Source organism: Sinosporangium siamense (assembly GCF_016863435.1).
GTDB lineage: Bacteria > Actinomycetota > Actinomycetes > Streptosporangiales > Streptosporangiaceae > Sinosporangium > Sinosporangium siamense.
Map to the genome: position 1 here is coordinate 1 of NZ_BOOW01000036.1, position 56,791 is coordinate 56,791.

At 68.4% G+C, this 56,791-nt stretch carries 55 protein-coding genes (1 of these 55 cut by a window edge); 33 read left to right on the forward strand and 22 right to left on the reverse strand.

Annotated elements, in window-relative coordinates:
• Positions 1-482, reverse strand: a 482-nt coding sequence (locus Ssi02_RS27445) for a tellurite resistance TerB family protein (protein WP_204030472.1), incomplete at its 3' end; no start/stop codon positions are given.
• Between the two features lie 214 nt (positions 483-696).
• Between Ssi02_RS27445 and Ssi02_RS27450 the strand changes: the two genes are divergently transcribed.
• The gene (locus Ssi02_RS27450; RefSeq protein WP_380659540.1) at positions 697-1,560 is read left to right on the forward strand and encodes a DUF72 domain-containing protein; all 864 of its coding nucleotides are present in this window, start codon (positions 697-699) and stop codon (positions 1,558-1,560) included.
• Here Ssi02_RS27450 and Ssi02_RS39430 read toward each other — a convergent pair.
• A complete protein-coding gene (locus Ssi02_RS39430; protein ID WP_275410748.1) occupies positions 1,542-1,664 on the reverse strand; it encodes a hypothetical protein in 123 nt (40 codons plus the stop codon). The genes Ssi02_RS27450 and Ssi02_RS39430 overlap by 19 nt on opposite strands.
• An 82-nt stretch (positions 1,665-1,746) precedes the next feature.
• On the opposite strand from Ssi02_RS39430, the gene Ssi02_RS27455 reads away from it, so the two are divergent.
• Positions 1,747-2,094: a winged helix-turn-helix transcriptional regulator gene (locus Ssi02_RS27455; RefSeq protein ID WP_204030474.1), complete on the forward strand. Its 348-nt coding sequence runs from the start codon at positions 1,747-1,749 to the stop codon at positions 2,092-2,094.
• 147 nt (positions 2,095-2,241) lie between these two features.
• Here the strand turns inward: Ssi02_RS27455 and Ssi02_RS27460 are convergent, their stop codons facing one another.
• Positions 2,242-2,649 (reverse strand): DUF732 domain-containing protein, encoded by a 408-nt coding sequence (locus tag Ssi02_RS27460; RefSeq protein ID WP_204030475.1) that lies wholly within the window; start codon positions 2,647-2,649, stop codon positions 2,242-2,244.
• Between the two features lie 929 nt (positions 2,650-3,578).
• Between Ssi02_RS27460 and Ssi02_RS27465 the strand changes: the two genes are divergently transcribed.
• Entirely contained in the window at positions 3,579-5,261 is a 1,683-nt protein-coding gene (locus Ssi02_RS27465; RefSeq protein WP_204030476.1) for an alpha/beta hydrolase, read from the forward strand.
• A gap of 6 nt (positions 5,262-5,267) precedes the next feature.
• Here the strand turns inward: Ssi02_RS27465 and Ssi02_RS27470 are convergent, their stop codons facing one another.
• A complete protein-coding gene (locus Ssi02_RS27470; RefSeq protein WP_204030477.1) occupies positions 5,268-5,777 on the reverse strand; it encodes a VOC family protein in 510 nt (169 codons plus the stop codon).
• Between the two features lie 78 nt (positions 5,778-5,855).
• Between Ssi02_RS27470 and Ssi02_RS27475 the strand changes: the two genes are divergently transcribed.
• Entirely contained in the window at positions 5,856-6,296 is a 441-nt protein-coding gene (locus Ssi02_RS27475) for a MarR family winged helix-turn-helix transcriptional regulator (protein ID WP_204030478.1), read from the forward strand.
• 124 nt (positions 6,297-6,420) lie between these two features.
• On the opposite strand, the gene Ssi02_RS27480 is transcribed toward Ssi02_RS27475, so the two are convergent.
• From Ssi02_RS27480 to Ssi02_RS27520, 9 genes are all read right to left on the reverse strand, one after another.
• On the reverse strand, positions 6,421-8,004 hold the full coding sequence (locus Ssi02_RS27480; RefSeq protein ID WP_204030479.1) for a PucR family transcriptional regulator: 1,584 nt from the start codon (positions 8,002-8,004) through the stop codon (positions 6,421-6,423).
• Positions 8,005-8,046: 42 nt separating this feature from the next.
• Complete coding sequence (locus Ssi02_RS27485; protein WP_204030480.1) at positions 8,047-9,534, reverse strand: N-acyl-D-amino-acid deacylase family protein; 1,488 nt, start codon at positions 9,532-9,534, stop codon at positions 8,047-8,049.
• Entirely contained in the window at positions 9,527-11,302 is a 1,776-nt protein-coding gene (locus Ssi02_RS27490) for an ABC transporter ATP-binding protein (protein WP_239129832.1), read from the reverse strand. The genes Ssi02_RS27485 and Ssi02_RS27490 overlap by 8 nt, the downstream gene beginning before the upstream one ends.
• Positions 11,295-12,161 carry an ABC transporter permease gene (locus Ssi02_RS27495; protein WP_204030481.1) on the reverse strand — a complete coding sequence of 289 codons (867 nt, stop codon included), beginning with the start codon at positions 12,159-12,161 and terminating at the stop codon, positions 11,295-11,297. Before Ssi02_RS27495 ends, Ssi02_RS27490 begins: the two co-directional genes overlap by 8 nt.
• On the reverse strand, positions 12,158-13,114 hold the full coding sequence (locus Ssi02_RS27500) for an ABC transporter permease (protein ID WP_239129835.1): 957 nt from the start codon (positions 13,112-13,114) through the stop codon (positions 12,158-12,160). Before Ssi02_RS27500 ends, Ssi02_RS27495 begins: the two co-directional genes overlap by 4 nt.
• 2 nt (positions 13,115-13,116) lie before the next feature.
• On the reverse strand, positions 13,117-13,302 hold the full coding sequence (locus Ssi02_RS27505) for a hypothetical protein (RefSeq protein WP_204030482.1): 186 nt from the start codon (positions 13,300-13,302) through the stop codon (positions 13,117-13,119).
• 7 nt (positions 13,303-13,309) lie between these two features.
• Positions 13,310-14,653 (reverse strand): serine hydrolase domain-containing protein, encoded by a 1,344-nt coding sequence (locus Ssi02_RS27510; RefSeq protein ID WP_204030483.1) that lies wholly within the window; start codon positions 14,651-14,653, stop codon positions 13,310-13,312.
• A 189-nt stretch (positions 14,654-14,842) separates the two neighbouring features.
• Positions 14,843-16,465 carry an ABC transporter substrate-binding protein gene (locus Ssi02_RS27515; RefSeq protein ID WP_204030484.1) on the reverse strand — a complete coding sequence of 541 codons (1,623 nt, stop codon included), beginning with the start codon at positions 16,463-16,465 and terminating at the stop codon, positions 14,843-14,845.
• A 248-nt stretch (positions 16,466-16,713) separates the two neighbouring features.
• Positions 16,714-18,327 (reverse strand): ABC transporter substrate-binding protein, encoded by a 1,614-nt coding sequence (locus Ssi02_RS27520; RefSeq protein WP_204030485.1) that lies wholly within the window; start codon positions 18,325-18,327, stop codon positions 16,714-16,716.
• 144 nt (positions 18,328-18,471) lie between these two features.
• Between Ssi02_RS27520 and Ssi02_RS27525 the strand changes: the two genes are divergently transcribed.
• From Ssi02_RS27525 to Ssi02_RS27550, 6 genes are all read left to right on the forward strand, one after another.
• Positions 18,472-20,721 carry a S9 family peptidase gene (locus Ssi02_RS27525; protein ID WP_204030486.1) on the forward strand — a complete coding sequence of 750 codons (2,250 nt, stop codon included), beginning with the start codon at positions 18,472-18,474 and terminating at the stop codon, positions 20,719-20,721.
• Positions 20,722-20,913: 192 nt separating this feature from the next.
• Positions 20,914-21,909, forward strand: coding sequence for a Glu/Leu/Phe/Val dehydrogenase dimerization domain-containing protein (locus Ssi02_RS27530; protein WP_204030487.1), 996 nt, complete (start codon positions 20,914-20,916; stop codon positions 21,907-21,909).
• Between the two features lie 48 nt (positions 21,910-21,957).
• Positions 21,958-22,167, forward strand: a complete 210-nt coding sequence (locus tag Ssi02_RS27535; RefSeq protein WP_204030488.1) for a hypothetical protein — start codon at positions 21,958-21,960, stop codon at positions 22,165-22,167.
• Positions 22,167-22,391, forward strand: coding sequence for a type II toxin-antitoxin system HicA family toxin (locus tag Ssi02_RS27540; protein WP_204030489.1), 225 nt, complete (start codon positions 22,167-22,169; stop codon positions 22,389-22,391). Before Ssi02_RS27535 ends, Ssi02_RS27540 begins: the two co-directional genes overlap by 1 nt.
• Before the next feature lie 72 nt (positions 22,392-22,463).
• Positions 22,464-23,372 carry a M23 family metallopeptidase gene (locus Ssi02_RS27545; RefSeq protein ID WP_239129838.1) on the forward strand — a complete coding sequence of 303 codons (909 nt, stop codon included), beginning with the start codon at positions 22,464-22,466 and terminating at the stop codon, positions 23,370-23,372.
• A 5-nt stretch (positions 23,373-23,377) separates the two neighbouring features.
• On the forward strand, positions 23,378-24,724 hold the full coding sequence (locus Ssi02_RS27550; protein ID WP_204030491.1) for a WXG100 family type VII secretion target: 1,347 nt from the start codon (positions 23,378-23,380) through the stop codon (positions 24,722-24,724).
• A 694-nt stretch (positions 24,725-25,418) separates the two neighbouring features.
• Here Ssi02_RS27550 and hypF read toward each other — a convergent pair.
• Both hypF and Ssi02_RS27560 read right to left on the reverse strand, forming a co-directional pair.
• Positions 25,419-27,737 carry a carbamoyltransferase HypF gene (hypF, locus tag Ssi02_RS27555; protein ID WP_204030492.1) on the reverse strand — a complete coding sequence of 773 codons (2,319 nt, stop codon included), beginning with the start codon at positions 27,735-27,737 and terminating at the stop codon, positions 25,419-25,421.
• A 101-nt stretch (positions 27,738-27,838) separates the two neighbouring features.
• Positions 27,839-28,417 (reverse strand): ArsR/SmtB family transcription factor, encoded by a 579-nt coding sequence (locus Ssi02_RS27560; RefSeq protein ID WP_204030493.1) that lies wholly within the window; start codon positions 28,415-28,417, stop codon positions 27,839-27,841.
• Positions 28,418-28,539: 122 nt separating this feature from the next.
• On the opposite strand from Ssi02_RS27560, the gene Ssi02_RS27565 reads away from it, so the two are divergent.
• The 19 genes from Ssi02_RS27565 to Ssi02_RS27645 all read left to right on the forward strand — a co-directional run bounded on the left by Ssi02_RS27565 (position 28,540) and on the right by Ssi02_RS27645 (position 44,156).
• On the forward strand, positions 28,540-30,906 hold the full coding sequence (locus Ssi02_RS27565; RefSeq protein WP_204030494.1) for a M28 family peptidase: 2,367 nt from the start codon (positions 28,540-28,542) through the stop codon (positions 30,904-30,906).
• A gap of 111 nt (positions 30,907-31,017) precedes the next feature.
• Positions 31,018-31,641, forward strand: coding sequence for a D-sedoheptulose-7-phosphate isomerase (locus Ssi02_RS27570; protein WP_204030495.1), 624 nt, complete (start codon positions 31,018-31,020; stop codon positions 31,639-31,641).
• A complete protein-coding gene (locus Ssi02_RS27575; RefSeq protein WP_204030496.1) occupies positions 31,638-31,871 on the forward strand; it encodes a HypC/HybG/HupF family hydrogenase formation chaperone in 234 nt (77 codons plus the stop codon). The genes Ssi02_RS27570 and Ssi02_RS27575 overlap by 4 nt, the downstream gene beginning before the upstream one ends.
• 2 nt (positions 31,872-31,873) lie before the next feature.
• Entirely contained in the window at positions 31,874-32,572 is a 699-nt protein-coding gene (locus Ssi02_RS27580) for a D-sedoheptulose-7-phosphate isomerase (protein ID WP_204030497.1), read from the forward strand.
• Positions 32,573-32,581: 9 nt separating this feature from the next.
• On the forward strand, positions 32,582-33,658 hold the full coding sequence (locus Ssi02_RS27585; RefSeq protein WP_204030498.1) for an NADH-quinone oxidoreductase subunit B family protein: 1,077 nt from the start codon (positions 32,582-32,584) through the stop codon (positions 33,656-33,658).
• Positions 33,655-35,070 (forward strand): nickel-dependent hydrogenase large subunit, encoded by a 1,416-nt coding sequence (locus Ssi02_RS27590; protein WP_239129844.1) that lies wholly within the window; start codon positions 33,655-33,657, stop codon positions 35,068-35,070. Before Ssi02_RS27585 ends, Ssi02_RS27590 begins: the two co-directional genes overlap by 4 nt.
• Positions 35,046-35,438 carry a nickel-dependent hydrogenase large subunit gene (locus Ssi02_RS38920; RefSeq protein WP_239129870.1) on the forward strand — a complete coding sequence of 131 codons (393 nt, stop codon included), beginning with the start codon at positions 35,046-35,048 and terminating at the stop codon, positions 35,436-35,438. The genes Ssi02_RS27590 and Ssi02_RS38920 overlap by 25 nt, the downstream gene beginning before the upstream one ends.
• A gap of 14 nt (positions 35,439-35,452) precedes the next feature.
• A complete protein-coding gene (locus Ssi02_RS27595) occupies positions 35,453-36,046 on the forward strand; it encodes a NifU family protein (RefSeq protein ID WP_204030499.1) in 594 nt (197 codons plus the stop codon).
• A gap of 125 nt (positions 36,047-36,171) precedes the next feature.
• Positions 36,172-36,798, forward strand: a complete 627-nt coding sequence (locus Ssi02_RS27600) for a DUF5947 family protein (RefSeq protein ID WP_204030500.1) — start codon at positions 36,172-36,174, stop codon at positions 36,796-36,798.
• Entirely contained in the window at positions 36,795-37,442 is a 648-nt protein-coding gene (locus tag Ssi02_RS27605) for a DUF6084 family protein (RefSeq protein ID WP_239129847.1), read from the forward strand. The genes Ssi02_RS27600 and Ssi02_RS27605 overlap by 4 nt, the downstream gene beginning before the upstream one ends.
• Positions 37,439-38,848 carry a hypothetical protein gene (locus tag Ssi02_RS27610; protein ID WP_204030502.1) on the forward strand — a complete coding sequence of 470 codons (1,410 nt, stop codon included), beginning with the start codon at positions 37,439-37,441 and terminating at the stop codon, positions 38,846-38,848. The genes Ssi02_RS27605 and Ssi02_RS27610 overlap by 4 nt, the downstream gene beginning before the upstream one ends.
• Positions 38,845-39,348 carry a hydrogenase maturation protease gene (locus Ssi02_RS27615; RefSeq protein ID WP_204030503.1) on the forward strand — a complete coding sequence of 168 codons (504 nt, stop codon included), beginning with the start codon at positions 38,845-38,847 and terminating at the stop codon, positions 39,346-39,348. The genes Ssi02_RS27610 and Ssi02_RS27615 overlap by 4 nt, the downstream gene beginning before the upstream one ends.
• A gap of 15 nt (positions 39,349-39,363) precedes the next feature.
• Entirely contained in the window at positions 39,364-39,468 is a 105-nt protein-coding gene (locus Ssi02_RS39950; protein WP_373870213.1) for a DUF6893 family small protein, read from the forward strand.
• Positions 39,469-39,483: 15 nt separating this feature from the next.
• Positions 39,484-39,876, forward strand: coding sequence for a hydrogenase maturation nickel metallochaperone HypA/HybF (locus Ssi02_RS27620; RefSeq protein WP_204030504.1), 393 nt, complete (start codon positions 39,484-39,486; stop codon positions 39,874-39,876).
• A complete protein-coding gene (locus Ssi02_RS27625; RefSeq protein WP_373870208.1) occupies positions 39,851-40,105 on the forward strand; it encodes a HypC/HybG/HupF family hydrogenase formation chaperone in 255 nt (84 codons plus the stop codon). The genes Ssi02_RS27620 and Ssi02_RS27625 overlap by 26 nt, the downstream gene beginning before the upstream one ends.
• Positions 40,102-41,259: a hydrogenase formation protein HypD gene (gene hypD / locus Ssi02_RS27630; RefSeq protein ID WP_239129850.1), complete on the forward strand. Its 1,158-nt coding sequence runs from the start codon at positions 40,102-40,104 to the stop codon at positions 41,257-41,259. Before Ssi02_RS27625 ends, hypD begins: the two co-directional genes overlap by 4 nt.
• A complete protein-coding gene (gene hypE, locus Ssi02_RS27635) occupies positions 41,256-42,326 on the forward strand; it encodes a hydrogenase expression/formation protein HypE (protein WP_204030506.1) in 1,071 nt (356 codons plus the stop codon). Before hypD ends, hypE begins: the two co-directional genes overlap by 4 nt.
• Before the next feature lie 313 nt (positions 42,327-42,639).
• Positions 42,640-42,879: a hypothetical protein gene (locus Ssi02_RS27640; RefSeq protein ID WP_204030507.1), complete on the forward strand. Its 240-nt coding sequence runs from the start codon at positions 42,640-42,642 to the stop codon at positions 42,877-42,879.
• Between the two features lie 779 nt (positions 42,880-43,658).
• A complete protein-coding gene (locus tag Ssi02_RS27645; protein WP_204030508.1) occupies positions 43,659-44,156 on the forward strand; it encodes a TetR/AcrR family transcriptional regulator in 498 nt (165 codons plus the stop codon).
• Between the two features lie 281 nt (positions 44,157-44,437).
• Here the strand turns inward: Ssi02_RS27645 and Ssi02_RS27650 are convergent, their stop codons facing one another.
• From Ssi02_RS27650 to Ssi02_RS27670, 5 genes are all read right to left on the reverse strand, one after another.
• Positions 44,438-44,728: an esterase/lipase family protein gene (locus Ssi02_RS27650; protein ID WP_307825807.1), complete on the reverse strand. Its 291-nt coding sequence runs from the start codon at positions 44,726-44,728 to the stop codon at positions 44,438-44,440.
• 92 nt (positions 44,729-44,820) lie between these two features.
• The gene (locus tag Ssi02_RS27655; protein WP_204030510.1) at positions 44,821-45,048 is read right to left on the reverse strand and encodes a hypothetical protein; all 228 of its coding nucleotides are present in this window, start codon (positions 45,046-45,048) and stop codon (positions 44,821-44,823) included.
• A gap of 214 nt (positions 45,049-45,262) precedes the next feature.
• Positions 45,263-46,303 carry an esterase/lipase family protein gene (locus Ssi02_RS27660; RefSeq protein ID WP_204030511.1) on the reverse strand — a complete coding sequence of 347 codons (1,041 nt, stop codon included), beginning with the start codon at positions 46,301-46,303 and terminating at the stop codon, positions 45,263-45,265.
• Between the two features lie 2 nt (positions 46,304-46,305).
• Entirely contained in the window at positions 46,306-46,911 is a 606-nt protein-coding gene (locus Ssi02_RS27665) for an HNH endonuclease family protein (RefSeq protein ID WP_239129852.1), read from the reverse strand.
• Between the two features lie 239 nt (positions 46,912-47,150).
• Positions 47,151-48,482, reverse strand: coding sequence for a pyridoxal phosphate-dependent decarboxylase family protein (locus Ssi02_RS27670; protein WP_204030513.1), 1,332 nt, complete (start codon positions 48,480-48,482; stop codon positions 47,151-47,153).
• A 522-nt stretch (positions 48,483-49,004) separates the two neighbouring features.
• Between Ssi02_RS27670 and Ssi02_RS27675 the strand changes: the two genes are divergently transcribed.
• From Ssi02_RS27675 to Ssi02_RS27685, 3 genes are all read left to right on the forward strand, one after another.
• Complete coding sequence (locus Ssi02_RS27675) at positions 49,005-50,411, forward strand: alpha/beta fold hydrolase (RefSeq protein ID WP_204030514.1); 1,407 nt, start codon at positions 49,005-49,007, stop codon at positions 50,409-50,411.
• A 73-nt stretch (positions 50,412-50,484) separates the two neighbouring features.
• Positions 50,485-51,597 (forward strand): alpha/beta fold hydrolase, encoded by a 1,113-nt coding sequence (locus Ssi02_RS27680; RefSeq protein WP_204030515.1) that lies wholly within the window; start codon positions 50,485-50,487, stop codon positions 51,595-51,597.
• A gap of 219 nt (positions 51,598-51,816) precedes the next feature.
• Positions 51,817-53,220: an alpha/beta fold hydrolase gene (locus Ssi02_RS27685; RefSeq protein ID WP_204030516.1), complete on the forward strand. Its 1,404-nt coding sequence runs from the start codon at positions 51,817-51,819 to the stop codon at positions 53,218-53,220.
• Positions 53,221-53,275: 55 nt separating this feature from the next.
• On the opposite strand, the gene Ssi02_RS27690 is transcribed toward Ssi02_RS27685, so the two are convergent.
• Positions 53,276-53,845, reverse strand: a complete 570-nt coding sequence (locus Ssi02_RS27690) for a COG4315 family predicted lipoprotein (RefSeq protein ID WP_204030517.1) — start codon at positions 53,843-53,845, stop codon at positions 53,276-53,278.
• 278 nt (positions 53,846-54,123) lie between these two features.
• On the opposite strand from Ssi02_RS27690, the gene Ssi02_RS27695 reads away from it, so the two are divergent.
• Positions 54,124-56,679 carry a penicillin acylase family protein gene (locus Ssi02_RS27695; RefSeq protein ID WP_204030518.1) on the forward strand — a complete coding sequence of 852 codons (2,556 nt, stop codon included), beginning with the start codon at positions 54,124-54,126 and terminating at the stop codon, positions 56,677-56,679.
• A gap of 9 nt (positions 56,680-56,688) precedes the next feature.
• Here the strand turns inward: Ssi02_RS27695 and Ssi02_RS27700 are convergent, their stop codons facing one another.
• Positions 56,689-56,791, reverse strand: partial view of a hypothetical protein gene (locus tag Ssi02_RS27700; protein ID WP_204030519.1) — the 3' end only. It continues 347 nt past the right edge of the window; the window shows 103 of its 450 coding nt (coding positions 348-450); its start codon lies off the right edge, out of view; its stop codon occupies positions 56,689-56,691.

Consider the following 56,791-nt stretch of genomic DNA (forward strand, 5'->3'; position numbering starts at 1 on the left):
TAGGGCTTGTCGTCGGGGTCGGGCCAGGTCATTTCCACGCGGCGGAGGCGGATGTCGTCCTCCTCGGTGTGGTAGGCGAGCCAGTCGTCGACGACTTGGCCGGGGAGACCGAGCACGTGGTTCATGTGGCGGATGCGGGCGATTTCCTCCGGGTGCAGGGCGCCGTCGGCCGCGCAGGCGCGGATGGCGTCGTAGATGAGGGCGCGGGTGGAGACGTTGACCGGTTTGCTCTGGGCCAGGACCGCTTCGATGGGTTCGTCGGCGGTGTAGGTGGCGAGCAGGTCGAGGAGGTCTTCGGTGCAGCCCAGAGCGGCGAAATAGCCCATGATCCACGAGCGTTCGCCGGGGGTGACGGAGCCGTCGCCGCTCGCGCAGATCATCACGGCCTTGGCATATTGCTCGAAGTCCGAGGCGGCGGGCACGGTGTCGAAGGACCAGTAGTACTTGAACAGCCACTCGCCGCCGATTGTTCGCGCGTTCATCGATGCTCCCTGCTCCCGGGGCGATCTCCTGTGCTTCATCGTCGGCTGAGTGGTTCAAGGTAATCACTAGACAGGCACCCGGATCACCGAGCGGTGATCCGGGCTACCCGGCGGCTTTGTTCGTGTGGGCTGGCCAGGAGCCGAGGGACCGGTCCGGTACGGCGGGAGCCTCGCCGTGGTCATTTCTCCGGCCGAGGTTGGATAACGTCGGGGCATGCGGCTTCATGTGGGATGCGCGATGTGGTCACACACCCCGTGGCAGGGGCGTTTCCTGCCGCATCCGCTTCCGCCCGGTGAGCGCCTCCGCGCGTATTCGTCCTGGTGCAACGCGGTGGAGGGCAACACGACCTTCTACGCGACGCCCACGCGGAACACCGTGGAGACGTGGGCCGAGCAGACGTCACCCGACTTTCGTTTCGTGGTGAAGTTACCCAAGACGATTACCCACGAGCGGCGCCTGCACGGCGCCGACGAGGAACTCCGGGCCTTTCTGGCGGCGATGGAACCTCTCGGGCCGCGTATCGCCGCGCTCTGGGTGCAACTGCCGGGGTCTTTCACACCGACCGACCTAGGCTCTCTGGCGGCGTTTCTCCGCCGCCTGCCGCGGGATTACCGCAGCGCCGTGGAGGTGCGGCACCGCGCGTTCTTCGAGGAGAAGCGGGCCGAGGGTTTTCTCTCCCAGGTGCTGGGCGGCGTCGGAGCGGAATGGGTGCCGTTCGACACGGTCGCCTTCTTCGAGACCCCGCCGACGACCGACGCCGAGCGGGATGCGTGGGTGAAGAAACCCCGCGTGCCGCGCCGGACGGCGGCTCTCACCGACCGTCCGATCGTTCGCTACATGGGCAGGGACGACACCGGCCGCACGGTCGCGGGGTGGCGGCCTTGGGTGGAGACGGTGACCCACTGGTTGCGAGAGGGGCGTTCCCCGACGGTGTTCATCCACACTCCCGACAACAGCCAGGCGCTGGAGCTCGCACGTCGTTTTCACGAGGAGGTGCGCGTCCGCGTGCCCGGCCTCGAACCCCTGCCCGAACCGGTTCCGGTGGAGCAGCCACCGGATCAGCCCACGCTGTTCTGACCGTTGTTCTGAACGAGCAGATCGACGACACCCTCGTCGTCCAGGCGGCCGAGGACGGCTCCCATCGTCCCGAGGCCGAGCAGGGCGGGTTGAGGATCGTCCACGGCGAATAGGCTGGTCGCAGGCCACGAGTCCGACAGGTACGCACTTGGGAATGCGTGAGCGAGCAGGCAGGAGGGGTGGCATATGGCGACCGCACGGCGGCCGGGGAGCTATGAGTGCGGCATCGACGCGGCGATGGATCTGATCGGCGGCAAGTGGAAGGTGCTGATTCTGTGGGCGTTGAATGAGCGTGCGTGCCGCTTCGGCGAGCTGCGCAGAATGCTGCCGGGGGTGACGGAGAAGGTGCTCGCCTCACATCTACGGGAGATGGAGGCCGACGGCCTTGTGCACCGCGAGGAGTACGAAGAGGTTCCCCCTCGGGTCGAATACTCACTCACCTCGCGAGGTTTTTCGCTCAACGAGGCGTTGGAACCCCTCGGTGCCTGGGGACGCACGCACGTCCTCGGGGACTCCTATCAGCCCGTGGGCTGATACCGGGGGCGCGCAGGCCGCGCCGCGCCTTCAATTGCGGGGCATACATTTACCCGCGGAATACCCCGGCTTTTTGACCACATCGTGAGTGGATGCGCCGGGGGCGGTCCGGGGCATCCCTTCGACGATTCCCTATGAACTGTCCGCCTAGCTGACGCCCAACTGGCTGAGCTTTCCCTCGTGTCTGGGGCATAGGGCGACGACGGCGGCGCCGAAGATGAAACCGGAGTCGGTGATGGTGAAGTCCCGGCTGCCGCCGAATATGACCTCCCTGGCGGGTCTGCCGGCGTCGAGGGCGGTGCACATGGACCGTCCGACCTCCAGCACTCGCGTCTGGTCGGCGCTCTTGAGGTTCGAGTTGGTCTGGATGGCCTGGAGGAAGATCTGCTCGGGGTCGAAGCCGCCGGGGGTGCTGGGGACCGGAACGTCGGGCACGGGGGCGGCCACGGAGGGTGGGGGAGAGCCGAGGCCCGCCGTGGGGACCACGCCGGCGACCGTGGGTTTTTGCTCTTCGCTGTTGAGCAGATAGACGAGGCTGCCCACGATGGCGATCAAGCCGATCGCCACGGCGGCGGAGATCAGGATGACCGGACCGCGCTTTCGCGGGGGCCGTGGCGCCGGCGCCCACTGCTGGGTCGGCCCCTGCTGATGCGGCCACTGTTGGGTCGGCTGCTGGTGCGGCCACTGTCCGCCGGGCTGCCCATACCCGTGCGGAGCATGCGGTGGCGGCTGCTGGGGCCAGGTCTGCCCGCCGTGAGGAGGCTGCTGCTGGGGGGCGGAGCCGTACGGGGGTGGGTACGAAGCGGGGGATTGTCCGCCGTAGCTGGGATGTCCACCTTGACTCTGTCCACCATGGCCTTGTCCGCCATAGCTGGGCTGCCCGCCATAGCCGGGTTGTGCGCCGTGGCCGGGCTGGTGGCCCGGAGGAGGGGGCGGGATCTGCCGCCCGTAGTTGATGGTGGGCTCTTCCGGCTCCCCGGGGGGCGTTGTGGGATATCTATCTGTCACAAACTGGACGATATGCCCTTCGTATGGTTCCTGTCCTAGCGAGGGGGTGCGCATGCAGTTTTGCGGCATGCACAGCCGCTCTTTCCCGCAGGTAGTGCCGCCGGCGCGTCGAGTATCGAGACGGTGTGCCACTCGTAGAGGACCGGCAAATTATCTGACCGCAGGCTGAGAGCCTTATTGGGAAAGCGGGTCCCCCCAACCCCAGCTCCACCCTCGATGGAGCTGGGGCCCGTCTTTATTCGGCGGCTAGCCGTTCGGCCTCCTCATGCAGCGCCCACACCAGAACGAGTTCCAGGCGGAGCTCCGCATCGGTAAGGCCTTCGAGGGTCTGCGTCATCGTTGGGCCTCCCTGCTAAGTATGACGCCCCACATGTCACTTAGGTTCACCGGTTTTGCCGAGGATTCGCACCCCGGATGAGACCCGGCAAAAGTGGTCGAACTACTCTAGGTAGTCAATACATCACAGAGGGGGCGTGATGGTTGAGAGGGCAACGGCATGGACCGTAACGGGGGTGGCGCTGCTGGCGGCCGCCCTAGGGGTGTCGGCCTGCGGGCCGCCACCGATGACGCTCGGCACCACGCAGGTGCGCACCCTGCCCGGCCAGGGGAAGGCGACGGCGCCGTCGCGCACAGTCGGCGCCATGGCGTCGCCGACGGCTGCGGGGCCGACATCTGTGGTGCCGACCTACGGGCGGATGCGGGGAGTGCCGCATGGCGCCGATCCCGCCTCGACGGCCGCGAAACAGGCCCTGCAACGCCTCTACAGTCAGCCTTTGAAGTGGCAGGCGTGCCCGCCGCTCCAGAACGGGAAAAGCGTAAACCCGCAGCTGAAAGCCCAATGCGCCTGGGTGGAAGTGCCTCTCGACTACGCAAAACCCGAGGGAAAGACCATCAAACTGTTGACCGCGAAGGTGCCCGCCACCGATCAGGCCAACCGTCTTGGCACGATTTTCTTCAATCCCGGGGGACCCGGTGGATCGGGCGTGGATTCGCTGCTCAACGGGATTCCGGTGTCCGCGGAGGCCGCCAAGCGTTTTGACGTGGTGGGATTCGACCCCCGCGGAATCGGCAAGTCGGCCCCTGTGACCTGTGGAGATCACCCCTCCGCGCCGATCAACACCTGGCCGCGCAACGAGCGTGAGGTGCGGCGGCTCGTGCGTGACTCCAAGGGCTACGCGAGAGAGTGCGGGAAGTTGTCCGGCGCCATGCTGCCCTACGTCGGCACGGTCAACGTCGCCAAGGACCTCGACCTGCTCCGCTCGGTCTTCGGCGACGTCAAACTCACCTATCTCGGCCAGTCGTACGGCACGCGCATCGGAGCCCTCTACCTTGAGAGGTTCGGCCCCCAGACGGGCCGGATGGTGCTCGACGGCATGGACAATCCCGGCGAGAACCCGGTGGAAAGCCGTCTTGGCCAGGTGAAGGGCTTCGAGGGCGTCTTCCGCACCTATCTGCGATGGTGTGCGAACCAGCCCGGGTGCGCCACCGGCAAGGACCCCGAGGAGGGGTACAACCGCGTGGTCCGCATGGTCGGCAACCTGCGCGATCACCTGCTTCCCGCGCAGAGCGGCCGCAAACTCGGGGTGTCCGACGCCGTCATCGGCATCATCGCGACGCTTTACAGCAGGAATTCCTGGCCGATTCTCAATCGGGCGCTGACGAACATGAGCAAGGGCGACGGTGTGGTCATGCTCCGCCTGGCCGACCTTTATGCCGGGCGTGACTTCCAGACCGGCAGGCCCAAGAACAACTCCGGCGCCGCCAGCGTGGCCGTGACGTGCGCGGACGACGCAGGGCTCAAGAGCCTTGCCGAGGTCAGGGCGGCCGTGGAGCGGTTCAAGAAGGTTTCACCGCTGTTCGGGGAACAGACGGCGTGGGGTCTGCTCCAATGTGGCGTGTGGCCGTATCAGACTACGCAGCGGCCTGAGCCGGTCAACGCGCCGGGTGCTCCGCCGACCGTGATCGTGTCCTTTACGAATGACCCGACCACTCCCATCTCCAATGCGCGCAGCGTGCACGACATGCTCGCGGGGTCCAGCCTGGTGACCCGGCAGGGCGAGGGCCACATCGCTTATGCCACGGGCGACTTCTGCGTGAACCGGGCGGTGGACAACTATCTGATCGCTGGTCGCCAGCCGGCCGAGCAGACGACCTGCTGACCGCGGTCAGGCGGGAACGGAGACGCCGGTTCCGCCACGGGTGCTTCCGCCGTACCGCTGCTTTTCGCGGGCGATATCGAGGGGGAGGATGCGGCGGCGGGCCGCGAGCGTCTCGTCGGTGATCTGGGCGGCGGGCACCAGCCAGGAGACCTCGAATTCCAGGCCGTCGGGGTCCTTGGCATAGAGCGCCTTGGTCGTGGAATGGTCGGAGGCTCCGGCGAGCGCGTCGAGCTCGGTCAGCTTGGCGGCGATGCGCTCAAGCTCGTCGAGCGTGTCGACCTCCCAGGCCAGGTGGTAGAGGCCGACCGTGGCACGGCCGGCCTGCGAGGGCCCGGCCTCGGGGCCGATCTGGAAGAGGCCCAGGTCGTGATCGTTGCTGGAGCCCTCGGCCTGGAGGAACGCGGCGCCCGGCAGGGCCATGGTGACGCGGAATCCGAGCGCGTCGCGGTAGAAGGCGACGCTGCGCTCGACGTCGCGGACATAGAGGACGGCGTGATTGAGGCGCTGGACGGGCATGGGGTTCTCCTCCGCAGTTACTTGAGCTCTCAAGTACTGTAACCCACCGATTGTTGAGAGTTCAAGTACAATCGAGGGGTGACACGATGGCTGGAGTCGGACGAGCAGCGGGTGTGGCGTGCGTTCCTGGCGGCCACCCAGCGCGTCCAGGAGGAGCTCGACCGCCAGTTGCAGCGCGACTCGGGCATGCCGCACACCTATTACGTAGTGCTCGCCATGCTGAGCGAGGCCGAGGGGCGCACGCTGCGCATGAGCGACCTGGCGGGCAGGGTCAACAGCTCGCAGAGCCGTCTTTCGCACGCCGTCGCCCGCCTGGAGGAGCGCGGGTGGGTGCGCCGGGCTCAGTGTCCGCGGGATAAGCGGGGGAATCTGGCGATTCTCACCGATGCCGGGTTCGCCGCGTTGAAGGCGGCGGCTCCCGGCCATGTGGAGGCGGTGCGGCAGGTTCTGTTCGATCCGCTGACACCTGAGCAGGTCCGGCTGCTTGGAGAGATCTGTACGGCGGTGCGTGACTCTTAACCTGCGGGCTCACTCGCCGGCCGTTTGCCCCATAGCAATGGCCCTCCTCCGCGAGGATCTCACCCCCCTGGAACGCCTGATCGCCGACGAGAAGAACGCCGAGCCAGGCGGCGGAAAGCCCTGATCAGGTCGTCGAGGTCAGGCGGAGCTGGAGTGCCGCGATGAGCCGCTGATCGGGGTCGTCCAGATCCACGTCGAACAGCGTGGACAATCGCCGCAGCCGATAACGCATCGTGTTGGGGTGGAGTTTCATCGTCTGCGCCGCCCGGGGAATGTCGCCGTTGGCGTCGCACCAGGCGCGCAGGGTGCGCTCGTAGTCGGTGTTGTGGTCGTGGTCGTAGGCGCGGATCGCCGACAGGGGCTCGCCCGGCAGCTCCGCCCGGGTGCGCAGCAGCGTCTGCAACTCCAGCAGGAAGAGCTGCGCGTTCACCTCGGCGCGCGTGGCGACGTGGCCGTGGCCGAACCCGCTGCGCAACACCCGCAGGGTCACCTCCGCCTGGTGGGCGGACTCCGCCACCGCCCCGGGCGTGGTGACGGCGCCGCCGATGCCGGCATACCACTCGCCGGCGCCGAAACGTTTACCCGCCTGGGTGACGACGTCGGTGGCGAGTTGCTGCAGGGTCGCCGGCTCGGCGGCCTCCTTGACGACGACCGCGTAGATCAGGTCGTCGACGATGCCGGTGAGTGCGGTGAGCCGGTAGGACGCGCAGGTCACCGCCAGCAGGTCGCAGGCGCGGGCGGCCAGGATGCGCTCGCACCGCTGGTCCTCGCAGCCGAGCACGATGACGTTGAGCCGCGCCTGAGATGGCAGGCCGAGCAGGGCGCCGATCTCCGAGCCGCGGCTGTCGCCGCGCAGGAGGCGGCGCAGCCGGTCGTCGCGCATGCGCCGCGACACATCGCCGGCGAGGCGGCGCCGGCCGAGGTAGGCCGAGGCGGTGCGGGCGGCCTCCGACAGCAGCAGCTTGGCGTCGGGGGCGAGCGGCCGGTCGCCTTGCACGACCCAGATCGAGCCGAGGAACTCACCGCCGCTGCGCACCCCGGCGGCGAGCCGCGGCAGCGACTCCTGCGGGCGGTAGAACCAGATGGCCTCCTCGCTCCTGGCGAGCTTCGCGTATTCCTCGACGTTGGTCGGGTGAGCGGGCACGCGGCGGCCGAGAATGCCCTCCTTCCGCTCCTCGTCGATCAACTGACCCGGCACGGTGGAATACGCGAGGATGCGCATCGAGGTGTCTTCGACGGCGACCGCGCCGCCGATCTTCACCGCGAGGGTGTTGGCCAGGTCGAAAAGGTCGTCGGGCGCGGGGCCTGAGGTCTCGGCGGAGGGTGCGCCGACCGCGCGCAGCGCGCTGATCAGCGAGTAGAGCTGCCCCCATCCGATGTCGTCGGCCGCCTCCAGCAGGGTGACGCCGAGGTCCTCGGCGCGCCGGATCAGCGGCGCGGGGTCCTCGCCGCGGCTCTTCACGACGACCGCGGTCGCCTGGCCCTCGGCGACGGTGCCGAGCAACTCGACGGTCGCCCGGTCGCGCACGCCGTATTCCACGGCGAGCAGCACAGTGCCCTTGACCCGCTCGACGGGGGAGAATCGGTCGAAGATCAAAGGTTCGCCGACGAGGACGCCGAGGTCGCGCGGCACGGTGAGGGGGCGCACGACGCCGGTGCCGAGCGCCTCCAGCAGGATGCCGAGTGTGGCCGCTTCCGGTTCCGCCACGGGTGCCCCCTCTCCTGGTGATGTGCGGGTCGCAGTCGCCGGTCAGGCGGCGCGGATCAGTCGTCCGTGCCGTTCCCCGGCGAACTCACCGTCCGCCACGGCGACCTTCCCCGCCATCACCACGTGCTGGACGCCGGTCGGGCGGATGCCCGGCTCGGTGAAGGTGCCCTCGTGTCCGATCGTCGCCGGGTCGAAGACGCACAGGTCGGCATGGCCGCCCACCCCGATCCAGCCGCGCCCGGTGAGCCCGAAATGCGTGGCGGTCAGCGACGTCATGCGGCGTACGGCTTCCGCCAGGGGCAGCGCCTGCTTGTCTCTGACGTACCTTCCCAGATAGCGGGGGAATGTCCCCCACGTGCGCGGATGCCCGAGAGGTGTGGTGAGACCGCCGTCGCTGCCGACGCCGATGAGCGGGTCTGCGAGGAAGGACAGCAGGTCGTCCTCCGACATGGTGGTGAGCACCGTCGCCGCCTCCGGGTCGGCCGCGACGACATCGCACAACACCTCCCACGGGTCGCGTCCGCCGGCGATGTCGCCGAGGGTGCGGCCGAGCAGGGAGCCGTCCTTGTGCTCGACGATGAGGATGTCCTCGGGGGTGGTCTCCCGCCAGATGCCCGCGCCGTACCACTCGTCCGGGTGTTCGGCGATCGTGCGCAGCGCGGCGCGTTCCGCCGGGTCGGCGAGGCGCTTGAGCAGCGACTCCTCCCCGCCTTCCAAAGCGATGGCGGGCAATACGGCGGCGAGTCCGGTGCTGCACGCGGTGTACGGATAGATGTCGCCCAGGACGTCGATGCCCGCGATGCGGGCGGCGCGCAGCCGCTTGAGCACGACCAGGGACAGGCCGTGGGCCCGCGGCCCGGACGCCTTGCAGTGCGACACCTGAAGCCGCACCCTGGCCCGCCGTGCGATCTCCAGCGCCTCGTCGACGGCGGCGATGAGCCCCTCGCCCTCGTTGCGCATATGCGTGGTGTAGATACGCCGCCACTTGTGCGCCACGGTGGCCAGGGCGACGAGTTCGCCGGTGTCGCCATAGGCGCCGGGAGCGTATTCGAGGCCGCTTGAGATGCCGACGGCCCCCGCCGCGAACGCCTCGTCCGCCGCCTCGCACATGCGCTCAAGCGCGCCGGGCCGCAGCGCCGTCCCCATGCCGTTGGCGGCCTCGCGCAGCGTGTTGTGCCCCACGAGCACACACGCGTTGGCGACGAGCGGGGTGCCGTCCAGCTTGTCCATGTAGCCGGTGAAGTCCGGTGGGGAGAAGCCGCAGTTGCCGAGGATCTCGGTGGTGACGCCCTGGAACAGCTTGATCGGGTCGGTGGAGGCGGGGTACTCCTCGTGCATGTCGGAGTGGCTGTGCGGGTCGATGAAACCGGGGGCGACCACCAGACCGCCGGCGTCGAGCACCCGCCTGGCCGCACCGAGACCGGTGCCGACCGCCGTGACACGGCCGCCGTTCACGGCGACGTCGGCGACGCGGCCGGGTCCCCCCAGGCCGTCGTGCACCGTGCCGCCGGAGACCACCAGGTCATGCATTACTTTCCGTCCCTTCGAACAAGACCGAGTTCAAGAGCATCTGCGTGTATTCGTGCGTGGGTTTGTCGAGCACCTGGCCGGTGGGGCCCTCCTCGACGAACCGGCCCTTGTAAAGCACCACGAGCCGGTCGGTGACCTGGCGCACCACGGCCAGGTCGTGGGTGATGAACAGCAGGCTGGTGCCGAGCTCGCGGTTGACGCGGCGCAGCAGTTCGAGCACCTGGGCCTGCACCGAAACGTCCAGCGCCGCCACCGGCTCGTCGCAGATGAGCAGCGCCGGGTTGACCGCCAGGGCGCGGGCGATGGCGACGCGCTGCCGCTCGCCGCCGGACAGCGCGACGGGCCTCCGCTCGGCGTACGCCGAAGGCAGCCCGACCAGTTCCAGGAGCTCTCGGACGTCGACCGGGTCGCTGCCCGGCACCCGCTTGGTCAGGGCCTCACGCAGCGCGAAGCCGATGGTGTGGGAGGGGTTCAGAGAAGTGTAGGGGTCCTGGAATACGCACTGCACCACGCCGTCGATCGCGATGGTGCCCCTGGTCGGCTTGGTGAGACCGAGCAGGCAGCGGGCCAGTGTGCTCTTGCCCGAGCCCGACTCACCCACCAGGCCGACGCTCTCGCCCGCGCCGATGCTCAGCGACACCTCGTGCAGCGCCGTGGAGGTCGCGCTCTTGCGCAGGCCGCGGGTCCGGTAGTCCTTGCCGAGGCCGGTGACGACGGCCACCGCCTTCTCGTGGGTGGTCGCGGCGGCGACGCCGGTGTCGTTCTCGACCGGCGGGGCGACGTTGAGCACCGCGCGGATGTCCTCATAACGCGCGCAGGCGCTGGCGTGGCCCTCCCCGATCCGGACAAGAGGCGGCGCGGCCGTACGGCACTCCTCGACGGCGTGCCGGCAGCGGGCCTCGAACACGCAGCGGCCGGCGACGTCGGCCGCCGAGGGCACCCGGCCGGGGATGCCGACGAGTTTGGCGCGGCGGGCGTGGACCGACGGCATCGCCGTGAGCAGTCCGGCGCTGTAGGGGTGGGCGGGGGTAGCGGCGAGAGCGGCGGCGGGGGCCTCCTCCACAACCGAACCCGCATACATCACCAGCACCCGGTCACAGGTGGAGAAGGCCACCCGCAGGTCGTGGGTGATCAGCAGCAGGCTCATGCCGCGGGCGTCCCGCAGGCGCATCAGCAGGCTGAGCACCTCACTCTGGACACTCGCATCCAAAGCGGTCGTGGGCTCGTCGGCGATGAGCAGATCGGGGTCCTTGGCCAGGGCCGCCGCCATTGCCACCCGCTGGCACATGCCGCCGGAGAGCTGGAACGGATAGCGGTCGGCCGCCGCCGGATCGGTGATGCCGACCTCGGCCAGCCTGCGGAGCACCTCGGCACGCTTCGCCGTACGGCTCAGCGAGCGTGGCAGGCTCTCCGCGATCGTGGCCCCGGCGGTGAGCATCGGGTTGAGCATGGTGAACGGGTCCTGCATAAGCAGGGAGACCCGGCGCCCGCGCAGGCCGCGCAGTTCACGTTCGGGACGCCCGATGAGCTCGCGGCCGTCGAGGCGCACCGAGCCGGTCGCGGACAACCCGGCGGGCAGCAGACCGGCGATGGCGCGCGCGGTCAGCGACTTGCCGCTGCCCGACTCGCCGACGAGACAGATGGTCTCCCCGGGTTTGATGGTGAACGACACATCGCGGACCAGAGGACGGCTTCCGAGGCCGATCGAGAGATTTTCGACGCACAAGTCCGTCGCGGTGGACACCGGGGCTGTGGACAGGTCAGTCACGCTGCGCTCCCGCCTGCGAGATCCGCTTGTACGCCGCGTCGGCCAGCACGGTGGCCGCGGTCGCGGTGAGGGTGATGAGCGCGGCGGGAGCCACGATCGCCATCGGGTTGAGGTCCATGATCGCCCGGTTCTCCGCCAGCATCAGCCCCCAGTCGGCCGTGCCCGCGGGCACACCCAGCCCGAGGAACGACAGTCCGGACAGGCCGACGAGCGCGCCGACGAAGTCCAGCAGGAAGTTGGTGACGACGGTCGGCGACACGTTCGGCAGGATGTGCACGCCGATGATGCGCGCCGGCGACAGGCCCATCACCCGGGCCGACTCGACGTATGCCATCTCCTTCTGCGACAACGCGGCGCTGCGCACCAGCCGGATGTTGGTCGGCACGGTGAGGAAGATCAGCAGTACGACCGCCACGTAGTAGCCGCCGCCGAGCACGCCCACCGCGATGATGAGCACGAGCATGGCCGGCAACGCGTACATCAGGTCGACGCCGCGCATGGCGACGGTGTCGAACCACCCGCCCCGATAGGCCGCGAGCAGCCCGATCACCGTGCCGGTCAGCGTCGTGCCGAGAGCCACCAGCAGGGGGCCCGCCACGGCGGTGTAGGCGCCCGCGATGAGCCGGGAGAAGATGTCCCGCCCGAGGTCGTCGGTGCCGAGCCAGTAGGTCCCGTTCGGCGCCAGGGCGCCGAGCGTGGGATCCTGCAGGGCCGGGTCGTGCGGGGCAATGGCCGATCCGAAGACCGCCGAGATCACGATCGGGATGAGTACGGCGAGGCACAGCACCACGCTCACCCCGAGACGGCGGCGTTTGCGCGGCGCGGCGGCGGGCGGGGCCTGTCCGGCGATCTGGCTCATGCCGCGCTCCTCGGGTGGCGGACCCTGGGGTCGATGACGATGTAGGCCAGGTCGACCAGCAGGTTGACGATGATGACCGTGGCGCCGGTGAGCAGCGCCAGCGCCTGCACGACGGGGATGTCGAGCTGCTGCACCGAGGTGATGAGCTGGCTGCCGAGGCCGGCCAGGCCGAAGCTCTGCTCGATGATCACCGCGCCGGCGAGGCTGCCGGCGAGGACGAGGCCGCTGATCGTGAGCATCGGCAGGCACGAGTTGCGCAGAAGGTAGACGGTCCAGATCCGGGCCGGCGACAGGCCGCGTGCCCGGGCGAAGGTCATGAAGTCCTGGTTCGTCACGTCCAGCACGGAGGCTCTGAGCTGCCTGATCATCAGTGCGGCGGATCCGGCGGCCAGGGCGATCGCCGGCAGGGTGAGGTGGTAGATGTTCTCCGCCAGCCCCTCGCCCGCGCCGAAGACCGGGAACCAGTTGAGCGCCACGCCGAACACATAGAGCAGGAGCACACTGAGCGCGAACGCCGGGGCGCTGATCGCGAGCAGCGCGCCGAAGGTGATGACCTGGTCACCGGGTTTGCCCTGCTTGACCCCGGCGTAGAGGCCGGCCGGGATGGCGACGAGCAGCGCCACCACCAGGCCGTAGACCGCGAGCAGCGCGGTGACGTGGAAGCGCTCGCCGATGATGGCGGTGACTTCCTGCTGGGTGTGCGCCGAGACGCCGAAGTCGAACCGGACGGCGTCCGTCAGCCAATGCCAGTACTGCATGAGGAAGGGCTCGTCGAGGTGGAACTCCGCCCGGATCGTCGCCCGGAGCTCGGGCGTCGAGGGGCGGGTGCCGAGCAGGAGCTGCTCCGGACTGCCCGGGCTGAGCCCGAGCAGACCGAAACAGAGCAGCGACAAGAGCGCGAGGAGCACCACCATCGCGGCGAGGCGGCGTCCGATGAAGGCGAGGATCGACACGGCTATGCCACCCGCCTGGCCGGGGTGGCCTTCGATCGGGATTCGGCGATCCCCGGCTCGATCAAGCCCGGGATATTGTCCACCGTGGTTGGGGTCGCGTTATCGCCGCCGCGGCCACCACAGGCCGTGAGCGTCGCGATGGCCGTCACCGCACCGGTGAACCGTGCGGCCGGGGATCGCAGAATCATGGGTCGATCACCTCACGCGTCGTGCGCAGAAGAATCCATTGACGAGGTGGGTGGCGCGGGATTCGTCATCGGAGCCGACGAATGAAACGCCCCACCCTCGGTTGCCGGTGAGGGCGGCTTTGTCGGCGAGAAACCGATCGGTTTTCCAGGGCAGCAGCCTGGTGTCGAGCGAAGGGGTGAACGGCTCCTTCGAGGACGCCCGCAGCATGACGGTGCCGTCCTCGACCGTCACCTCGTAGCGGGCGTTGTATTCCTCATAAACGCCGCTCACCCGGTGGGCGTCGACCCGCACCTCGGCCGAGGGCGCCGGCGGCGGCACGCAGTCCACGCCCCACAGCGCCGGGTAGAGCACCTTGCCGAGCTCGTGGGCGAGCGGATAGCCCTGCTCGGGGACATTGCTGAGCGTGGCGAAAGCCGCGCCCTTCGCCGGGATCCAGAACAACGAGGATGAGCCGCCCTCGTTGGTGCCGGTGTGGCCCCACAGTTCGGTGCCGTTCCAGTTCTTGCTGTACGGACCGACCCCCCAGGTGTCGGCGAGGATCGTGTCCGGCACCGTGACCTGCGGGGTCGTCATGGTGGTGATCGACTCCGGCGACACCACCCCCGCGCCCTTGTTCAGGAAGATCTGGGCGAAGGCGATCAGGTCCGCGGCGCTGGTGCACAGCGTCTCCCCGGCGGCGGCCTGCGTCGGCGTGCAGTCCCACGGGCGGGTCACCCTCGGCGTGCCGTCCTCCTCGACGGCGTGTCCGACGGAGACCCGGTGGAAGACGAGGTTCTCGGGCAGCGTCACGCTCCGCTTGAGGCCCGCCGGTTCGAGCACACGCTCACGCAGCAGGTCGTCCCAGGTCCGGCCGGTCACCTGCACCGCCGCCTCACCGGCGACGCAGGTGGCCAGGTTGCTGTAGCCGTACCCCTGACCGGGCGAGAAGATCAGCGGAAGGTCGGCGATGGAGCGGATATAGCGCTCGGTGGCGATCTGCTCCCTGCCGTGCTTGTCGTAGGGGCCGTTGTCGAGCCCGGCGCTCATGGAGAGCAGGTGACGCAGGGTCATGGACCTGGTCGCCTCGGCATCGGGCGTGCGGAAGTAGGGGATGTAGGACAGGACCGGCTCGTCGAGGTCGAGTTTGCCCTCCTCGACCAGGCTCATGACCATCAGCGCGGTGTACACCTTGGTCGTCGAGCCGATCTGCACCAGAGTGTCGGTCGTCATGGGGATGCCCAGTTCGACGTTGGCGCTGCCCGTGGCGAAGGCGCGGACCACACCGTTGTGGAGCACCGCCACCTGAGCGCCGACGACCCCGAGTTTCTTGGCTGATTCGTCCAGCAGAGTTTGGATATCCCGGTCTTCCATGTGGCGGAGCGTAGAAACGCAGGTCCCGGCCGTGCATCGCATGCGCGGCCAAAGGAGGGCGCCGTTATTTCGTCCCCTCGGCCAAAGGCGGCCGCGGGCCTCGGGAGGCCCCGGTTTCAGGGGACGCCGACCAGGCTCTCGGCGGGGCACGCCGAGTGCCTGGAACACCGTACGGAAGCCGGGCACGAGCTAGGCCGCGCGCTTGATCAGGGCGGACCAGTCCTGCCCCGACCAGGTGGTGAACTCCTGGGTGAAGACGTATTTCTTGTTGAGCGCCATGCCGTTCTCGTCGTAGTAGAGCGGCATGTAGGGCACTTGATCGGCCACCTCGGTGACGATGTTCTTCACGGCCTCCTGGCGTTCCGCGCCCACGGTGTTCGCCAGAGCGGTGAGGTTCTTCTCCAGCTCGGGGTTTGTGTAGTTCGCCAAATTGAAGCCGTTGGGCTTGGTGCCCGACTCTCCCAGCATGACGGGGAGCAGTTCGGCCGGATCGGGGGTGCTGAACGCGGCGTTGACGGCGTTCATCCCGAGGTCCTGGTGGCCGTAGAGCTTCGCCACGTAGGCGTCGTTCGGGATGGCCTTGATGTTGAGCGTGACGCCGATCGTCTTGAGGTTCTGCGCGAGACTCTGCAGGAGTTTCGACCAGAACTGATCGCGGTTGGAGTGCACCACGTCGAGCGTGAAACCACTCGCGTATTTCGACTGGGCCAGTGCGGCCTTGGCCTTCGCCATGTCGAACTCGTATTTCGGCAGGCCCGCGACGAACTGCGCCGCCCCCTCCTTGCCGAACAACGCCACAAGCTGCGGCTCGGTCACGATGTTGTCGGCCAGGACCATGCGCGCGTCGGCGCCCTTGAGGGCATTGCGGTCGAGGCTGTGCGCGAACGCCTTACGCACGTAGACGTCGTCGAAGGGCTTGTTCTTGACGTCGAACGAGAAATACCTGACGGCGTTCGCGCGGGCGAAGAACGTCTGCACGTTCGGCAGCGTCGTCCAGCGGCGGGCGTTCTGCGTGTCGATGTCGAAGGTGCCGTCGATCTGGCCCGACTGCAACGCGAGGCGGCGGGTCTCGGAGTCGGAGACGACTTTGAACTCCAGCCGCTTGATCTTCGGCTTCTGCCCCCAGTAGTGCTCGTTGCGCTCAAGCACGGCGCCGGTGGCGGGGGAGAAGCTGACGAGCTTGAACTTGCCGGTGCCCATCGTGAGCACCGTCGGGCTGCCGAGGTCGCGCAGGTGTTTCTCGGCGAAGGACTTCTTGACGATCTGCCAGGCGGAGGCCGCGACATATTCGAAGGAGGTGTCGGGCCGCTTCAGCTTCGCGGTGACCTCGTGGTCACCGGTGACCTTCACCTCCTTCATCGCGGTCAGGAAGCTGCCCGCCTGCGAGGCGACCTTCGGGTCCATGTGCCTCGCCAGGGAGTAGGCGACGTCCTCTGCGGTGACCGGGGAGCCGTCCCAGAACTTCACGTCCTTGCGGATCTTGTAGACGTAGGTCGTGGGGTCGGCGCGTTCCCACGACTCGGCGACGGCGGGAGCGGGTTTGCCCTCCGCGGTGAGGGTGAGCAGGGTGTCGAGCGCCACGGTCTGCACAACGGTGGACGCACCGTCCAGACCGTGCGCGATGTCGATCATGGAGGGGTTGCCCGCCATTCCCCACACGATTTTGTCGATGTCGGCCTCTGAGGCGGCGGACTGCGGCTTGCCGCCTTCAGCCTTGCCGGAGCCGCGGTCGGCGCCACCACACGCCGTCAAGGTCAAGCCGAGGGCGAGCGTGGCGCATGCCAACCGCCCCGGAGGAGATCGGAAGAACAACGATGTTCACCTCGGGGTCCTACGCAGAAAGACAGGAGTGGCACGGCGGGTGGCGGGACCGTCCCATGGCCGGAGCGTAGAAACGCAGGTCATGCATGTGCATCGCCCTGCGGGACTAAGCGGCGCGCACTTTTTGTGCGATCGAACGAAGACCCGGCGGCGGTTTTTGGTATCCGTGACACACGCCCTGAGGGCCCGGCGGGCCGGGGGCCACCCGCGCCGGCCGGGCCGCATGGTGCCGCCGGACGCTAGGCGACGGCTTTGACGAAGACCGACAGGTCGGAGAAGGTCCACGTGTTGAACTCGCCGTCCCACACATACTTCTTGTTCAGCGCGATGGCGTTGTCGTCGTAGAACAGCGGTGCGTAGGGGAGCTGGTCGGCGATCTCCAGCACGAGCTCCTTGACAATCTTCTTACGCTCTTCGCCCTCGGAGGCGGCCAGCTTGACCAGGTTCTCCTCCAGCGCGGGGGAGCTGTAGTTCGACAGGTTGAAGGCGTTGGGCACGGCGGTGGCCTTGCCGAGCACGTCCGGCAACCATTCGCCCGGGTCCGGCGAGGCGTAGCTCGCCCCCATGATCAACATGTCGAGTTCCTTGTGCGCGAAGAGCTGGGCCACCCACTTCTCGTGCGGGACCTGCTTCGCGGTCAGCGTGATGCCGATCTGCTTGAGGTTCTGCGCGGTGTTCTGCAAGATCTTCGACCAGATGGACTGGGCGTTCGAGTAGGGCACGGTCACCTCGAAGCCGTTCGGGAACTTCGACTTGGCCAGCTCCTCCTTCGCTTTGGCCAGGTCGAAGCCATACTGCGGGATCTCGTTCACGAGCTGCCGGAATCCCTCCTCCCCGAACACGGCCTTCAACATCGGCTCAGGGACCGGGCTGACCGCGGGCTTCAGCCGTTCACCCGCGAGCGCCTCGCGGTTGGTGGCATATGCGATGGCGCGCCGCACGTGCACATCGCTGAAAGGCTCGACGTTCACGTCGAACGACCAATACCGGCTGCTGTTGCCGCGCGAGAAGAGGATGTTCGCGTTGCGGAGCGACGTCCAGCGCCTGGCGTTGTGCACGTCCACGGCGTAGGTCGCGTCGAGTTCCCCGGAGTCCACGGCGATGCGAATGGTCTCGCTGTCCGGGATGGTCTTGTATTCCAGCCGCTTGATCTTCGGCTTCGGCCCCCAGTAGTTCTCATTGCGCACCAGCACGGTGCCGGAGGCGGGATTGAACTTCTCGACCTTGAACGGGCCGGTGCCCATGGTGAGAACCGTCGGGCTGCCGAGGTCGCGTTTGTGCTTCTCGGCGAAGGACTTCTTCACCACCTGCCAGATCGGGCAGACGATGTAGCCGAAGGAGTTGTTGGGCTTCTTCAGGGTCACCGTGACCTCGTGGTCGCCGGTGGCCTTCACCTCCTTGATATTGGTCATGTAGGACGCGGCCTGGGAGGCGACCTTCGGGTCCATGTGCCTGGCCAGCGAGTAGGCCGCGTCCTCGGCGGTCATGGCGCTGCCGTCCCAGAACTTCACGTCGCTGCGGAGTTTGAAGACATAGGTCGTGGGCTCCGGCTGCGACCAGGACTCGGCGATCTCCGGGACCAACTGGCCGTCGGAGCCCACTTTGAGCATGGTGTTCAGGATCTCCGACTGGATACCGGTCGAGGCGCCGTCGAAACCGTGGGCGATGTCGAGCATCGAAGGGGCGCCCGACATCCCGACGACGAACTTCTCGATATCGGCGTTCGAGGCCGCCGCGGGCTTCGCGTCCGGACCGGCGGCCGGCCGGCGATCCCCTGAGGCACAGGCGGTCGCGGCGATGCCGAGAGCGATTAAGGCACAGGCCGCTTTGGCGGCGGGGGAACGGACGGCCATCGAGACACCTCACATTGGGACGGTTCTGGACACCGTGCGCCCCGCGCCCCCACCTCCGCATCACACCCGCCGCCAAATGCGGACACCTCCATTTCGTTCGCACGGCTAAAGCCTGAGCCGGATTCGGCTGGCTTCACTGGCCGTGTGACAGTCGACTACGCCAAGGCAGAGCGTTTCCTGCCGCACAACCGCGAGAAGCTCGTGTTCGGGGACCGCGTCGAGCCTCAGTGGCTGGCGGACGGAGACCGATTCACCTACCTGAGCCGCAGGCGCACCGGCAAACGATTCCTCCTCGTCAACCCCGCGGAAGGAAGCGTCACCCCGGCCTTCGACCACGAACGGCTCGCCAAGAGCCTCGCCGCCGCCTCCGGCGCCGCCGTCGACCCGGGCGACCTGCCCTTCGAGAGCGTCGAACTCGACGACAAGCAGGTGGGGTTCGAGGTCGACGGCGAACGCTGGACCTGCGACCTCGGCGACTACACCTGCACATCGCGCGGGCATCGCCCCGGACTGCACGAGACCCCCTCCCCGGACGGGAAATGGGTGGCCTTTGTCCGCGAGCACAATCTGTGGGTGCGGGAGATCGTCACCGGCGCCGAACACCGCCTCACCGGCGACGGCACGGCCGACTTCGCCTATGCCAAATGCCCGGACGCCTCCAGCCCGCGGGTGTTGTTCGAACGGCTTGGTGTGCAAGGGCCGCCGATGTTGCTGTGGTCGCCCGACTCGCGGCGCATCGCCACCCATCGCCTGGACACGGCCGGCCTGCCTTCGGCATATCTCATCGACGCGGCACCGCTCGACGGCGGGCGGCCGAGGCTGCGCACCTCGCATTATCCGGTGCCCGGCGACGCGAAGGTGCCGACCGCGGAACTCGTCGTCGTGTCCGTGCCGCACGGCACCCTCGTGCGGAGCGAAGGAGCGCCTCTGCACGCCGAATATGTGCCGCCGGAGATGGCGGGAATGGCATGGTCGGAGAAGGGCGACAAGCTCTATTACTACGACACCGACCGGTTCTTCCGCCGGTTGTCGCTCTATGAACTCGACGCCGCTACAGGCGATGTGCGTCTTCTCGCCGAGGATCATCACGAGAAGCGGGTCGACGGCAATCCCTCCGGCGGCCCGCCCATCAGCCGGGTGTTGAGCAACGGCGACGTGGTGTGGTTCTCCCAGCGCGACGGATGGGGTCACCTCTATCTCTACGCCGCCGAGGGCGGGGAGCCCGTCCGGCTCACCTCCGGGGAATGGGTCGTCAAAGAGATCCTGCACGTCGACGAGAAGAACGGGACCGTTCTCTTCGCCGCCTCAGGGCACGTCGCGGGCGATCCCTATCCGCGGCAGATCTTCAGCGCCGGACTCGACGGCACCGGGCTCACCCGCCTCACCGACGACGTGCTCGACCACGCCGCCGTCGTCTCGCCCAGCGGGAAATATCTCGTCGACGTAGCCTCCTTCGTCGATGTGCCACCCGTCACGAGTGTGCGGAACCTCGCGGGCGAGGTCGTCGTCGAATTGGAGGTCGCCGACGTCGGCGACCTCGTCGCCCTCGGCTGGCGCGGCCCCGAACGCGTGCGGGTGCGGGCCGCCGACGGCGTCACCGAGATCTACGGCACGCTTTTCTTCCCGCTCGACTTCGACCCCGGGCGGAGTTATCCGGTCGTCGAGCACGTCTATCCCGGCCCGCAGATCCATCGCGTCGCCCCCGGATTCGGCGATCCGAGCTGGTCGGAGGTGTTTGCCGTGGCGGCCCTCGGCTTCATCGTGGTCACCCTCGACGGGCGCGGCACCCCCGGGCGGAGCAAGGCGTTTCACGACGAGTCCTACGGCAGGATGGGCGAGGCGGGCGCCACCCACGACCACGTCGCCGGCATCACCGAACTCGCCGCCACCCGCCCGTATATGGACCTCACCAGGGTGGGTGTCTTCGGCCACTCCGGCGGGGGTTATGCCGCGGCCCGCTCCATCCTCGCCCACCCCGACTTCTACCACGTGGGGGTCGCCTCATCGGGCAATCATGAAAACGACCTCTACTGCGCCGGATGGGCCGAGCTCTATCAGGGCCCTTACGACAAAGAGCTTTATCAGGACGTCAACAACTCATTGCTGGCCCACCGGCTCAAGGGCAAACTCTTCCTTGTTCACGGCGACGGCGACGACAACGTCTTCCCGTATCACACGATGCGTCTCGTCGATGCGCTCATCCGGGCAGGGAAGGACTTCGACCTTCTTCTGATCCCCGGTGCGGAACACGGTCTGTTTGGTTATGAAGGCTATGTCGCCAAACGTACGTGGGACTATTTCGTGCGCCATCTTCACGGGGTCGAACCCCCGGCTGACCACCCCGTTCCCGACGTTCCCCTGGACCGGCAGCGGCTTATCAAGATGCTCGGCTGATCTGAAACCGGGCGGGCACCGCTCAATTCCGTAGCCAACCGAACCGAGCTGGATGTCGCCCTATCCTCGGGTGCCCGGAAACACGCCGCAGCCGCCTTCGGGCCTCCCTCCCCGAAGGCGGCCGCGCTCCGGCGCCCCACGCCGTGCTCAGCTTTTATGCCAGGCTGAGTCGCTCGAAAGGCACACCCGCATATGCGTGTCGTGGAATTGACCGGCGTCGACGGCTATCTCGCCTTCGACCTCGACTGTGCGCTCAGCGTCGGCGGCACTCGCCTCGCCCCTCACATCAGCCGTTCGGAGGCCGTGGTCCTCGCCCGCGCCATGACCTTCCGCCATGCCGTGCTCGGCCGGCGTGTCGGCGGCGCCGCCGCCCTGCTGCGTGCCACACCCGAGACCAGGGACGACATTCTGGGGCGCTATGTCGCCGAGATCCATCCCTTAGTCGAACGCCGCTCTTTCCTGACATTTCCTGATATCGGGACCAGGGCCGAGGACCTTCCCGCCCCCTCCCTGACCGGCACCACCACCACCCACACCGCCCTCGGCATCGCCGTCGCCGCCGAAACCGCCCTCGGCGGCCTGCGGGGACGCACCCTCGCCCTCTACGGCTTCGGCGACACCGCCGCCGCCCTCGCCGCCGAGGCCCTCACCCGCGGCGCCCGCGTCACCGCCGTCGCCACTCCGCACGGCACCGTCCACCGCTCCGGCGGCCTCGACGTCCCCCTGCTCCTCCACCTCCGCGACCGATACGGCGACGCCTGCGTCGCCCACGTCGGCCTGCCCGTGCACCCGCCCACCGCCCTGTTCACCGTAAACGCCGACATCCTGGTCCCCGCCGACCGCCCCGGCACCCTCGACGCCCCCCGCGCCACCCGCACCCCCGCCCGCCTGATCGCCCCCGCCACCCTCGCCCCCTACACCCGCACCGGCCTCGCCACCCTCCACGCCCGCGGCGTCCTCGCCCTCCCCGACTTCGTGAGTACGGCAGGAGCCGACGTCACCCCCACCACCTCCCGCGGCCACATCGAACACACCATCGCCACCCTCACCGCCCAAACCCTCACCACAGCCGACGGCCCCTACCCCGCCGCCTGCACCCTCGCCGTCGACTTCCTCCACACCTGGACCCCCCTCCCCCTCCCACCCCCACTCCTCCCGGACTTCACCCCCGCACGCCAAGGTCCGTGACGGTAAGAACACCATCGATGAGCTGGTCAGAGCCGTACACTGAGAGTCATGAGCTGGACCCAGCATGTGCCATATGTTCTGGAACAGGATGAGGACGGAGTGTGGTGCGCCAGTGCCCAACTTCGTCCGGGTGTGGGGGCCGTCGGCGACGGACTCACGGCGGAGGCGGCTGTGGAGGACCTGCGCCAGGCACTCATCGCGCTCATCGAGGAAGTCGGCCCGTCGCCGGAGTTGACCGTGACGGTGGACGTCGCCTGATGCCTCCAGTGCCATCGTTGCCTGGGGCGCAGGTGGTCCGGGCGTTGGAGAAAGCCGGGTTCGACGTCGCGCGGGTGCGCGGCAGTCATCACATTCTGCGCCACGAGGATGGGCGTGTGGTAAGCGTGCCAGTCCATCTCGGTCGAGATCTCCCCAAAGGGACCTTGCGTAACATCCTTTCACTTGCGGGAATGACTGCGGACGAACTTACAGATCTCCTATAAACGATCATGTGACATCTGGGGTGTACGTGGACAATTGTTGCTAGAGGTGTCACTCTTCCGTGCATGCGAATCATGGCAGCGTTTGCTCTAGGCCTGTCTTCGCTGGTAGTCGGGGGCGGCACTGTGCAGGCGACCGCGGCTCCGGCTTTCCAGTTGCCTTTCACATGTGGTGAGTCGTGGCGTGGCACCACGTCGAGTTCCGCGCACGGCTCCAAGTGGGAGATCGACTTCAACCGGGGGAACTCGCCCGACGCGGATCTCGGCAGTGCCGTGCTCGCGTCGGCGGCGGGAAGGGTGGTGACCTCCGCCCACCAGGGGAACAGCAACGGTTTCGGGAACCTCGTCAAAATCGAGCACGCGGGTGGGCTCGCCTCGTATTACGCGCACCTGAACGCGCGCTTCGTCAAGGCGGGCGACACGGTGGCGCGGGGCCAGCGCATCGGCACGGTCGGGAAGACCACGATGGCCTCCCGCAAGGGCATGCCCGCGCACCTGCACTACGAGGTGCGCGCGAAGACGGGAACGTGGCCGAACAACATCAAGCCCGCGGTGTTCAACGGGGTGCGGTTCGGCTATCCCACTCAAACGTTGACGTCGAAGAACTGCGGCGGCGGCGGGGAGTCCAAGCCGCAGCCGGGGCCGAAGCCGGGCGGCAATCCGTATTCCCCGGAGAGGGTCTGCGGGTCGGGCTACAAGCGCATCGACTCGGCGCCGCTCGGAAAGGCGGCGACCGTCTTCCTGCTCTATAACTCCGCCAACGGCCACAACTGCGTGACGACCGTCAAGAACACCGGGACGGGTGGCAAGAGCGCTGTTTCGGCCTACCTTGAGGTCAAGGGCAAGCGCCGCACCACCGACTCGGGCAACTTCCAGTACTACGCCGGCCCCGTGCGCGCCTACGCCAAGGGAGTCTGCGTGAAGTGGGGCGGCTCGGCGGGCGCCACCCGCTACAACAGCCCGTTTGAGCACTGCCGCGGATAACACGCGTGCTGGTACGGGGGAAGTCAGGGGAGTTCGACCTCCAACGCATCAAGAAGGACGGGCCGCCGAGCTGGAACTCGGGGTCCTACACCAGCGTCGACCAGATCCGGAAATGGGTCGGCGACACCAGGCCCGACGACGTCGAGGGTGTCGCCGTCTCCTACCGGACCATGGCCACGATGCTCGCCGGGGACTGCGTCGACAAAGGCCTGAACCACCACCTTTACAAGGCCGCCCAGCAGGTCGCGGAACACTGGGGCGGCGACGCGGCCAAAGCCGTCCTGCGCTCCCTGCACAAACTGGAGGCCAACGCCCGCGAACTCGCCGACCGCTCCGCCCGCCTCGCCCACTCCCTCAACGGCTACGCCAACACGTTGCGGCAGTTCAAGGACAACCGGCCGGAGAACGGCTGGTTCACCTGGGACAACGACATCTCCGGTGCCTTCAAGGAGACTTCACCTGGGATGATCGTGTCCAACTTCATCACGGGCGACACCAAGTCCGACACGGACAAGGCGCGTGAGTTCCTGGTCGGGCTGAACGAGCGGATCGTCACCCACTACGAGATGTTTCCCGACTCCCTGGCCCGCATGCCTTTGAACAGCGGACCACCGGCGGACCCCAGCCTCGGCCAGCTCCCCAAGACCTCCATCCCCTCGGGCGGCCTCCCCGGCGGCGGTCTTCCGGGCGGTGGCCTGCCCGGCGGGGGACTCCCGGGCGGCGGCTTGCCCGGCGGTGGTGTGCCCGGCTCCCCGGACTACCCCGGCACCGGAGCCCCCGGAACACCGCACTATCCAGGCGGCGGAACCCCCGGAACCCCCGGAACCCCCGGAACACCCGGCTACCCCGGCGGCTCCCCGGCCGACCCCAAGCTCCCCGGCAGCCCTGCCCTCCCCGCAACCGGCGAATCCGGTCTACCCGGACGCCCGGACCTCCCCACCGGGAGTGACCCCCGAGCGGTTCCCGGCCTGCCCGACGGCTCAACCATCCCAAGAGCCACCGAACTAGCCGGCTACGAACCTCCCGCCCTCCCCACCGGAACCGGCCCCGGCACACCCGGCCTGGGCACCCCCGGCTACCCCACGGGAACCACCCCGGGCCTGAACACCCCCACCACGGGCATCGGCAGCCCCGGCGCCATAGGCGCCGCGCCCGGCACCCCGCTGGGCGCCCCCGGAACCCTCCGCCCCGACGCCACCCGCCCCGGCGGCATGAGCGGCGTCCCGATGATGCCGTACGGCGGAGCCGCCGGCGGCGAAGGCCCCCAGGACCGCGAACGCACCACCTGGCTCTCCGAAGACGACGACATCTGGGGCACCAACCCCGAAACCGCCCCACCCGTCATCGGCTAGGGCCCGCCCACCGAGGCCGGTCCTCTATGGACCGGCCTCACATCGCCTGTCCGAGTTACCCGGTCACCGCGGCGGGGGCGCGCTGTCTTTCGCACGCGACGACGGCCGACCTCCCGGGAGCTGATACCGAGCCTCTGCCCGCTCATACGTTTCTTCGCCGCGTTGGAAATCGTCGCTCTCCGTAGTGAGCTGGAGCGCCCTGTCGCGGTCCCGCTGGCAGGAGCCGCCGGCCGTCCTCGAAGCCGGTGTGGACCGCCTGCGCTAACTGCGAGGAGAGAGCGGGCCCCTGCTCGATCAGCGACTCGCTGGGGCTCCGACCGCGCGGTGGCTGCTGCGGCGACGGCCAAGACAGGCACAGGGCGCTTGGAGCCGGCGACGCTGCCCTCGGTGTACAGCATGTGCCCACCGGCCAGCCGCAACGGCAGCGGCTTGGCACCCGCTCGTGCGGCGTCGATGCGTGCCCTCCGGGCCGTCTCGGGGGTGCGGCGGCGCAGGATCAGCAACCGGCCCGCGTAGTCGAAGGTAGACAGGAAGTGGTAGAAGACCCACCGGTGGGCCGAGGTTGCGTCACCATCGCGCCGATGGCCGCCGCATGCCTTCTCGCCGGCGCCAAGCGCCCGGCTGCCGAAGCGGTCGAGGGCCTGTTTGAAGGAGGCGGGGAGACCGAAATGCCGCCGCTGGAGGGAAGCCGGGCTCAGGGATGTCGCCGGGCCGCGATCACGGCCTGGCCGAGGCTGAGGCCGCCGTCGTTTGGGGGGACGCGGTGGTGGGTGAGCACCTGGAGGCCGTGGCGGCGTAGTGCGTCGGTGAGGCGGTCGGTGAGGAGCCGGTTCTGGAAGACGCCGCCGGAGAGGGCGACGGTGGTGAGGCCGCTCGCCTCGTGGACGCGGAGGCAGGCGGCGACGGTGAGTGCGGCGAGGCCGTTGTGGAAGCGGGCGGCGACGGCCTCGGGTGGGGTGCCGGTCCGCCGGTCTTCGACGACGGCGCGCACGAGTTCGCCGCCGTTGAGGAGCAGAGAGGGGCCGGGGTAGGGCAGGTTCCCGTTGCAGGACGGGGGGTCGCCGCGGGCGATGTGGGCCGGATAGGCACCGGTTTCTGTGGGGTCTGCCGTCTGTTCCAGGGCGATGGCGGCCTGTCCCTCGTAGGCGACGGTGTCGTGCAGGTCGAGGAGGGCGGCGACGGCGTCGAAGAGACGGCCGGCGCTGGTGGTCGGCGGAGAGTGGGCGGGGGTTTTGAGGAGTGCTCGCACCCGGTCCCAGTCGGCGGCGTGCCGGTGTTGAACCGGAGGGGTGTGGGTGAGGTCCATCTCCGCGAGATACGCCGCCGCCATGCGCCACGGATGCCGGATGGCCGCCTCGCCACCGGGCAGCGGCACGGGGGTGAGCGACCCGACACGGACATATCCCGTGAAGTCCGCGATCAGCAGCTCACCACCCCAGAGGGTGCCGTCGGTGCCGTATCCCAATCCGTCGTAGGCCACGCCGATGACGGGACCGCGTTCGCGGTTGTCGGCGAGGCATGAGGCGATGTGGGCGTGATGATGCTGGACACCCGCGAGCTCCACGTCGGCCAGCTCCGCGGCGTACTTCGTGGACAGATATTCGGGGTGCAGATCGTGGGCGACGACCTCCGGCACGACACCGAACAGGCGCTGAAAATGCTCGATGCCCTCGGTGAAGGCGACCAGCGTCTCGTAGTTCTCCAGGTCGCCGATGTGATGTGACAGAAAAGCCCGGTCCCCCTGCACCATGCAGAAGGTGCTCTTGAGCTCTCCCCCGCAGGCGAGTACGGCGCGGCGCACCGGACGTTGAAGGGAAAGGGCGAGAGGTTCCGGGGCATATCCCCGCGATCGGCGCAGCGGTGTCGCCCGCCCCGCGACGATCCGCACGACGGAGTCGTCGGTGCGGATGTGGATGGGACGGTCGTGGGTGAGGAAGGCGTCGGCCACGGATGAGAGCCCGTTCAGGGCTTCGGCGTCCTTGAAGGCGATGGGTTCGTCGGAGATGTTGCCGCTGGTCAGGACTATGGGCCCGGTCTCCCGCAGAAGCAGATGGTGCAAAGGGGTGTAGGGCAGCATCAGCCCGATCTCCCCCGTGCCAGGGGCGACCGAGGGCGCCGTGAGCGCCTCCGCGTGGCGTGGCACGAGCACGATCGGGCGGCGCGGATCGGCCAGCAGCCGCTCGGCCTCGGAGGTGAGGCCGGCCAGGGTGCGGGCCGCGGCCAGGTCGGCCACCATGACGGCGAAGGGTTTGGCCTCGCGGTGTTTGAGGTCCCGCAACCGCCGCACCGCGGGTTCGTCTTCGGCGCCCACCGCGAGGTGATAACCGCCGAGCCCTTTGACGGCGACGATCAGGCCGGTCCGCACGGCGGTGACCGCCCGTTGCAACGCGGCCTCCCCCTGAGCGAGCACTTGCCGGTCCGCGCCGTCGACGACCGTATAGGAGAGCACCGGCCCGCAGTCCGGACAGCAGGTGGGCTGGGCATGGAACCGGCGGTCGGCCGGATCGGCGAACTCACGGGCGCACTCCCCGCACATGGGAAAGCGCGCCATGGTGGTCGTGGACCGGTCGTAAGGCACACGAGTGACGATGGTGAACCTGGGACCGCAGTTCACGCAGTTGACGAAGGGATAGCGATAACGCCGGTCGGCGGGGTCGAACAGCTCGGCCAGGCAGTCATCACACGTCCCGAAGTCTGGTGACACAGAAGTACGGCGGGAGCCGTCCTGGACACTGTCCGCGATGTGGAAGCCGCGATCCCCGGTGAGCGGCAGCACGGTCGTGGCGACCCGGTCGATCACGGCGAGCGGCGGCGCCTCCCCTTTGAGGTCGCCCAGGAAGAGGTCAAGCGCGGCACGCAGTCCCTCGACCTCGATGAACACCCCTTTGGGGTCGTTGCCCACCCATCCGGCCAGGTCGAGCCGCCGGGCGAGGGTGTAGACGTGCGGGCGGAAACCGACGCCCTGCACGATCCCCTCCACCCGGATCCGCAGCCGGACCCGCTCTGTGCTCACACTGTGAGCCTTCCCCGGCACACCTTCCCCGGGACCGGCGCGGTCCGCTCCGCATCAAGGCTTTACCCCCGGTTGTGCCACCAGGGACACCCGGAAGTCCTTTAGGACGTCTGATCGCTGGGCGGGTTGGGATAGGCGTAGAACCGCGTCTGCACGAGCCGCGCCTCGGGATCGGCCTCCTCCGCGGACTTCCCGTACTTCATCAGCAACGCGATGTACTCCTCGAAGAACTCCACCAGCTCCGGCAGCGTCACCCGGATGGCGCCCCGCGAGTAAGGGAACGCGTCCCCCCAGGCCCCCGGCTCAACGGCGGCCTGCGCGAGGCGGAACGCCCGCATGTCGTCGGCCACCCCCCTGGCGTTGATCTCGTCGAGGAGCGCCCGCGTCTCCGCGTCCTGCTCGCTGCGGAGCGGGAAGCGCAGGTCGGCCGAGACGAAACGCCACCACCGCTCACGCCCGCGCGCCCTCTCGGGCACTTCCTCGATGAACCCGTGTTTGGCCAGCTCACGCAGGTGGTAGCTGGTCGCGCCGGTGTTGAGGTCGAGTTTGCGGGCCAGCTCGGCCGAGGTCGAAGGACCGCCCTGGCTGAGCAGGTCGAGGATGCGCTGCCGGCGGGGGTGGGCGAGTGCCTTGAGCACCTCCAGATCAGCGATCTTACGCGTCAGAGGTTGCTCACCCATGGCGTCAACCTAGCCTCGGCCGTCCCGCTTATGCAACTTACCCCTTCCTCATCTGCGATGAACGTTCCCAGTGTGCACAATCAAGTTTGCACAAAAGGCTGTGCACAATCCATTATGCAACTATGGGAACCCTCCGCACATCACCCGAAGACCACGCCGTTCAAGGCGGCCAAGGTCCCCGCCCCCTCGGCCGGATCCCCGCACTCCTCGCGCTCCTCGCCGTCGTGGCCGCTGCCGTCGGCGCCTGGCTGGCCGAAGGGCCACCCGCCCCGGCCGGCCCCGACGCCCCCGCGACCACATTCAGCGCCACACGCGCCTGGCCCCACCTCGCCCACATCGCCCGCGAACCCACCCCGATCGGCTCACCGGGTGGCGACGCCGTACGGAACTATCTCGTCGACCGGCTGATCGCCCTCGGCCTGCGACCCGAGGTGCAGACGGGGGTCGGCGCCCGGACCTTCGGCGCCGACGTGACCGCCGGGCTCGCCAAGAACGTCGTCGCCGTCATCCCCGGCCACGCCTCGACCGGCCGCGTCGTGGTGGCCGCACACTACGACTCCACCCCGACCACCCCCGGAACCAGCGACGACAAGGCGTCGGTGGCCGCCGTGCTGGAGATCGCCCGTGCCCTCACCGCGGGCGGGCAGCTCCGCAACGACGTGGTGCTCCTGCTCAGCGACGGCGAGGAGCCGGGCCTCATAGGCGCCGAGGCGTTCGCGCGGCACCCCCTCGCCCAAGGCGGCAGCGTCATGATCAACCTGGAGGGACCGGGCAACGCCTCGCCTTCCTCTATGTACAACCTGACACCGGGCGGGTCCGGGCTGATCTCCGCGTTCGCCCAGGTGCCTTTCCCTGTCGGCGAATCCGCCGTTACCGGCGTCTACCGGCTCAGCGGCTTCCACTCAGACCTGAGCGTGCTTGAGGAGCGTGGCGTCATCGGGGTGGATCTGGGCTGGTCCGACGGCCGTGCCTACTATCACCACCCCCGCGACACGGTCGCGAACTTCGACCCCGCCGCGCTGCAAATGCAGGGCGAGAACGCGCTCGTGATGGTGCGCGAGGTGGCGAACGCCGACCTTCCGCAGTTACGTGCCGCGCCGGAAGAGGTGTTCTTCGCTGCCTTCGGCACGGTGATCGGCTACCCGGGGTGGCTGGCGACGCCGCTGGCCGGGGCTGGGGTGCTGGCCGTGCTGGCTTTCGCCGTACTCGCGAGGCTGCGTGGCGAGGCGACCGTGCCGCGGTTGGTGCTCTCGGCCGCTGCGGCGCTGATCCCGCTAATGATCGGCATGGCTGGGGCGGCCGGGTTGTGGGCGGGGCTGACCGCGTGGGACCGGGGATATGCCAGCCTGGCGAGTGATCCCTATCAGCCGGGGCCGTTCCGCCTGGCGATCATCTTGATGGTGGTGGCGATCGTCTGGGGATGGTTCGCCCTGGCTCGCAGGTGGCTGGGTCCGGTCGCGCCCGTGGCCGGGGTGCTCTTCTGGCAGGCACTGCTGGGTGTGGCCGCAGCTGTGTTCCTGCCTGGGGCGTCCTATTACGGGGCGCTCACCGCGCTCGCCGGTGGGGCCGGTGGGTGTGCGGCGCTCGTGTTGCGTGACCGCAGGCCGCTGTTCGCCCTCGCGGTGTGGACCGTGGCGGCGTTGCCGGGGGTGGTGGTGTTCGGCATCGGCGGCCGTTCACTCGGCAGCGCGCTGGGGCTGGCGATGGCGGCGCCGAGCGTGGTGTTTTACATGTTCGCGGCGATGTCGGCGCTGCCGCTGCTGGACGCCGCCACCCCGCGCGCCCGGGTGCTCGCGGCCCTCGGTCCGCTGCTGGCGGGGGTGCTGGCAGTGGTGATGGCCGGGGCCGGGGTGGTGGTCAACCGGTTCGATCAAGAGCGGCCCCGGGTGGCACATCTGGCATATGTGCTGTCCGCCGACAGCGGCCGGGCGGCCTGGGTGAGCATGGACGCGCAGCCGCATCCGTGGGTCGCCGAGCGTGCCCGCGAGGCGACCGGCGCCTTCGACCTGCCGCTGCCGCACAGGCAGTCCCCCGCGCGGGTCGGCCCCGCGGTCGCCGCCGATCTTCCGGCGCCCGAGGTGACCGTGCTGGAGGAGCGGCGCCGGGGCGACACGACCGTACTGCGCCTCCGGGTGCGGTCGGCACGCTCCGCCTACCAGCTCAACCTGCAGGCCGGCGCACCGGTGATCGGCGGCACCATCGAGGCGTACGGCGAAAGCCCGGTGCCGTTGCCGATCGCCTCCGAGCAGAGCGGCCCGTGGCCGTTCGAGGTGCAGTTCTTCGCGCCGCCTCCCCAAGGGGTGACGTTCGAGCTTCACCTGCGCGGGCGGACCACGCCGAAGCTTGCCGTCTCCGATATGACGGTCGGTCTCACCGATATCCCGGGCTATCGCCCGCGCCCGCTCGATCTTGAACGGACACCGTCGACCGGTGGCCTCGTCACGGACTCGGTCACGGTGGTCCGCACGATCGAGGGCCGCCGTAAGTGATCTACCGAGTGCTGCGCATCAAGGCTTTACCCCTGGTTGTGGCACTAAGGGTGTCGGCGTCTGGATAGCCCGGCATAGCGTGTCGAATACGCTTAGTAACGGAGTGTCGATATGTCTGTCGCCATGGAAGACATGGAGTCGGCTGCCACCGAAGCCTTCGCCAGACGCGAAGGCGCAGGCAAAGCGCTCGCCGCGGACGCCGACAAGGTGGCGCTCGCCTGCCGGGACATGGCGGCATGTTTTCACCGCGGCGGCAAGCTCATCACGTTCGGTAACGGCCAGGCCGGGACAGACGCCGCGCACATCGCGGTCGAGTTCATGCACCCGGTGATCATCGGCAAGAGGGCGCTGCCCGCGATGGCGATCAGCAACGACCCCGCGTCGATCACCGAGGTCGCCGCCAGGGAGGGCTACGACGAGGTCTTCGCCCACCAGGTCGCGCAGTGGGCCGCGCCGGACGACGTCGCGCTCGGCATCTCGCCCGACGGCCAGTGCGCCGACGTGCTGCGCGGGCTTGAGGTGGCCGACGAGCTGGGACTACTCACCGTGGCGCTCACCGGGGGCTACGGCGAGGCCGTGCCGGAGAGCCCGGCCGTGGCCCACGTGCTGACAGCCCGCTCGGGTGATCCATCCGTGGTCAAGGAAATCCATGTGACGACATATCACCTGCTGTGGGAACTGGTGCATGTGTTCCTTGAACAGCCGGGCCTGCTCGGGCCGGAGGTGATCCGATGACGAGCGGTCACTGTAGCTCCGGCCACTGTGTCACCTGCTCGGACGAGGCCATGCCGGTGCGGGTGGTCGCGCTGCTGCCCGAGGATCTCGCCTACGTGGACACGGGGGCGGGCCACGAGACGGTGAGCGTCGCCCTCGTTTCGGCCGAGGTGGGCGACACGCTGCTCGTGCACGCCAAGGAGGCGATCGCCGTACTCCCCCGAGACCGCCACGACAGCGGGGGGAGATAACCATGGACGAGCGGGAGTCCGCCGGGATGCGCGGCCTTTACCCCTTTCTCTACGCGGAGCAGACCGACATGGACGGTGTGCTCGACGAGGTGAGCCGCTCCACGGTCGAGAAGGCACACGAGATCGTACGGCTGCGCTGTACGGTCGCCGAGGCGTGCGCGGCGGACGTGGCGGCGTGCGCGGTGCGGATGGCGGAGTGTTTCGCGGCAGGTGGGCGGCTGTTCGCCTTCGGCAACGGCGGGAGCAGCACCGACGCTCTGGAGGTGGCGACCGCGTTCGCCGCGCCGAGCAGGGGCAGGCCGCTCCCGGCGATGTCGCTCACCAGCGACGTCGCCGTGGTCACCGCGTTGTCAAACGACGTCGGTTTCGAGGTGGTCTTCGCCCGGCAACTGGCGGCGTTCGGGCGTCCCGGGGACATCGCGTTCGGGTTGTCGACGAGCGGCGGGTCGGCCAACGTCGTGCAGGCGTTCGAGGAGGCGGCGCGGCGCGGCATGGTGACGGTCGCGCTCGCCGGCTATGAGGGCGGCAGGCTCGCCGAACTGGAGACGCTCGACCATCTCTTCGTGATCCCGTCGTCGTCGGTGCACCGCATCCAGGAGGCGCAGACGACCGTCTACCACGTTCTCTGGGAGGTGACGCAGCACGCACTGATCCACATGTCGAAGGCGCCGGACGGCCCGGTGGCCACTGGCACGAGGTGAGGAGGCGACATGCAGGCTCCCGAATCGACAGCCGCAGCGAGTGAGAAAGACGAGCCGGTTGTCCACATCCTGTGGATAAACGCGGGCCTGAGTTGCGACGGTGACTCCGTCGCGCTGACGGCGGCCACGCAGCCGAGCATCGAGGAGATCGTGCTCGGGGCACTGCCCGGCCTGCCGAAGATCGCGGTGCACTGGCCGTTGATCGACTTCGAGAGCGGTCCATACGGGGGCGCCGACACCTTTATCGAGTGGTTCTACAAGGCCGACCGCGGTGAGCTCGAACCCTTCGTGCTGGTGATCGAAGGGTCGATTCCCAACGAGTCCATCAAGCAGGAGGGCTACTGGTGCGGCTTCGGCAACAACCCCGAGACCGGGCAACCCATGACCACCAGCGAGTGGCTGGACCGGTTGGCGCCCAAGGCGACAGCCGTACTCGCCGCCGGGACTTGTGCCACATATGGCGGTATTCACGCCATGTCCGGCAACCCCACCGGTGCGATGGGTGTGGCGGACTACCTGGGTTGGGACTGGACGTCGAAGGCGGGGCTTCCGATCGTCAATGTTCCGGGGTGCCCCATCCAACCGGACAACCTCTCCGAGACGATCCTCTACCTGCTTTATCAGGTGGCGGGTCAGGCGCCCATGATCCCGCTGGACGAGGCCCTTCGCCCGCAGTGGTTGTTCGGCAAGACCGTCCATGAGGGATGCGACCGGGCCGGATATTACGAACAGGGTCAGTTCACCACGGAATACGGACAGCCCGAGTGCCTGGTGAAGATCGGCTGCTGGGGGCCGGTGGTGAAGTGCAACGTGCCGAAACGTGGCTGGATGAACGGCATCGGCGGCTGCCCCAACGTGGGCGGCATCTGCATCGCCTGCACGATGCCCGGCTTCCCCGACAAGTTCATGCCCTTCATGGACGAACCTCCCGGGGCGCTCGTGTCCTCCACAGTCAGCGGGGTCTACGGCTCCGTGGTCCGAGGACTGCGCCACATCACACAGCGGACAGTGGACAAGGAGCCCAAGTGGCGCCAGAAGAGCCACGCCCTGCTCACCGGTTACAAGGCGCCCTGGAGTGAACGATGACCGCACCGCAGAAAGACCGCGAACTCGTCGAGATGGCCTGGGATCCGATCACGAGGATCGTGGGCAGCCTCGGCATCTACGCGAAGATCGACTTCAGGAACCGGGAGGTCGCCGAGTGTTACAGCACCTCGTCGGTCTTCCGCGGATACAGCATCTTCATGAAGGGCAAGGACCCGCGCGACTCGCACTTCATCACCAGCCGGATCTGCGGCATCTGCGGTGACAACCACGCGACGTGCTCGGTCTACGCGCAGAACATGGCATACGGCATACGCCCCCCCGCACTCGGTGAATGGATCATCAACCTGGGTGAGGCCGCGGAGTTCATGTTCGACCACAACATCTTCCAGGAGAACCTGGTCGGGGTGGACTACTGCGAGAAGATGGTGCGGGAAACCAACCCGGGCGTGCTCGCCCTCGCCGAGCGCACCGAGGCCCCGCACGCGGCCGAGCACGGATTCCGCACGATCGCCGACATCATGCGCTCGCTCAATCCGCTCGAAGGCGAGTTCTACCGCGAGGCGCTGGCGGTCAGCCGCACCACACGTGAGATGTTCTGCCTGATGGAGGGCCGGCATGTGCACCCCTCCACGCTCTATCCGGGCGGTGTGGGCACGGTCGCCACGGTGCAGCTCTTCACCGACTATCTGACCAGGTTGGTGCGCTACATCGAGTTCATGAAGAGGGTCGTGCCGATGCACGACGACCTCTTCGACTTCTTCTACGAGGCGCTGCCCGGTTACGAGCAGGTGGGACGGCGCCGGGTGATGCTCGGCTGCTGGGGGGCGTTCAACGACCCCAACCACTGCAACTACAACTACGAGCAGATGTCCGCCTGGGGCCGCAAGATGTTCGTCAGCCCCGGCATCGTCATCGACGGCAAGCTGATCACCACCGACCTGGTCGACATCAACCTCGGCATCCGCATTCTGCTGGGCAGTTCCTATTACGAGGACTGGGCGGACCAGGAGCCCTTCGTCACCCACGATCCGCTGGGCAACCCGGTGGACATCCGCCACCCGTGGAACCAGCACACGATCCCGAAGCCACAGAAACGCGACTTCAACGACAACTACTCGTGGGTGATGTCGCCCCGCTGGTTCGACGGGGAGAATCTACTCGCCCTTGACACCGGCGGCGGGCCGCTCGCCCGGCTGTGGGTGACGGCGTTGGCGCGGCTCGTGGACGTCGGCTACGTCAAGTCCACCGGCCACAGCGTGCTGATCAACCTGCCGAAGACCGCGACGCTTCCGGAGAAGACCTTCGAGTGGAAGATCCCGGTGCGCAACGGCGAGATGTTGTCCAACGCCCTCGAGCGCAACCGGGCGCGCGCACCTACTTCCAGGCGTATGCCGCTGCGGTCGCGCTGCACTTCGCCGAGCAGGCCCTGGCCGACGTGCGGTCCGGCCTGACCCGCACCTGGCAGGAGTTCACCGTGCCGGAGGAGGCGATCAGCTGCGGTTTCACCGAGGCCGTGCGGGGGGTTCTGTCCCACCACATGGTCATCAGGGATGGGAAGATCGCAAACTACCATCCTTATCCGCCCACGCCGTGGAACGCCAGCGTGCGCGACATCCACGGCACTCCGGGGCCCTACGAGGACGCAGTGCAGAACACCCCGATCTTCGAGGAGAACCCGCCGGACACCTTCAAGGGCATCGACATCATGCGCACGGTGCGCAGCTTCGACCCCTGCCTGCCGTGTGGTGTGCACATGTACCTCGGCAACGGCAAGGAACTCCGCAAGCTCCACAGCCCACACGCGTTCACCACGTCATAGCAGGGGACAGGAAAATGCCGCCAAAGCGGAATGTGTCAGGGGCAGGTGAGCTCGTCGAAACCCTGCTCGACGAGCTCGCCGCCTCGGCTGACCCCAAAGCCAAGGCCAAAGCCGAGGAGCTGGTGCGGGTCCTGGTCGAGTTGTACGGCGAGGGCCTCGACCACGTCATGCGCGCCGTCACCGAGGCCGAGGCCGCCGATGTGCTCAAACGGTTCGTCGAGGACGAGCTAATCTCCAGCCTGCTCATCCTTCACGATCTGCATCCTCTGGACACCGAGGAGCGGGTACGGCAGGCGCTAGACCGGGTTCGGCCCTATCTGGGGCTCCATGAGGGTGGGGTCGAGCTGCTGGAGCTCACGCCTGAGGGTGTGGTGCGGTTGCGTCTTTCCGGCACCTGCCATGGGTGCCCGTCGTCCCAGGTCACCGCGACGCAGGGCATCGAGCGGGCGGTCAAGGAGGCCGCGCCAGAGGTGAGCGGGATCGAGATCGAGGGGCTCGCCGACTCGGGGTTGTTGCAGATTCAACCGCGACCGCCCGGTCCGTGTCCTGTGCCTGAGCAGGGTTCCGCTCCTTCGGGCGCTCCTCCCCAGGGGGCGAGTGTCCAGTGAGCGAACGTCCAGCAGGCGGCGGGCGGCCACCGGGCCGGGAGGGGACCGGTCGCGGGGGTCTGCGGCGGTTCCGGGAGCCCGCGCCCCCGTCCGGTGCCCATGAGCGCGAGGCGCCGCGTTGCGAGATGTGTGCGGAGCCCATCGGTGACGACCACCGGCACGTCGTGAACCTGGAGAGCCGGACGCTCATGTGCACCTGCCCGGCGTGTTGCCTGCTGTTCACCCATGAGGGAGCCGGCCGGGGCCGCTACCGCGCCGTGCCGTACCGCTATCTGTACGCCCCCTCACTCGGGCTGAGCCCGGCAGACTGGGACGAGCTTCAGATCCCCGTGCGGATGGTCTTCTTCTTCCACAACTCCGTGCTGGGGCACGCCACCGCGTTCTACCCCAGTCCGGGCGGCGCGACGGAGTCGGAACTGCCCATCCCCGCCTGGGAGCGCCTGCGCGCCGAGCGGGCCGCGGTGGCCGGGGTCGAGCCCGACGTCGAGGCGCTCCTGTTCGACGAGACGGCGTGCTATCTGGTGCCGATCGACGCGTGCTACGAACTGGTGGGACTCGTCCGGCTGCATTGGCGCGGGTTCGACGGCGGCCAGGAGGCGCGGGAGGCGATCGGCGACTTCTTCGCCGGCCTGCGCGCCCGCAGCCGTCTGGTCGCGAACGCACCGGAGGGCGGCCATACCGGGTACGGCGGAGCCGGCTCCGCCGTACCCGGCCGGCGTCCCGGCTGTGCCGTACCCGGCGGTGAGTGGTGACCGGGCCCGCGTTCGCGTGCGTGTCGGCGCGGGCGGACGCGTCGGCGTCGGCGCCGACGCTGCTGTTCCGGCTGCGGGTGGCGGATCCGACGCCGGAGGGCGTGCACATGATGGCGCTCAGGTGCCAGTTGCGCATCGAGCCGCGGCGCAGGGGCTATTCCGACGGGGAAGCGGTGTTGTTGAGCGACCTGTTCGGCGAGCGGAGCCGGTGGGGGGAGACCTTGCGGCCGATGCAGTTCGCCCAGGTCTCGACGATTGTGCCGGGCTTTTCGGGGAGCACCGAGGTGGATCTGCCGGTGCCGTGCAGTTACGACCTGGAGGTGGCGGCGGGCAAGTACCTCGCCTCTCTGGACGACGGCGAGGTGCCGATGCTGCTGCTGTTCAGCGGCACCGTCTTCGTGCGCACGGGCACGGTGCCGGCGGGCGAGGGCATGGCGGTACGGCTGGTGCCGTGGCAATGCGAGGCGCAGTTCGCGTTGCCTGTCGCGACGTGGCGGGAGCTGATGGACATGTGGTTCCCCGGCGCGGGATGGCTGCGGCTGCGCAGGGACACGTTGCGGGCGCTGCAGGTGTTCAAGTCCACGCATGGGCTCGCCACGTGGGACGAAACAGTCGATCGGCTTCTCAAGGAGGCACCGGGATGAGCACGCCCATGGAAGCGGCGCAGAGGGTGGCCGACGCGGTGCTGTATGAGGGATATCTGCTGTTTCCTTATCGCGCCTCGGCGACGAAGAACCAGATGCGCTGGCAGTTCGGCGTGCTGGTGCCGCCGGGCTACACCGCGACCGGGGAGCCGTTCGCCAATGTGACCGAATGCCTGCTGGAGGACGGCGAGAAGGCGGAGATCACCATACGGCTGCGTTTTCTACACGTCATGTCGAGATCGGTGGAACGTGCCGACGGCGAGCTGTTTCAGATGGTCGATCGGTTGACGGTGGACGGCACGACATACATCACCTATGAAGAGGCGACCGAGCGTGAGACGGAAACCGTGTTGCCGTTGGCGCTGCTCCTCAAGGCCGAGCAGCACATCGCCGTGGACGTCTCAGGCGACCGGGCGGACCAGCCCATCCGCACGCGTTCCGGACGGCGCATCGGTCGCGTCGTGCTTGAGCACCGGCCACTGCGGGCCACGATGCGGGTGTCGGCGGAACGTATCGACGCGCCGCAGGACCTGGTCAAAGTGCGCATTTACGTGGAGAACATCGCGGCCTGGGAACGTCCGGACGCCCCTCGCGAGCAGGCGCTGCGCCGCTCGCTGATCTCGACCCACCTGCTGCTGGGCGCGCGGGGCGCCGCCTTCGTGTCGCTCCTCGATCCGCCCGAGTGGGCCCGGCCCGCCGCGGAGTCGTGCAGGAACGACCACATCTGGCCGGTGCTGGTGGGAGCTCCTGCCCAGCGGAACGCCATGTTGTCGTCGCCGATCATCCTCTCCGACTATCCCGCGGTCGCGCAGGAGAGCCCCGGCGACATGTTCGACGCGACGGAGATCGACGAACTGCTCAGCCTGTGCACCATGTCCCTCACCGACCGGGAGAAACAGGAGGCCAGGGACACCGACCCGCGAGCCGCCGAACTCCTCGACCGCGTCGGAGATTTGCCGCCTGAGTTGATGGACCGCCTGCACGGCGCCATCCGCTGGGTCGACGCCCCACCCCGGCAGCCGGCCGCGGAACCATCCGCGCCCTCACTTCCCGCGATCACGCCCGGCTCTCCCGGGGCGATCGCCCTGCCACCGGCTTCGCCGTACAAGACGCCGTGGTGGGATCCCGGGGTGGACGCGGAGGTCGATCCCGAGACCGACAGCGTGAACATCGCCGGGGTGGACGTCGCGAGGGGCAGCAGAGTACGGCTAAGCCCCGGCAAACGGCGAGCCGACGCCTACGACATGTTCCTGGTCGGGCGCATCGCGAAGATCGAGGCGGTGCTGCACGATGTGGACGGCCTGGTGCATTTGGCCGTCACTTTGGAGGACGACCCGTGGGCCGAGCTGAACCGGTCCCATGGGCGCTACATGTATTTCAGCCCGGATGAGGTGGAACCGCTGTGAAGATTCTGATCGCAGGGGTGGGCAACGTGTTCCTCAACGACGATGGATTCGGCGTGGCCGTCGCCCGCAAACTCGACGGCACCAATCTGCCGGACGGCGTGACGGTCGCCGATTTCGGCATCCGCGGCATCCATCTGGCCTATGAGCTGACCGCGGGATACGACCTGACCATCCTCGTCGACGCTCTCCCGAGAGGCGACCAGCCCGGAACTCTCTTTGTGCTCGAACCCTCGACCGACGAGTCCGCCCCTGACTTCATCGACGCGCACGACATGACTCCGGACGCGGTTCTCGCCCTCGCCGGGGTGCTCGGTGTGGAAATCGGGGGCGAGCAACTCGTCAAAGGCGACGTGCTCCTCGTCGGCTGCGAACCCGGCGACATCAATCCCGGCATGGAGTTGTCGCCGCCGGTCGCCGACGCCGTGGAACCCGCGGTGAAGCTGGTGCTTGATCTGGTGCAAGAGCGCCTGGCGACCGCGAGCGCGGCCGGATCGTCGTGAAAGGAGGTGACGACCATGGTGAAGAACGTGCTCCTCGGCGCCTTCCTGGTGCTGGTGGCGGTGATGGTGATCCGGTCCATCCCCGACCTCAAGCGCTACATGAAAATACGCAGCATGTGAAAGCGAGAACAAACCATGCACGAATTCGGAATCGCCGAGGCCGTCCTCGACGCCATCGAACGCCGCGCGAACGGGCGTCCCGTCAGCAGGGCCAAGGTGAACGCCGGCGCCCTGCAACGCATCGACGAAGGCGCCATCAATCAGGCGTTTGCCCTGGTCGCAGAGGGTACAAACGCTGAGGGCGCATACATCGACCTGGTCATCGAGCCCGTACAGCTCACCTGTCGATCCTGCGGCCACAACTCAACATCCACCGATCCCCTCGTGAGCTGCCTCAAATGCGGCGGCACAGACCTCGACACCGAGGGCGGCGACGGGCTCGTCCTCGAATCGATAGAAATCGCGGAGGCGGGCCATGTGTCTGGGAATCCCGGGCGAGATCGTGGAGATTCTCCCCGACCGGCCTGACCTCGCCACGGTCGACGTCAGCGGAGTACGGCGGGCCATCAACATCGGTCTGCTTGAAGACGACCTGGAACCTGGCGACTGGATTCTCATCCACGTCGGATTCGCCCTGTCGAAAATCGACGAGGACGAGGCCCGCGCCGCGCTCGCCTTCCTGGAAAGCATCGGCGAGGCATACGACGAGGAGATCGCCGCACTCCGCGAGTCGATGATCGAGGCAGAGAAAGGGTGACGCTGGCGATGCGCTTCGTCGACGAATATCGGGACGCGGACAAGGCCCGCGCCCTCGCCGCACGGATCGCCGATCTGTGCGAGCCGGGACGGGACTACAAGTTCATGGAGGTGTGCGGCGGGCACACGCACACCATCTACAAACACGGGCTTGAAGATTATCTGCCGGAGGCCGTCACCCTCGTCCACGGCCCCGGATGCCCCGTGTGCGTGATCCCGATGGGTCGCGTCGACGACGCCATCCACCTCGCCGAACAACCCGATGTCATCATGACCTCGTTCGGCGACATGATGCGGGTGCCCGGAGGCAACGGCTCCTTCTTCGACGCCACCGCGCGCGGCGCCGACATCCGCATGGTCTACAGTCCCCTCGACGCGCTGCGCATCGCGCGGAACAACCCCGATAAACGCGTGATCTTCATGGCCATCGGCTTTGAGACCACGGCACCGTCGACCGCCATGACCGTGCTGCGCGCTCAGGCCGAGGGGCTCGCCAACTTCTCGGTCTTCTGCAACCACGTCACGATCATCCCGGCCATCAAGGCGATCCTCGACTCGCCGGATCTGCGGCTCGACGGATTCATCGGGCCAGGGCACGTGTCCACGGTCATCGGCTGCACGCCGTACGAGTTCATCGCCCGTGACTACGGCAAGCCGCTGGTGGTCGCCGGGTTCGAGCCGCTGGACATCCTCCAGTCGGTCTACATGATCCTGCGCCAGCTCGCCGAGAACCGGTCCGAGGTGGAGAACCAGTATTCCCGGGTGGTCCCCTGGGAGGGCAACCTGAAGGCGATCGAGGCCATCACGACGACCATGGAGACCCGCGCCTATTTCGAATGGCGTGGGCTCGGTTTCATCTCCCACTCGGCGTTGCGCATGCGGGAAGGCTATGCCGCCTATGACGCCGAGCATCTGTTCGCCGTTCCCGGCGGGCGGGTGGCCGACCCGAAGGCGTGTCAGTGCGGTGAGGTGCTGAAAGGGGTGCTGAAACCCTGGGAATGCAAGGTCTTCGGCACCGCCTGCACCCCCGAGACACCCATCGGCACCTGCATGGTGTCCTCCGAGGGCGCCTGCGCGGCCTATTACAACTTCGGCAGATTCTCCCGCGAGCGGGTGAAAGAGGCCACCGTACGGCCTCAAGGAGCACGGCCATGACCACCGCCCGCGAACAGCAGGTCCTCGACCGCATCGAACGTGCCCGCCGCCGCAAGGCCCACGTCAAAGACGAACACATCACCCTCTGCCACGGCGCGGGGGGCAAGGCCACCCAGACTCTGATCGAGGCGGTCTTCCTTGACGCCTTCGACAACCCCGCCCTGGCCCCCCTGGCCGACGGCGCCGTGATAGCCGACACCCATGCCTTCACGACGGACTCCTACGTCGTCACCCCGCTGTTCTTCCCCGGAGGCGACATCGGCGACCTGGCGGTCAACGGCACTGTCAACGACCTCGCCATGTGCGGTGCCCGCCCGGTGTGCCTGTCCGCCGGCTTCATCCTTGAGGAGGGCTTCCCCGTCGCCGACCTCCGCCGCATCACCACCTCCATGGCCGCCGCCGCCCGCACCGCCGGCGTGCACATCGTCACCGGCGACACCAAAGTCGTGCAACGCGGCAAAGCCGACGGCTGCTACATCACCACGACCGGCCTCGGCGCCTTCCACCACGACATTCGCCCCGGCGCCCGCATGGCCCGGCCCGGCGACGCCGTCATCGTCTCAGGGCCCGTCGGCGACCACGGCATCACCATCATGCTGGCCCGCGGCGAACTCGACATCGAAGCCGACACCGTCTCCGACACCGCCGCCCTGGCCGGCCTGGTCGACGACCTCCTGACCGCCTGCGGTCCCCACCTGCACACCCTCCGCGACCCCACCCGCGGCGGCGTCGCCACCGTCCTCAACGAGATCACCGCCACCACCCAGCTGGCCGCCGTCCTCGACGAGGACACCATCCCCGTCCGCCCCGCCGTGAGAGGCGCGTGCGAACTTTTGGGCATCGATCCCCTGTACGTCGCGTGCGAAGGCCGCCTGCTAGCCCTGGTCGCCCCTGAAGCCACCCAAACCGCCCTGTCCACCCTCCACGCCCACCCTCTGGGCCAGGACGCCACCGTCATCGGCCACCTCACCGACGACCCACCCGGCCTGGTCCTCCTCCGCACCACCTTCGGCGGCACCCGCATCGTCGACCTCCTGGTCGGCGACCCCCTGCCCCGCATCTGCTGACCTATGTCCGGCGGCCTGCCATCCTCATAGGCATGCGGGAAGACGACCTGGTGGGCCTGTGGGACAGCACCCCCTATGACTACGGGGCTATGGAAACCAGTTCCCTAGGACTGCTGCCCGACGGACGCGGCTGGAGTGAGTGGGCCAACGCAGCAGGCGCCCTCGAAGTGGCGCGCTTCACCTGGCACTGTCCGCTGCCCGGCATCCTGCACGTGCGATACACCTGGCTGATCTCCGGCACATGGCACAACACGGCGCACGACCTCTGCTACAGCCGGCAACACCCGAAGATTCCCTCAAGGACGCAGTACGAATGGCCTCACGCAGAGCCCGAAGCCTCGCCGCCCTCGTCCAAGGCGGCAACGTCGGTCCCGAAACCATGCCCCAGCTCCATGACGACGTCGCCCAAGTTACCCGCGACTACCCGCGCCTGTCGCTCCACGAGCTGCTGCCCGAGATGTCGGAACTCCAAGAGGTGATCTACACCCCGCTCGAAGGTCGGCAGCGTCCCCACGAGACTGCCCACCAGGAGTGCATCGGCTTGCGATCGTAGGAAGTCGGCCCCGGTCGTGGAGGCCCGCTCGAGTGCTGGATCAAGACCTTCCTGCTGGAGGAACCCCTAGACCGTGGAAGCAGCAACAGACCGAGCGTGGTGAGTTCACTGTGCACTCGCCAATAGCCCCCAGGATGAGTTCTCTCAAACCAGGATTGTTCGCGAGCCACCGGGCGCAGTTCGGTGCTGCAATCAGACGAGCGTCCGTGGTGCATCGATAGAGTGGGATGCCCGAGGGTAGAGAGGGGACACGATGGCGCTGACCACTTCTCTGGCGGGGCGGGTTCGGAACACGAGCCTCCCCAAGAGCCACGCCCTCCTGCCTCTGCTGGAGGCTGTCGTCAACGCGCTCCAAGCGATCGATGCACGCTTCGGTGACGATATTGAGCAGGGCCGCCTGCAAGTCACGATTGAGCGAAGCGGGCAAGACGAATTGGACTTCGGCTCTTCAGGTCCCGGACGCATGGCATTGAAGCCGATCGTCGGGTTCAGCATCGAGGACAACGGCGTGGGCTTCACGCCGGATAATATGAGCTCCTTTGAGACGCTGGATAGTGACTACAAAGCTGGCATAGGGTGCCGTGGGGTGGGACGCCTACTCTGGCTTAAAGCATTCGACAAGGTCTCGGTGCGCAGTGGATACAAGGATGATTCCGGGGGCCTTCGCGTTCGGACGTTTAGGTTCTCTGTAGACCACGAAGTGGAGCATGTCGACGAGCCAGGCGATTTCCGCGAAACCGGGTCGATTGTGCATCTGGGCGGCTTCAAGGAAGGCGGGGGTGAGCGAGCAGACGATCTATTACTCCTTCGGCACCAAGAAGGCCATCCTCACCGCTGCCCTCAACCAGGCCGTCGCGGGAGACGACCAGCCCATTCCCACCCTGGAACGCCCCTGGGCCCAGGCCGCCATCGCCGACCCCGACCCACGCGGCCAACTCCAGCGCCAGGCGGCAGGCGCCGGCGACATCTACCTGCGCGCCGCCCCCTTGCTGGAGGTCGTCCGCAGCGCGGCCCCCACCGATCCCGACTTGAGCGAACTGTGGGCGACCAACCTCCGGCAACGACTGACCGTGCAGCAGTCCTTCGCACAGGCCCTGGCCGGTAAGACCCCCCTACGCGACGGCATGACACCCGACACCGCCGCCGACATCGCGCTGACCATCCTGTCCCCCGAGACCTACACCCTGCTGGTCGGCACCAGGCATTGGCCGCACGCCACCTGGCAGACATGGGCGGAAACCGCCCTCACCAGTCTGCTCATCGAGCCGCCCGGCTAAGTTCGGTGGCTCTTGGGATGGTTGAGCCGTCGGGCGGGCCGGGGACCGCTCGGGGGTCACTTCCGGTGGGGAGGTCTGGGCGTCCGGGTAGACCGGATTCGCCGGGGAGGGCAGGGCTGCCCGGGAGTTTGGGGTCGGCTGGGGAGCCGCCAGGGAGGCCGGGTGCTCGGAGGCCGCTGTCTGGAGGGCCGGTGTGGGGTAGGCCGGGGAGACGCCGGGTGAACTGTTGCCGGGCACGCTGCCTGAGGGGACGGAAGTCTTGGGGAGTTGCGTGAGGAGGCTCACGGTCTGGGCCGGGGGCGAGGGGGCACTCCCACTGTGCCCAGTGCGCGGGTCAAGGCCATCGCTCCGGAGATCGTGGTGCCGTGGTTGGCCGCGCCCAGTCCGATGAGTTTGCGGACCTTGGGGGCGCCGCCGAGGAACTTGAGGTACCAGCGGGGGAGTGGGCCGCCGCCCTGTGAATGACCGACCAGGTCGACCTTTGTGGCGCCCGTGGTGGTGAGCACTCGGTCGACGAAGGTCGCGAGTTCCTTGGCGGACGTGGCTATGGGGCCGGTTCCCTTGATCGCGATGCCTCGGGGGGCGCCGAAGTTGAGGGCCTAGACGCAGTGGCCGTCCCGCTTCAGGGCCGGGGACATGGCGCGGTTCATGCCGTAGGCGTTGCTCAGGGTTCCGTGGACCAGCACCACGGGCACGGGGCGGTGTGGGCTTGGGCGGCATGTCCAGTCGTTGGCGCCTGGGGTGATGCGTCGGGGTTGAGGAGTGAAAAGGCGGTGGCCGTGCCGAAGGCGGCGGTGCTGACGGGGACGGTGTCGGCATGAGCGGGGGTGGTCAGGGCGCCGAGGGTGGCCACCGCCAGGGAGGCGGACATGGCGGCGCGCAGGGCACGCATGAAGGGTCGCGCCTTTCGGGGGGAGGGGGGATCGGGGGCGCACGTCTTCATCGGGTTGGCCGGGCTTCTGTGTCAATCCGTGAGCATCTGTAAGCGTAGTGTAATGATGTGGCATGTCTGGGCTGCATCGGGTCACTTCATTTGATCCGTCGTCATTTTGGTACGGCGTGACCGTGCCGGGTGCCGGCGCCCGGCACGGTGAAGGGGCGCCGTGCTAGCGCTGGGGGCGGAGCCGGCTTATGAACGGTAGTGCCGGGCGGCAGGACGGTTGCCGGGCGGTCGCCGGGTCCAGGTGGTTGCGCACGAGTTGGAGTGCGGCGGGGGCGTACGTCATGTCGAGGTGTTTGGTCAGGTCGAGTGGGCAGATGTTCTGGAGCAGGATGTTGGTCACCTTGGCGCCGGGGCCCGCTGTGAGGAACTGGTTGGTGTACGGCGTGACCACGCCGTCGTATCGTGACACGACGGTGACGTATTCCACGCTTGGCACCGTGTCCCCGCCCTGGTCGAGCACCCGGTTGAACTCCGATCCTGCGAACATGTTCGGTCCCGCGTCGCCGGGCTTCAGCCCGGGGATGCCGAGTATGCCGAGTGCCGCGGCGAGTGTGCTGACGCCGGAGACGGTGGTGCCGTGGTTGGCCGGGGCGAGGCCGATGAGTTTGCGCACTTTGGGGCCGCCGTCGTGATATTTCAGATACCACCGTGGCATGACGCCGCCGCCCTGTGAATGTCCCACCAGGTCGACCTCGGCGGCGCCGGTCGCCGTCAGCACCTTGTCCACGAAGCCGGCGAGTTCCTTGGCCGAGTCCGGCACCGGGGCGGTGGCCTTGAGCGGGATGCCGGGGGCTCCGCCGTAGTTGAGGGCGTAGACGCAGTAGCCGTCGCGCTTCAAGGTGGGAGCCAGTTCGTTCCAGACGTTGAAGGCGTTGGCCCAGGTGCCGTGGATCAGCACGACGGGCACGGGACGCCGCGCGCTCGGTGCGCACGCCCAGTCGTTCGCGCCGGGTGGGGATTCGTCGGGTTTGGCGAGGGAGGCGAGGAAGGCGCCGGGGAAGGTGGTGAAACCGTGAGGCACCGGGTCGGCCACCGCGGCCCCGGTGCTCCGCATGCTCGCGGTGCTCATCATGCTTGCCGCGCCCGCCGCGCCCGCCGCGCCCGCCGCGCTCACCGCGCCTGCCGTGCTCGCACTGCCGGCCATGCTCAAGGTGGTTGTGGTGAAAAGCGTGGCCGCCAAAGTGAAGCCCGAAAGGGTGCGCATGGTCAGCACGTCCCGAGGGCCGTTTCGAGGGCGGTCTTCTCCGCCGGGTCGACCGCGAGTCCCCAGCGGGACTTCACGTCGATCCACGAGCGGGCGTAAGCGCAGTGGAAGGACTCCAGCGGAGGCATCCAAACCCCCGGGTCCTTGTCCCCCTTGCCCTGGTTGACGCTGTCGGTGACGGCCCAGAGCTGGGACGAGCCGAGGTCGTTGGCGAACTGCTGCCGCCGGGCCGTGTTCCACCGGTCGGCGCCGGACTTCCACGCCTCGGAGAGCGGCACCATGTGGTCGATGTCGATGTCGGACGCCATGGTCCAGGTGACTCCGTCGTACGGGCTGTACCACGTGCCCGCGACCGAGCGGCACTGCGCGTCGGTGACGACGGCGATGGCGTCGCGTTTGAGTACGGCTTCGCGGGTGTCGCAGCTCGCCTCGACGGGGTTCCAGTGCGGGAACAACGTGCGGTAGTAGCCGGTGGTGGGGCCCGAGGGGCGCACTTCCAGGGCGGCCAGTTGGGCTCGGGCCGTCTGGGGGTCGGGCGGGGGTGGCGGGGCGGCGACGGCGGGGCCGGCGAGGGTCGCGGCGACGGCGAGAGCTGCGAAGATCGTCATGTCGCCGGACATTAACGATCATGAATGGCGACGCCGGCTCACGCGCGCCGGACTTGCGGAGCCATGTCCGGACGATGACGTGCTGCTGACTCTGCCCGCGGCCGTCGCAACCCGATATGTCAGAGATCCGGTTAACTGTTGAGTTTCTTTACAGTTAACTGCTACCTTGGGTGCAGACGGGGGCTCATAGACCCCGGGGGCCGCGCACCGTGGTGGGAGTCGCGGCCCCCGGTTCACCATCAGTCGACGCAGGTCCTGATGATGTGAAGTAGCTCGTCGATCCGGTCCACGTGAGTGCGGTGGCTGAGCACGCACACACGCAGGAAGAAGCGACCGTCGATCATGGTGGACGACAGGAAGACCCGCTTCCTCGCGTTGACACGCTGGAGGAGCTCCTGGTTGGCGGCGGTGCCGCCGTCCTTCAGCCGGAAGGCGACCACGGTCAGGTCCGGTGCCCACGGCACCTCGAAACGCGGGTCGTCGGCGAGCGTACGGTAAACCTGGGCGGCCAGGTCGAGCTTCTCGTCCAGTGCGTTCCGGAACGCCTTCACCCCGTGCAGGTGCAGCGGCAGCCACAGCCGCATGCCCCGCGAATCCCTGGTCAACTCCGGCCCCAGGTGGGCGTAGTCCGGCAAGCCGTACACCGCGTCCAGGTCCTGCAGGTAGACGCCGTCGCCCGCGTGGGCCGCACCCAGCAGGGCGGGTTCGCGGACGAGGAGCACGCCGGTGCCGTAGGGCAGGAACAGGCTCTTGTGCGGGTCGAGGGCGATCGAGTCGGCGGACTCGACTCCGGCGAACCTGGCTCTGCCGTACCCCGTGAGCTGGAACCCGCCGCCATAGGCGGCGTCGACGTGGAACCAGAGGTCCTCGGCGCGGGCCAGCACGGCGAGGTCGGCCAGCGGGTCGATCGTGCCGGTGTTGGTGGTGCCCGCCGTGCCCACCAGGAGGAAGGGGCGCAGTCCGGCGGCCCGGTCCTCGGCGATCATGGAGGCGGCGGCGCCGGCGTCCATCGCCAGGGCGGGGGTCGTCGGCACCGTGCGCACACTTTCCGGCGGCAGCCCGGCTACGGCGGCGGCCTTGGCGACGCAGTAGTGCGTCTGCTCGGTGACGTACAGCCTGGCCCCGGTGAAGTCGAAGCCCAGCTTGTGGTGGCGGGCGGCGACGACCGCCGACAGGGTGGCGAGGGAGCCGCCGGTGGTCATCAGACCTCCCGAGCCCGGCGGCAGCCCGAACAGGTCGCACAACCAGGTGAGCACCCCCTGCTCCATGGCCACCAGTGACGGGGCGAGCTGGGCGACCCCGGTGTAGCGGTTGGCGACCTGCGACAGCATGTCGGCGATCGCGGAGGAGGCCAGACCTCCCGCCGAGATGTAGGCGAGGTAGCCGGGGCCCGCCGTGTCGACGCCGTGGCCGACGGCCTCGCGGAACGCTCCAAGCAGGGCGGGCAACGAGCCGGGCTCCTCACCCGGCGGACGGGCGATCTCCTTCACCAGGCGGTCGGCGGTGTCGAACTCGGCGGCGGGGGAGTGCGGCATATGGGCGACGAGGTCGGCAGCCAGGTCAACAGCCATATGACCAAATTTGCGGATATCGGCGGGCGGCAGTTCTAGGGGATAACGATGAGGACTGTGCGATGCCCGGGATGTCATGGTGTCAGGTTATATGTTGCCTGTTGACCGAATAGGGGATCGGTGGGAGAGGCTAGTCCGGCACTGGGAGCGTGCTCCTATCGTCCAAGGTCAGACTCCTAGGCGTGCCGTACGGAATGCCCCGTGAGAAGGAGTGGATCTTTCACTCCGGCGGACTAGCAGGTTGGCACCTGGGAAGGTCGTGGCGGACGGTGCCACCGGATCAGGCTGTGCGGTGTGAAATTCGTATCCGCATTTGTCGCAGCCTCTGTGAGTTTGTCCACGGGTCTATCGTTCTTGGCGTCACCCGCAGCGGCCTCGCCCGTCCCCGACCCGCAATCGCCGCGTTTGACCGCCCCCGCGGTTCCCTTCCCGCTCCCTCCCGGAAGCACCGGCTCCGCGCGAGCCGACGCCTCTAAGACCGCCACACCGAAGACCGCCGGTGCACCCGAGTGGTGCCCCCCGGTGCCGGGCCGCCGCGTCGAGTGCGGCACCCTCACCCGCCCCCTCGTGACGGGCAAATCCGCCCTCGGCACCATCGACATCGCTTATGCCCTGGTGCGGCGTACGGACGAGACCCGCCCGGCCAGGAACACCGTCATGGTGAACCCCGGCGGCCCGGGCGCCCCCGCGATCGTCGACGCGAGCTGGTATTCCTCCGCCACCGCCTCCCTCCAGGCCGACCACGACCTGCTGCTGATCGACCCGCGCGGCACCGGCGTGTCCACCCCGGTCTCCTGCGGCCTCGACGCCGCCGAGGCCTTCATGATCTCCCGAGCCGAACTGCGACGCGGCAGCGCCGACTGCGCCAAGGCGCTCGGCCCGCGTGCCGAGGGTTACACCTCCGCCGCGACCGCCGACGACTTCAACGCCGTACGGCAGAAGCTCGGCATCGCCAAGGTCGTGCTCTACGGCCACTCCTACGGCACCTACCTGCTGCCGATCTACGCCGAACGCCACCCGCAGACGGTGCAGTCGATGGTCCTGTCAGGCGCCTACCCGATCCACTTCGACCCCCTCGGCCGCCCCAGCGCCGAGGCGCTCAGGAAGACCTTCCGCCGCATCTGCGAGCGAAGCCGCGCCTGCGATGGGAACGCCGTTCTGCGCGACCTGAGCCGGGTCACGGCTCGTCTCCGCGTGAAGCCGCTCGACATCGCGGTCACCGCCGGCGGCCGGCCTCGAACGGTCGTCTTCACCGAGGACAAGCTGGCCAACCTGCTGACCTACTCCGCCAGCAGCAGTGTGGGCAGCGCGCCTCAAGACCCCTCCATGATCGGCTCGATGCCCGCGCTGATCCACAAGGCCGCGCGGGGCGACATGGGCGCACTGCGCGACTATCTCGCGCCGATGTTCCAGGCGGCGGCCGACTCCGTCGGCATGGGCGACCTGGGGCAGGGCACCGCCGTGTTCTGCAACGACTATCCGCGTGTCTGGTCGGTGAACGCGCCGCTGCACGTGCGGTGGCGGCAGCACAACCGCCTGCTGGGGCAGGCCGGCAAGCGGGACTTCTGGCCGTTCAGCGTCAGAGGATATGCCGAGGGCCAGGCCGACAGCGCCGACCTCTGCATCGAGTGGCCGGCCAAGGGCACGGCCCGGCCGTATGTCTCGACCGGGAAGTTCCCCGATGTGCCGACGCTGGTGGTCTCCGGCGACCTGGACAGCAACACCGCCGCCGGCAACAGCCGCCTGGCCGCCGCGCAGTTCCCCCGCGCCGAGTTCCTGTCGGTGCCGAACACCGGCCACGTCGCCGAGGCCGACTCCACCGGTTGCGCGCTCGGCCTCGTGACGGATTTCATCCGCGACGAGAAGCTGGGTGACACCTCCTGCCTCGGCGCGATCCCGTCCATCAAGGTCGAGCCCGTCGGGAGGTAAACACGGGCACCGCGGGGCGGTGGCGCGCACCACCGCCCTGGAGCGGGCCTGGGGTCAGAGGTCTAGGGAACGCGTGCGTCGATTTTTCGCCACCAGGGCGGACTACCGCCGCGAAATCGCCGCCTGCGCCAGGGTTCTCGGCCCGCGCGCCGAGGGTTACACCTCCGCCGCGACCGCCGACGACTTCAACGCCGTACGGCGGAAGCTCGGCATAGGCAAGGTCGTGCTCTATGGCCACTCCTACGGCACCTATCTCCTGCCGATGTACGCCCAGCGCCACCCGCACACCGTGCGGTCGATCGTGATCTCGGGCGCCTACCCGATCGACTTCGACCCGTTCGGCCGCCCCAGCGCCGAGGCGACCAGGAACACCTTCGACCGCATCTGCGAACGCAGCCGCGCCTGCGACGGCGACGCCGGCCTGCGGGACCTCGGGCGTGTCGCGGCACGCCTGCGCGCGCAGCCGCTCGTCCTCCCGATCACGGTCGCCGGCGAGGCCCGCACCGTCACCTTCACCGAGGACAAACTGGCCGCCCTGCTTACCTACACCGCCGCTGGAGGGGTGGGCACCGCACCCGGCCGGCCCTCCGTGATCGGCATGATGCCGGCTCTGCTCCACAAGGCTGCGCGGGGCGACACCGGGCCGCTGTCGGAGTTGCTCACTTCGGCGTTCCAGCAGGTGGCGGATGCCCCGATCGGCGACTTCGGCCTCTCAGCGAGCGTGGTCTGCAACGACTATCCCCGCACCTGGTCGACGGGCGCGCCGCTTGAGACCCGCTGGCGGCAGCACAGCCGCGCGATGGCGCAGGCCGACCCGCGTGACTTCGCCCCCTTCAGCGCCAGGGGCTACAGCGAGGGGCAGCTGGACGGCGCGGAGGTGTGCATCGAGTGGCCGGCCAAGGGCACGGCTCGGCCGTACGTCTCGACTGAGAAGTTCCCCGATGTGCCGACGCTGGTGGTCTCCGGCGACCTCGACAGCAACACCGCCGCCGGCAACAGCCGGCTGGCCGCCCAGCAGTTCCCGAACGCCACGTTCCTGTCGGTGCCGAACACCGGTCACATCGCCGAGGCCGACTCCACGGGGTGTGCCCTCGGCCTGGTCCTCGGTTTCATCCGCGAAGAGAAACTCGGCAACACTTCGTGTCTCGCCGCGATTCCCCCGATCCGCGTCGAACCCCTCGGGTGATAAGACCATCATCAGAGAGCCTTAAATAAATCTTTTGTCGGTAGCGACCGGAATCGTTTCTCCTTGACACTGGCCGCCGTGACTCTCTTATCAGCGCTCCTGGCTGTGTCAACTGGATTGTCCACAGGTCTGGCGTCACCCCCCGCCCCGCTCCACACACCCGCAACCCCCGCGACCACCTCCACCCCGGCCCCCGGGGCGCCCGCCTGGTGCCCCACCGTGGAGGGGCAGCGGGTCGAGTGTGGAACCCTCATCCGCCCCCTTGTCGCCGGCAAACCGGACCTCGGCACCATCGACATCGGTTATGCCCTGGTCAGACGGAAGAACGAGGACCGGCCCGCCGTGAACACCATCCTGGTCAACCCCGGCGGGCCGGGTGGGGCGGCGGTGGGGCTGGCGGGGGTTTACACCTACATGCTCTCCGCACTCACCGAAGATCATGACATCTTGCTGGTCGACCCCCGCGGCGTCGGCGCCTCCACACCGCTGAACTGCGGGCTCGGCGTCGCGGAGATGCAGCTCGGCACCCGCGCCGACCTGCGGCGCAATATCGCGGCCTGCGGCGCGGTCCTCGGGCAGAAGGCCGAGGGATATACATCGGCGGCGACGGCCGACGACTTCAACGCCGTACGGCGGAAGCTCGGCATCGGCGAGGTCGTGCTGGTGGGCCACTCCTACGGCACCTACCTGCTGCCCGTCTACGCCGAACGCCACCCCGAGACGGTGCGGAGCATGGTGCTCTCGGGCGCCTATCCGATCGCCTTCGACTCCTTCGGCCGCCCCAGCGCCGCGTCGGTGCGCTCCGCGGTGCGCAAGGTGTGCCTGCGTAGCGGCGCCTGCGACGGCGACACGATCCTGCGGGACCTGCGCCGCGTCGCCGCCAAGCTGCGCGCCAAGCCGATCGACCTGAAGGTCGCGGTCCGCGGGGCCACCCGCACGGTGCAGCTCACCGAGAGCCGGCTCGTCACCCTCCTCTACTCCAACGCCAGCAGCGGCGTGGGCGCCGTCGCAGGCGAGGCGCCGCTCATCGGCCGCCTGCCCGCCGCCATCCACCGGGCCGCCCGCGGCGACACCGTCGCCCTCGTCGCCGAGGCCGCCGGATCGATCGAACGCGGCGCCGCCGACGCCGAGGGCGTGGACTTCGCGCTCGGCGTGTCGGTGATGTGCAACGACTATCCGCGCCGCTGGTCGGTGGACGCGCCGCTGCAAGAACGGTGGCGCCAGTTCAAGAGTGCCCTGTCGCGGGCCGATCCCGCGGCGTTCGCGCCGTTCAGCCGGGAAGGGTTCGTGTACGGCCAGCTCGACGGGGCCGAGGTCTGCATCGAGTGGCCCAAGGCCGGCTCGGCTGCGCCGTACGAGTCGTCGGGGCGTTTTCCCGACGTGCCCACCCTTGTGCTCTCCGGCGACCTCGACAGCATCACCACGGTCGGCAACAGCCGGCTGGCTGCCGCGCAGTTCCCCGGCGCCGAGTTCGTGACCGTGCCGAATGCCGGGCACGTCCCCGACCAGGAGGCCAGCGGATGTGCGAGCGGCATCGTGGCCGGGTTCGTCCGTGAAGAACGGCTGGGCGACACCTCCTGCCTCGCCCATATCCCACCCGTCGCAGTCACCCCGGTCCGCTAGAACCCGGCCGCCGGGCAGCCCTGGGCGGGCCCGGCGGCCGGAGACCGGGACGGGGTCAGTCCAGGATCTTCTTGCCGTCGGTGCCGACCACGTGCCACTGGGCGCCGAACGCGGTGAGGTCCTGGCCCTTGGTCTCGCCCGGCGCCGAGTCGCGGGCGTTGAGGTAAAGCGGGTGGCCGTTGTAGGTGACCTGCTTCTTGCCGTTCTTGCGTTCGATCACGCCGAGCATGTTGGGGTTCACCGCCCCGCTCGCCTCGGGCTTGCCTGTGGTGAGGAAGGGAGGCCAGTCCTTGGCGCATGCCTTCGCGCAGGTGGGAGCACCGGCGTTGTCGCGTTCGAAGGCGTAGAGGGTGTGGCCGCGGGGCCCGGTAAGGATGGTGCCGAATCGTGTGGTCTCCACCCCGACGGCGTTCAAGGCCGCGGCGGCCGGAGTGGCCGAGGGAGTCGGCGTGTCCGGGGCCGGTGCGGCCGACCGTGTGCTGATGGGCATGACCGCGTCGCGGCTGGGCGCCGACGTCGACATGCCGGTGGCCTGCGTGGAGTTCGATCCGCAGGCGGTGAGTGTCAGGCCGAGACCGAGCAGCGCGGCTGTGGCGGCCGGTCCGACAGGCCAGGTTCTTCGCATGGCCCCCTCCTCTTCAGGTGGCCCGCCCCCGGCGGGCAGACCTTGATCGAAGGGGGATCGGGATCATTGTTCCCCTCTACCGAGCTTTAACCACATCCCAGGTAAGGACTTCCGTACGGTACGGAATGGCAGTTCGGCGGACGCCGTCAGAGATTTCCCATCTGCACACTGGCCGCCATGATGAAGATCTCCCCAGCTCTCGCCCCGGCGATCGGCCTGTCCTTGCTCGCCCCGCTGCCCGGTGCCGCGTCGGCGTCGGCCGACAGAGGGAAGTAGGCATGTTCTTCGGACGGCTCTCGCCGCTGCCGCGCTGGTCCTTGCGTGTGCTGACCGTGTTTCTTGTCCTCGCGGTGCTCGCGGCCCTGGTGGTCGTGTGGGTGGTGCGCAGGCCGTTCCCGCAGGTGAGTGGGGAGTTGAAGGTGCCGGGGCTGGCCGCGAAGGTCACCGTACAGCGTGACAAGCACGGCATTCCGCACATCTATGCCGACTCCTCGGCCGACCTGTTCTTCGCGCAGGGGTATGTGCACGCGCAGGACCGGTTCTTCCAGATGGACATGCGGCGCAAGATGACCGCCGGGCGGCTGTCGGAGCTGCTCGGGGCCGGGCTGGTCGAGACCGACAAGACGATCCGCACGATGGGCTGGCGCAGAACCGCCGAGAAGGAGCTGGCGCTGCTCAAACCGGAGAGCCGCGCCTATCTCGACGCCTACGCCAGGGGTGTCAACGCCTGGATGAAGGACCACACGGGTGGCGCCGCGGCGTTGGAGTATCAGGTGCTCGGCTTCATCAACAGCTCCTACCAGCCCGAACCCTGGAGCCCGGCGGACTCGGTGACCTGGCTCAAGGCCATGGCCTGGAACCTCACGTCGAACGCCCCCTACGAGGTGGAACGCACGCTCCTGTCGGAGAAGGTGCCGTTGGAGAAGGTCAAGGAGCTCTATCCGCCTTACCCGTACGACCGGAACAAACCGCTGGTTGACGGCGGCACCGTGAAGAACGGGGTGTTCGACGCCGAAGCGGTCGCGAAGCCGCAGCGGGACACCAAGCAGCCCGTTACCGGGGGCGAGGCGGGCGCCGGGGCGCTGCGCAGGGCCGCCGAGGCCATGGACGCCGTGTCCAAGCTGGCCGGTCGGCGAGGGATCGGGTCCAACGCGTGGGTGGTGCACGGCAGCCTGACCGCGAGCGGGAAACCGTTGCTCGCCAACGACCCCCACCTCGGCGGGGAGTTGCCCTCGGTCTGGTATCAGGCCGGATTGCACTGCCGTACCACGAGTGCTTCATGCCCGTTCGACACGACCGGGTTTACCTTCTCCGGCATGCCCGGCATGATCATCGGCAAGAACCAGCGCATCGCCTGGGGCTTCACCAATATGATGCCGGACATCGCCGATGTGTTCCTGGAGCGTGTGCGCCCCGACAACACCTACGAACGTGCCGGCAAGTGGCTCCCCCTGGAGACCCGCGTCGAGGAGATCAAGGTCGCCGGGGCGGCGCCGGTCAAGCTGACCGTGCGGTCGACCCCCAACGGCCCGCTGGTCTCCGAGGCACTGGCCCCCTTCGGGAAGATGGTGCCGCAGGCCGCGAAGAACCTCGATCCCGGCGGCGGCCACACCTACGCGGCGGCGCTGCGGTGGACCGCGTCCGAGCCCGGCACCTCCACCGACGCCGTCTTCGCGCTGCCCGCGGCGCAGAACTGGGAGCAGTTCCGGGCCGCCGCCAGGCTCTTCGAAGTGCCGTCGCAGAACTTGCTCTACGCCGACGTCGACGGCAACATCGGCTATCAGGCGCCGGGCAGAATCCCGATCAGGAGCAAGGGCGACGGCTCCATGCCCGTGCCCGGCTGGACCGGCGAATACACCTGGAAGGGCTACATCCCCTTCGAGGAGCTGCCGACGGTGCTCAACCCAAAGAAGGGCTATCTTTCCAGCGCCAACCACCCCGTGATCGGGCCGCAGTATCCCCACCTGCTCGGCGTCGACATCGCCTACGGCAACCGCGCCCAACGCATCTCCGACCGCATCGAGGCCGCCACCAAGTACGGCAAAGCCGACCTCGCTACCATGAGCTCGATCCTGGCCGACACCCACAACGCGCTCGCCCCCGCACTCGTGCCGCACCTGCTGCGGCTCCCCGCGGGCGGTGTGGCGCGCGAGGCCCGTGACCTGCTCAAGAACTGGGATCACAGCGACACCCGCGACTCGGCGGCGGGCGCGTATTTCAACGTCACCTGGCGGCACCTGGTGAACCGCGTCTTCGCCGACGAACTCGGGAGGAAGGTGGGCGGCGGCGACCAGTATTACGAGGTGGTGCGCGGCCTGCTGGACAAGCCGTCCTCACCCTGGTGGGACGACGTCACGACCCGTGGCGTGGTGGAGGACCGCGACACGGTGCTCAAGGCCGCGGCGGCCGGCGCCGTACACGAACTGACCGGCAGGCTCGGCGACGACCCGGCCGCGTGGAAGTGGGGCGACCTCGCCCAGGTGGAGCTGAGGCACAACCCCTTCGGGCAGTCGGGGATCGCCTCTCTGGAATGGCTGTTCAACCAGGGCACACTGCCGATCGGCGGCAGCCAGGACTCCGTCAACGTCATGTTCTGGGACACCACGACCGACACCTATCGGGTCGATGCCCTCGCCACCATGCGGATGATCGTCGACCTGGGCGACCCGGACGCCTCCCGGTGGATCAACCTCACCGGCAACTCCGGGCACGCCACCCACCCCAACTATTGGGATCAGGCCCCGCTCTGGGCGACCGACCAGACCATTCCCATGCGGTCGTCGCCGGAGGCGGTGCGCAAGGACACCGCCGACACCCTGGTGCTCACGCCTTAGCGTCGGGCCCTAGCGGCGGCTCCTGATGGTGAAGCCGACCTGCCCGGACGTGCACGCCGACCGCTCATCGCACACCTGGACGATCGAGAGGTAGTGGCCGGTCCTGGTGGGC

What these genes read in the sequence shown, in the direction of transcription:
- Ssi02_RS27450 (WP_380659540.1), top strand. Translation starts at nt 697, where the DNA reads ATGCGGCTTCATGTGGGATGCGCGATGTGGTCACACACCCCGTGGCAG.
- Ssi02_RS27455 (WP_204030474.1), top strand. Translation starts at nt 1,747, where the DNA reads ATGGCGACCGCACGGCGGCCGGGGAGCTATGAGTGCGGCATCGACGCG.
- Ssi02_RS27465 (WP_204030476.1), top strand. Translation starts at nt 3,579, where the DNA reads ATGGTTGAGAGGGCAACGGCATGGACCGTAACGGGGGTGGCGCTGCTG.
- Ssi02_RS27470 (WP_204030477.1), bottom strand. Translation starts at nt 5,777, where the DNA reads ATGCCCGTCCAGCGCCTCAATCACGCCGTCCTCTATGTCCGCGACGTC.
- Ssi02_RS27485 (WP_204030480.1), bottom strand. Translation starts at nt 9,534, where the DNA reads ATGCATGACCTGGTGGTCTCCGGCGGCACGGTGCACGACGGCCTGGGG.
- Ssi02_RS27495 (WP_204030481.1), bottom strand. Translation starts at nt 12,161, where the DNA reads ATGAGCCAGATCGCCGGACAGGCCCCGCCCGCCGCCGCGCCGCGCAAA.
- Ssi02_RS27505 (WP_204030482.1), bottom strand. Translation starts at nt 13,302, where the DNA reads ATGATTCTGCGATCCCCGGCCGCACGGTTCACCGGTGCGGTGACGGCC.
- Ssi02_RS27510 (WP_204030483.1), bottom strand. Translation starts at nt 14,653, where the DNA reads ATGGAAGACCGGGATATCCAAACTCTGCTGGACGAATCAGCCAAGAAA.
- Ssi02_RS27520 (WP_204030485.1), bottom strand. Translation starts at nt 18,327, where the DNA reads ATGGCCGTCCGTTCCCCCGCCGCCAAAGCGGCCTGTGCCTTAATCGCT.
- Ssi02_RS27530 (WP_204030487.1), top strand. Translation starts at nt 20,914, where the DNA reads ATGCGTGTCGTGGAATTGACCGGCGTCGACGGCTATCTCGCCTTCGAC.
- Ssi02_RS27535 (WP_204030488.1), top strand. Translation starts at nt 21,958, where the DNA reads ATGAGCTGGACCCAGCATGTGCCATATGTTCTGGAACAGGATGAGGAC.
- Ssi02_RS27540 (WP_204030489.1), top strand. Translation starts at nt 22,167, where the DNA reads ATGCCTCCAGTGCCATCGTTGCCTGGGGCGCAGGTGGTCCGGGCGTTG.
- Ssi02_RS27545 (WP_239129838.1), top strand. Translation starts at nt 22,464, where the DNA reads ATGGCAGCGTTTGCTCTAGGCCTGTCTTCGCTGGTAGTCGGGGGCGGC.
- Ssi02_RS27560 (WP_204030493.1), bottom strand. Translation starts at nt 28,417, where the DNA reads ATGGGTGAGCAACCTCTGACGCGTAAGATCGCTGATCTGGAGGTGCTC.
- Ssi02_RS27565 (WP_204030494.1), top strand. Translation starts at nt 28,540, where the DNA reads ATGGGAACCCTCCGCACATCACCCGAAGACCACGCCGTTCAAGGCGGC.
- Ssi02_RS27570 (WP_204030495.1), top strand. Translation starts at nt 31,018, where the DNA reads ATGTCTGTCGCCATGGAAGACATGGAGTCGGCTGCCACCGAAGCCTTC.
- Ssi02_RS27575 (WP_204030496.1), top strand. Translation starts at nt 31,638, where the DNA reads ATGACGAGCGGTCACTGTAGCTCCGGCCACTGTGTCACCTGCTCGGAC.
- Ssi02_RS27580 (WP_204030497.1), top strand. Translation starts at nt 31,874, where the DNA reads ATGGACGAGCGGGAGTCCGCCGGGATGCGCGGCCTTTACCCCTTTCTC.
- Ssi02_RS27585 (WP_204030498.1), top strand. Translation starts at nt 32,582, where the DNA reads ATGCAGGCTCCCGAATCGACAGCCGCAGCGAGTGAGAAAGACGAGCCG.
- Ssi02_RS27590 (WP_239129844.1), top strand. Translation starts at nt 33,655, where the DNA reads ATGACCGCACCGCAGAAAGACCGCGAACTCGTCGAGATGGCCTGGGAT.
- Ssi02_RS27595 (WP_204030499.1), top strand. Translation starts at nt 35,453, where the DNA reads ATGCCGCCAAAGCGGAATGTGTCAGGGGCAGGTGAGCTCGTCGAAACC.
- Ssi02_RS27600 (WP_204030500.1), top strand. Translation starts at nt 36,172, where the DNA reads ATGTGTGCGGAGCCCATCGGTGACGACCACCGGCACGTCGTGAACCTG.
- Ssi02_RS27610 (WP_204030502.1), top strand. Translation starts at nt 37,439, where the DNA reads ATGAGCACGCCCATGGAAGCGGCGCAGAGGGTGGCCGACGCGGTGCTG.
- Ssi02_RS39950 (WP_373870213.1), top strand. Translation starts at nt 39,364, where the DNA reads ATGGTGAAGAACGTGCTCCTCGGCGCCTTCCTGGTGCTGGTGGCGGTG.
- Ssi02_RS27620 (WP_204030504.1), top strand. Translation starts at nt 39,484, where the DNA reads ATGCACGAATTCGGAATCGCCGAGGCCGTCCTCGACGCCATCGAACGC.
- hypE (WP_204030506.1), top strand. Translation starts at nt 41,256, where the DNA reads ATGACCACCGCCCGCGAACAGCAGGTCCTCGACCGCATCGAACGTGCC.
- Ssi02_RS27640 (WP_204030507.1), top strand. Translation starts at nt 42,640, where the DNA reads ATGGCCTCACGCAGAGCCCGAAGCCTCGCCGCCCTCGTCCAAGGCGGC.
- Ssi02_RS27655 (WP_204030510.1), bottom strand. Translation starts at nt 45,048, where the DNA reads ATGCGTGCCCTGCGCGCCGCCATGTCCGCCTCCCTGGCGGTGGCCACC.
- Ssi02_RS27660 (WP_204030511.1), bottom strand. Translation starts at nt 46,303, where the DNA reads ATGCGCACCCTTTCGGGCTTCACTTTGGCGGCCACGCTTTTCACCACA.
- Ssi02_RS27665 (WP_239129852.1), bottom strand. Translation starts at nt 46,911, where the DNA reads ATGACGATCTTCGCAGCTCTCGCCGTCGCCGCGACCCTCGCCGGCCCC.
- Ssi02_RS27670 (WP_204030513.1), bottom strand. Translation starts at nt 48,482, where the DNA reads ATGGCTGTTGACCTGGCTGCCGACCTCGTCGCCCATATGCCGCACTCC.
- Ssi02_RS27690 (WP_204030517.1), bottom strand. Translation starts at nt 53,845, where the DNA reads ATGCGAAGAACCTGGCCTGTCGGACCGGCCGCCACAGCCGCGCTGCTC.
- Ssi02_RS27695 (WP_204030518.1), top strand. Translation starts at nt 54,124, where the DNA reads ATGTTCTTCGGACGGCTCTCGCCGCTGCCGCGCTGGTCCTTGCGTGTG.